49 protein-coding genes (2 of these 49 running past the window's edge) are annotated in these 57,671 nt (G+C 56.8%); 15 read left to right on the top strand and 34 right to left on the bottom strand.

The annotated features are described in order from the left end of the window. Together RIN49_RS09595 and RIN49_RS09590 are read right to left on the bottom strand one after the other, a co-directional pair. On the bottom strand, nucleotides 1–1,117 hold the 5' portion of the coding sequence (locus RIN49_RS09595) for an ABC transporter ATP-binding protein (RefSeq protein WP_309119953.1). Its footprint begins 395 nt before the window's first position; the window shows 1,117 of its 1,512 coding nt (coding positions 1–1,117); it begins with the start codon at nucleotides 1,115–1,117; the stop codon falls past the left edge of the window. Between the two features lie 98 nt (nucleotides 1,118–1,215). Continuing rightward, nucleotides 1,216–2,256 (bottom strand): BMP family lipoprotein, encoded by a 1,041-nt coding sequence (locus tag RIN49_RS09590; RefSeq protein WP_309119952.1) that lies wholly within the window; start codon nucleotides 2,254–2,256, stop codon nucleotides 1,216–1,218. Nucleotides 2,257–2,698: 442 nt separating this feature from the next. Between RIN49_RS09590 and RIN49_RS09585 the strand changes: the two genes are divergently transcribed. Beyond that, complete coding sequence (locus tag RIN49_RS09585; protein WP_309119951.1) at nucleotides 2,699–3,037, top strand: hypothetical protein; 339 nt, start codon at nucleotides 2,699–2,701, stop codon at nucleotides 3,035–3,037. 78 nt (nucleotides 3,038–3,115) lie between these two features. Here the strand turns inward: RIN49_RS09585 and RIN49_RS09580 are convergent, their stop codons facing one another. The 16 genes from RIN49_RS09580 to RIN49_RS09505 all read right to left on the bottom strand — a co-directional run bounded on the left by RIN49_RS09580 (nucleotide 3,116) and on the right by RIN49_RS09505 (nucleotide 23,179). Next, nucleotides 3,116–4,390: an alpha-L-fucosidase gene (locus RIN49_RS09580; RefSeq protein WP_309119950.1), complete on the bottom strand. Its 1,275-nt coding sequence runs from the start codon at nucleotides 4,388–4,390 to the stop codon at nucleotides 3,116–3,118. Between the two features lie 83 nt (nucleotides 4,391–4,473). Next, a complete protein-coding gene (locus tag RIN49_RS09575; RefSeq protein WP_309119949.1) occupies nucleotides 4,474–6,201 on the bottom strand; it encodes an ABC transporter substrate-binding protein in 1,728 nt (575 codons plus the stop codon). Between the two features lie 78 nt (nucleotides 6,202–6,279). Then, nucleotides 6,280–7,179 (bottom strand): carbohydrate ABC transporter permease, encoded by a 900-nt coding sequence (locus tag RIN49_RS09570; protein ID WP_309119948.1) that lies wholly within the window; start codon nucleotides 7,177–7,179, stop codon nucleotides 6,280–6,282. Between the two features lie 19 nt (nucleotides 7,180–7,198). After that, nucleotides 7,199–8,104 carry an ABC transporter permease gene (locus RIN49_RS09565; protein ID WP_309119947.1) on the bottom strand — a complete coding sequence of 302 codons (906 nt, stop codon included), beginning with the start codon at nucleotides 8,102–8,104 and terminating at the stop codon, nucleotides 7,199–7,201. A gap of 198 nt (nucleotides 8,105–8,302) precedes the next feature. After that, on the bottom strand, nucleotides 8,303–10,570 hold the full coding sequence (locus tag RIN49_RS09560) for a helix-turn-helix domain-containing protein (protein WP_309119946.1): 2,268 nt from the start codon (nucleotides 10,568–10,570) through the stop codon (nucleotides 8,303–8,305). A gap of 184 nt (nucleotides 10,571–10,754) precedes the next feature. Next, a complete protein-coding gene (locus RIN49_RS09555) occupies nucleotides 10,755–11,918 on the bottom strand; it encodes a HEAT repeat domain-containing protein (protein ID WP_309119945.1) in 1,164 nt (387 codons plus the stop codon). 73 nt (nucleotides 11,919–11,991) lie between these two features. Next, nucleotides 11,992–12,366 carry a DUF488 domain-containing protein gene (locus tag RIN49_RS09550; protein ID WP_309119944.1) on the bottom strand — a complete coding sequence of 125 codons (375 nt, stop codon included), beginning with the start codon at nucleotides 12,364–12,366 and terminating at the stop codon, nucleotides 11,992–11,994. Between the two features lie 77 nt (nucleotides 12,367–12,443). Then, nucleotides 12,444–13,097 (bottom strand): DUF1295 domain-containing protein, encoded by a 654-nt coding sequence (locus RIN49_RS09545; protein WP_309119943.1) that lies wholly within the window; start codon nucleotides 13,095–13,097, stop codon nucleotides 12,444–12,446. Between the two features lie 81 nt (nucleotides 13,098–13,178). Next, a complete protein-coding gene (locus tag RIN49_RS09540; RefSeq protein WP_309119942.1) occupies nucleotides 13,179–14,051 on the bottom strand; it encodes a sugar phosphate isomerase/epimerase family protein in 873 nt (290 codons plus the stop codon). 31 nt (nucleotides 14,052–14,082) lie between these two features. Continuing rightward, nucleotides 14,083–14,769, bottom strand: coding sequence for a copper homeostasis protein CutC (locus tag RIN49_RS09535; RefSeq protein WP_309119941.1), 687 nt, complete (start codon nucleotides 14,767–14,769; stop codon nucleotides 14,083–14,085). Beyond that, complete coding sequence (locus RIN49_RS09530; RefSeq protein ID WP_309119940.1) at nucleotides 14,760–15,785, bottom strand: asparaginase; 1,026 nt, start codon at nucleotides 15,783–15,785, stop codon at nucleotides 14,760–14,762. The genes RIN49_RS09535 and RIN49_RS09530 overlap by 10 nt, the downstream gene beginning before the upstream one ends. Then, a complete protein-coding gene (locus RIN49_RS09525) occupies nucleotides 15,782–17,059 on the bottom strand; it encodes an alpha-L-fucosidase (RefSeq protein ID WP_309119939.1) in 1,278 nt (425 codons plus the stop codon). Before RIN49_RS09525 ends, RIN49_RS09530 begins: the two co-directional genes overlap by 4 nt. A 72-nt stretch (nucleotides 17,060–17,131) precedes the next feature. Next, nucleotides 17,132–18,808: an ABC transporter substrate-binding protein gene (locus tag RIN49_RS09520; protein WP_309119938.1), complete on the bottom strand. Its 1,677-nt coding sequence runs from the start codon at nucleotides 18,806–18,808 to the stop codon at nucleotides 17,132–17,134. A 52-nt stretch (nucleotides 18,809–18,860) separates the two neighbouring features. After that, nucleotides 18,861–19,757 (bottom strand): carbohydrate ABC transporter permease, encoded by an 897-nt coding sequence (locus tag RIN49_RS09515; RefSeq protein WP_309119937.1) that lies wholly within the window; start codon nucleotides 19,755–19,757, stop codon nucleotides 18,861–18,863. A 13-nt stretch (nucleotides 19,758–19,770) separates the two neighbouring features. Then, nucleotides 19,771–20,586 carry an ABC transporter permease gene (locus RIN49_RS09510; RefSeq protein ID WP_309119936.1) on the bottom strand — a complete coding sequence of 272 codons (816 nt, stop codon included), beginning with the start codon at nucleotides 20,584–20,586 and terminating at the stop codon, nucleotides 19,771–19,773. A 271-nt stretch (nucleotides 20,587–20,857) separates the two neighbouring features. After that, a complete protein-coding gene (locus RIN49_RS09505) occupies nucleotides 20,858–23,179 on the bottom strand; it encodes a helix-turn-helix domain-containing protein (RefSeq protein ID WP_309119935.1) in 2,322 nt (773 codons plus the stop codon). A 213-nt stretch (nucleotides 23,180–23,392) separates the two neighbouring features. On the opposite strand from RIN49_RS09505, the gene RIN49_RS09500 reads away from it, so the two are divergent. The 8 genes from RIN49_RS09500 to RIN49_RS09465 all read left to right on the top strand — a co-directional run bounded on the left by RIN49_RS09500 (nucleotide 23,393) and on the right by RIN49_RS09465 (nucleotide 32,157). Then, nucleotides 23,393–24,022 (top strand): TetR/AcrR family transcriptional regulator, encoded by a 630-nt coding sequence (locus RIN49_RS09500; RefSeq protein ID WP_309119934.1) that lies wholly within the window; start codon nucleotides 23,393–23,395, stop codon nucleotides 24,020–24,022. A 24-nt stretch (nucleotides 24,023–24,046) separates the two neighbouring features. Then, entirely contained in the window at nucleotides 24,047–26,359 is a 2,313-nt protein-coding gene (locus RIN49_RS09495; RefSeq protein WP_309119933.1) for an ABC transporter permease, read from the top strand. Between the two features lie 2 nt (nucleotides 26,360–26,361). Further along, the gene (locus tag RIN49_RS09490; RefSeq protein WP_309119932.1) at nucleotides 26,362–27,120 is read left to right on the top strand and encodes an ABC transporter ATP-binding protein; all 759 of its coding nucleotides are present in this window, start codon (nucleotides 26,362–26,364) and stop codon (nucleotides 27,118–27,120) included. Between the two features lie 358 nt (nucleotides 27,121–27,478). Beyond that, nucleotides 27,479–28,594 carry an amidohydrolase/deacetylase family metallohydrolase gene (locus RIN49_RS09485; RefSeq protein WP_309119931.1) on the top strand — a complete coding sequence of 372 codons (1,116 nt, stop codon included), beginning with the start codon at nucleotides 27,479–27,481 and terminating at the stop codon, nucleotides 28,592–28,594. Then, complete coding sequence (locus RIN49_RS09480; protein ID WP_309119930.1) at nucleotides 28,560–29,663, top strand: DgaE family pyridoxal phosphate-dependent ammonia lyase; 1,104 nt, start codon at nucleotides 28,560–28,562, stop codon at nucleotides 29,661–29,663. The genes RIN49_RS09485 and RIN49_RS09480 overlap by 35 nt, the downstream gene beginning before the upstream one ends. 1 nt (nucleotide 29,664) lies before the next feature. Next, complete coding sequence (gene dagF / locus RIN49_RS09475; protein ID WP_309119929.1) at nucleotides 29,665–30,420, top strand: 2-dehydro-3-deoxy-phosphogluconate aldolase; 756 nt, start codon at nucleotides 29,665–29,667, stop codon at nucleotides 30,418–30,420. Next, nucleotides 30,413–31,429, top strand: coding sequence for a sugar kinase (locus RIN49_RS09470; protein ID WP_309119928.1), 1,017 nt, complete (start codon nucleotides 30,413–30,415; stop codon nucleotides 31,427–31,429). The genes dagF and RIN49_RS09470 overlap by 8 nt, the downstream gene beginning before the upstream one ends. An 11-nt stretch (nucleotides 31,430–31,440) precedes the next feature. Beyond that, nucleotides 31,441–32,157 carry a GntR family transcriptional regulator gene (locus tag RIN49_RS09465; protein ID WP_309119927.1) on the top strand — a complete coding sequence of 239 codons (717 nt, stop codon included), beginning with the start codon at nucleotides 31,441–31,443 and terminating at the stop codon, nucleotides 32,155–32,157. A gap of 338 nt (nucleotides 32,158–32,495) precedes the next feature. Here RIN49_RS09465 and RIN49_RS09460 read toward each other — a convergent pair whose 3' ends face one another. The 4 genes from RIN49_RS09460 to RIN49_RS09445 all read right to left on the bottom strand — a co-directional run bounded on the left by RIN49_RS09460 (nucleotide 32,496) and on the right by RIN49_RS09445 (nucleotide 36,726). Next, entirely contained in the window at nucleotides 32,496–33,185 is a 690-nt protein-coding gene (locus tag RIN49_RS09460; protein WP_309119926.1) for a hypothetical protein, read from the bottom strand. Then, nucleotides 33,182–34,018: a MarR family transcriptional regulator gene (locus tag RIN49_RS09455; RefSeq protein WP_309119925.1), complete on the bottom strand. Its 837-nt coding sequence runs from the start codon at nucleotides 34,016–34,018 to the stop codon at nucleotides 33,182–33,184. Before RIN49_RS09455 ends, RIN49_RS09460 begins: the two co-directional genes overlap by 4 nt. A 66-nt stretch (nucleotides 34,019–34,084) precedes the next feature. Further along, nucleotides 34,085–35,626 carry a nitrilase-related carbon-nitrogen hydrolase gene (locus tag RIN49_RS09450; protein ID WP_309120061.1) on the bottom strand — a complete coding sequence of 514 codons (1,542 nt, stop codon included), beginning with the start codon at nucleotides 35,624–35,626 and terminating at the stop codon, nucleotides 34,085–34,087. 131 nt (nucleotides 35,627–35,757) lie between these two features. Then, complete coding sequence (locus RIN49_RS09445) at nucleotides 35,758–36,726, bottom strand: tetratricopeptide repeat protein (RefSeq protein ID WP_309119924.1); 969 nt, start codon at nucleotides 36,724–36,726, stop codon at nucleotides 35,758–35,760. A gap of 66 nt (nucleotides 36,727–36,792) precedes the next feature. On the opposite strand from RIN49_RS09445, the gene RIN49_RS09440 reads away from it, so the two are divergent. Beyond that, nucleotides 36,793–38,097: a M28 family peptidase gene (locus RIN49_RS09440; protein ID WP_309119923.1), complete on the top strand. Its 1,305-nt coding sequence runs from the start codon at nucleotides 36,793–36,795 to the stop codon at nucleotides 38,095–38,097. A gap of 5 nt (nucleotides 38,098–38,102) precedes the next feature. Here the strand turns inward: RIN49_RS09440 and RIN49_RS09435 are convergent, their stop codons facing one another. From RIN49_RS09435 to RIN49_RS09425, 3 genes are all read right to left on the bottom strand, one after another. Further along, nucleotides 38,103–39,128 carry a hypothetical protein gene (locus RIN49_RS09435; protein ID WP_309119922.1) on the bottom strand — a complete coding sequence of 342 codons (1,026 nt, stop codon included), beginning with the start codon at nucleotides 39,126–39,128 and terminating at the stop codon, nucleotides 38,103–38,105. Between the two features lie 185 nt (nucleotides 39,129–39,313). Next, nucleotides 39,314–40,690, bottom strand: a complete 1,377-nt coding sequence (locus RIN49_RS09430) for a hypothetical protein (protein ID WP_309119921.1) — start codon at nucleotides 40,688–40,690, stop codon at nucleotides 39,314–39,316. A 12-nt stretch (nucleotides 40,691–40,702) separates the two neighbouring features. After that, the gene (locus RIN49_RS09425) at nucleotides 40,703–41,131 is read right to left on the bottom strand and encodes a hypothetical protein (RefSeq protein WP_309119920.1); all 429 of its coding nucleotides are present in this window, start codon (nucleotides 41,129–41,131) and stop codon (nucleotides 40,703–40,705) included. Between the two features lie 320 nt (nucleotides 41,132–41,451). Between RIN49_RS09425 and RIN49_RS09420 the strand changes: the two genes are divergently transcribed. The 4 genes from RIN49_RS09420 (at nucleotide 41,452) to RIN49_RS09405 (ending at nucleotide 44,288) form a co-directional block, all read left to right on the top strand. Then, nucleotides 41,452–42,465 carry an ornithine carbamoyltransferase gene (locus RIN49_RS09420; RefSeq protein WP_309119919.1) on the top strand — a complete coding sequence of 338 codons (1,014 nt, stop codon included), beginning with the start codon at nucleotides 41,452–41,454 and terminating at the stop codon, nucleotides 42,463–42,465. Between the two features lie 536 nt (nucleotides 42,466–43,001). Further along, complete coding sequence (locus RIN49_RS09415) at nucleotides 43,002–43,331, top strand: PadR family transcriptional regulator (RefSeq protein WP_309119918.1); 330 nt, start codon at nucleotides 43,002–43,004, stop codon at nucleotides 43,329–43,331. 4 nt (nucleotides 43,332–43,335) lie between these two features. Next, nucleotides 43,336–43,596, top strand: coding sequence for a permease prefix domain 1-containing protein (locus RIN49_RS09410; RefSeq protein ID WP_309119917.1), 261 nt, complete (start codon nucleotides 43,336–43,338; stop codon nucleotides 43,594–43,596). Beyond that, nucleotides 43,584–44,288: a hypothetical protein gene (locus tag RIN49_RS09405; RefSeq protein ID WP_309119916.1), complete on the top strand. Its 705-nt coding sequence runs from the start codon at nucleotides 43,584–43,586 to the stop codon at nucleotides 44,286–44,288. Before RIN49_RS09410 ends, RIN49_RS09405 begins: the two co-directional genes overlap by 13 nt. A gap of 75 nt (nucleotides 44,289–44,363) precedes the next feature. On the opposite strand, the gene RIN49_RS09400 is transcribed toward RIN49_RS09405, so the two are convergent. Together RIN49_RS09400 and RIN49_RS09395 are read right to left on the bottom strand one after the other, a co-directional pair. After that, nucleotides 44,364–44,933 carry a hypothetical protein gene (locus RIN49_RS09400; protein ID WP_309119915.1) on the bottom strand — a complete coding sequence of 190 codons (570 nt, stop codon included), beginning with the start codon at nucleotides 44,931–44,933 and terminating at the stop codon, nucleotides 44,364–44,366. 130 nt (nucleotides 44,934–45,063) lie between these two features. Next, the gene (locus RIN49_RS09395; protein ID WP_309119914.1) at nucleotides 45,064–45,939 is read right to left on the bottom strand and encodes a helix-turn-helix domain-containing protein; all 876 of its coding nucleotides are present in this window, start codon (nucleotides 45,937–45,939) and stop codon (nucleotides 45,064–45,066) included. 152 nt (nucleotides 45,940–46,091) lie between these two features. Here RIN49_RS09395 and RIN49_RS09390 point away from each other — a divergent pair, with 152 nt between their 5' ends. Continuing rightward, nucleotides 46,092–47,612, top strand: a complete 1,521-nt coding sequence (locus RIN49_RS09390; RefSeq protein WP_309119913.1) for a sulfatase family protein — start codon at nucleotides 46,092–46,094, stop codon at nucleotides 47,610–47,612. A gap of 48 nt (nucleotides 47,613–47,660) precedes the next feature. Here RIN49_RS09390 and RIN49_RS09385 read toward each other — a convergent pair whose 3' ends face one another. From RIN49_RS09385 to RIN49_RS09355, 7 genes are all read right to left on the bottom strand, one after another. Beyond that, on the bottom strand, nucleotides 47,661–49,322 hold the full coding sequence (locus RIN49_RS09385; protein WP_309119912.1) for a type 2 periplasmic-binding domain-containing protein: 1,662 nt from the start codon (nucleotides 49,320–49,322) through the stop codon (nucleotides 47,661–47,663). 39 nt (nucleotides 49,323–49,361) lie between these two features. Further along, nucleotides 49,362–50,258 carry a carbohydrate ABC transporter permease gene (locus RIN49_RS09380; RefSeq protein WP_309119911.1) on the bottom strand — a complete coding sequence of 299 codons (897 nt, stop codon included), beginning with the start codon at nucleotides 50,256–50,258 and terminating at the stop codon, nucleotides 49,362–49,364. Between the two features lie 19 nt (nucleotides 50,259–50,277). Further along, nucleotides 50,278–51,228, bottom strand: coding sequence for an ABC transporter permease (locus RIN49_RS09375; protein WP_309120060.1), 951 nt, complete (start codon nucleotides 51,226–51,228; stop codon nucleotides 50,278–50,280). A 132-nt stretch (nucleotides 51,229–51,360) separates the two neighbouring features. Continuing rightward, nucleotides 51,361–53,601 carry a helix-turn-helix domain-containing protein gene (locus RIN49_RS09370; protein WP_309119910.1) on the bottom strand — a complete coding sequence of 747 codons (2,241 nt, stop codon included), beginning with the start codon at nucleotides 53,599–53,601 and terminating at the stop codon, nucleotides 51,361–51,363. A gap of 78 nt (nucleotides 53,602–53,679) precedes the next feature. Further along, nucleotides 53,680–55,065, bottom strand: coding sequence for a sulfatase family protein (locus RIN49_RS09365; protein WP_309119909.1), 1,386 nt, complete (start codon nucleotides 55,063–55,065; stop codon nucleotides 53,680–53,682). A gap of 115 nt (nucleotides 55,066–55,180) precedes the next feature. Further along, nucleotides 55,181–55,822: a helix-turn-helix transcriptional regulator gene (locus RIN49_RS09360; RefSeq protein WP_309119908.1), complete on the bottom strand. Its 642-nt coding sequence runs from the start codon at nucleotides 55,820–55,822 to the stop codon at nucleotides 55,181–55,183. 311 nt (nucleotides 55,823–56,133) lie between these two features. Further along, on the bottom strand, nucleotides 56,134–57,671 hold the 3' portion of the coding sequence (locus RIN49_RS09355; RefSeq protein WP_309119907.1) for an ABC transporter substrate-binding protein. Its footprint extends 97 nt past the window's final position; 1,538 of the gene's 1,635 nt are visible here — the last part of the coding sequence; its start codon lies off the right edge, out of view; its stop codon occupies nucleotides 56,134–56,136.

Genomic DNA, 57,671 nt, shown 5'->3' with positions numbered 1-57,671 from the left:
TTTTCCCTTCCCGGAGAACCCCTCTGCCGCTGTGCGAACGCGCATGTCCCATAATGCCGTTGTCCGCGACGCTCTCTTCCTTGGCGGAGCCCCACATGTACCGATCCTCCGGAATGTGGGCGAATCCGGCCTTCCGGACGTCGAGCGGCGTCGCGTTCGTGACGTCGTTCCCCTGAATGGAGATGCTCCCGTCATCGACGCGGCGAAGTCCGGATATGGCTTGCAGCAGCTCGGATTGGCCGTTCCCCGAGATGCCGGCGACGCCGACGATCTCCCCGGCTCTGACGCGGAAGTCGACCCGGTCCAGCAGCGGCTTGGCGCCCTTCTCTCCGCGCACGGTGACGTTCCGAACGTCCAGGATGTCCCGGCCCGGTTCGATGTCCATCTTCGTCCTCCGCTTCAGCTCCCGGCCGACCATCAGCCGGGACAGCTGCTCGACGTCGGTCTCGCCGGCGTTCATCGCGCCCGTCACCCGGCCGTCGCGGAGCACCGTGATCCGGTCGGCCGCTTCCATGACCTCCTGCAGCTTGTGGCTGATCAAGATAAAACTGATCCCTTGCTTCGCAAGGTCCCGGATCGCTTTCAGCAGCCATTCCACCTCGAGCGGCGTCAAAGCGCCGGTCGGCTCGTCCAAAATGACGATCTTCGCCCCTTGCCCCAGCACTTTCAAAATTTCCACGCGCTGCTGAATGCCTACCGGACAATCCGAAATTTTCTGCCACGGGTCTACCGGCATGCCGTATTGTTCCGATAACCGCTTGACGCGTTCGGCGGCCGCCTTCCGATCGAAGGCGAGGCCGGCTGTCGGTTCGCGTCCGATAACGATGTTCTCGGCGACGGTGAACGCCGGAAACAACATGAAATGCTGGTGGACCATGCCGATCCCCGCGTCGATCGCGTCCGACGGGGAGGCGAATGTCTTCTCCTGTCCGTTCAGGACGATACGGCCCGAAGTCGGCTGCTCTTCCCCGTACAGCATCTTCATCAGCGTCGACTTTCCGGCCCCGTTCTCGCCGACGAGCGCATGCACTTCGCCCTCGCCCAACGAGAAGTTCACATCGTCGTTCGCGGTCAGGGCTCCGTAGCGTTTCGTAATGTTTTCCATCTGCAGCAGCATTGCTCCGCCTCCTCTCTATTTCCTCGCCCCTGCCTTACGGAAGGCGGAAACAAGAGAAACCGGCTGCGGGAAGGCAACCGGTTTTTCGTTCTTTTCGCTTATTGTGCCAACGGGTTAACCACTTCGATCGCGCCCGATACGATGTCGTCGCGAATTTTCTTCAGCTTGTCCACGTTGTCTTGACCGATGAAGTCGCTCAGCGGGGATGTCGATTCCGCCGTAACGAACGTCAGGCCGACGCCGTTCTCCTTAAGACCGTAGCTGACCGGACCGTACGTGAAATTGCCTTCCGCGAAGTCCTTCGCCGTCTCGTAGGCGACCGTGTCCGTCTCTTTCAATTGGGAGAGGACGACGTGCTCCGGATCTTCCACCGTGCGGTCCGTATCTTGGCCCGCCGTGTAGAAGCCCTTCTCCTTCGCCGCTTCGAAGACGCCGTTGTCGCCGACCGCCGCCATGCCCGCTACGAAGTCCGCGCCTTGCGACTGCTGCAGCAGCGCGAGTTCCTTCGCCTTCGCCGGGTCCGTAAAGCCGCCGACGTAGTTGACCAAGAACTTCGCGTCCGGGTTCACCGACTTGAGGCCTTGCTCGAAGCCCTTCGTATACTTCGACAGCAGCGGCACGTCCATCGCTACGACGGCGCCGACCGTGTTCGTCTTCGTCGAGAGGCCTGCGGCCGCGCCCATCAAGTACGCCGCCTCGTGCTCACGGAACTCGATGCTGCGTACGTTCGGCGCGTCGACGACGACGTCGATGATCGCGAACGCTTGGTCCGGATTCTCGGCCGCGACCTTCGTCAATGCGTCGGCGGCGCTGAACGCGGCCGTGATGATGAGGTCGTAGTCTTCCGCTACGGCTGCGCGAAGGTTTTGCTCGACCTGCGTCGGATCCGCGGACTCGATCACCTTCGTCTCCAGGTTAAACTCTTGACCCGCTTTCTCTAACCCTTCTTGCATCTGGGTAAAAAATTGGTTGACGCCGATCTTCTCCGGCGTAACCAGGACAACGCGCTGCTTCTCGCCGGAAGCCGCTTCGCCGGCTGCCGCGCCTTCGTTCCCGGCGTTGTCCTGCGCGCCGCCGCAAGCGGCGAGCAAGCCGGTCATCAGCAGAGAAACGACCGCAAGGATGGTCCATTTTTTCAATTCCGTTTCGCCCCTGTCGAATAATAGTGTGACAATACTCACAATTCTAGTTCCGGTTGCGCTTTCATGTCAATTGATTTCTACGTATTTTCGACATGTTTCGCATCGGTCCGCGAATGTGCCTTCATCCCCAAGTTTCTCCAAACCTCGGGCAAGGAAACCCTCTGTCTCGCCGCACGGAGCGGAGGCGCGAACTCAGCGGCGGATGGAACTTCCTTTCCCTTGTTTTCGTCTATCTCAGTAGAGATTGTTCGTAGGGGGAGGCGTTGTGGTGGCGGGAATGAATCTTTACTTTCGGGATAACTTTTTCAGTGCGGGCATGACGGAAATTGTGAACGAACGGGAACAGCGCGTCGGACATGTAGATTTGAAGAGCGCCTTCGGCTCTTCGATTGAAGTATATGGACAGGACGGCCGGCTGGCGTGTCATGGGAGTTTTTCGATGTTGTCGAACAAATGGCAGGTAACCGATGCCCGCGGAGGACAGTTAGGCGTACTGAAGAGCAGACTTACGTTATTTTCGAAGAAATACACCTATGACACGGACGGTCGGGGCAGCTATGAGATTGTGTCGCCGGCATTCTCGAGGGAGTACGACATTTCCGACGGATCCGGCGCGGTCGCCCGCTTCGAGCAGGTGAACGGTTGGTTTTCCTCGGGGGCGTTTCTACTGAACAACCGATGCGAGGACTTGGACTCCTACGAACTCGTGGCGGTCATTCTGGGCATGCATGCGATTCAGAAGAGGCAGCGATCAGCGGCGAACCATGCTATCACTTAACCGCGTCCGGCGACGAGTCGCCGTCCTTGCCGCCCAAGGTCGCGGTCTATGATCGAGCGGCAAAGACGGCGCATTCCTTTACTTATCCGTTAGGGTATCCCCGTCCCCGGCCGAGAACACCGACAGTTCCCGAATGTTCGGCTCGCCTTCGCTGTCTAGAATCTCCAGCGCTACGCCCCGAACCTTCACGGCCGGAAGGCGGACGATCCGCTTATGACCGATGCAACGTCCTTCGTACATGCGAACCCGCCGCCTCGTCTTCGCGGTTACGACGGTCAAGACGAAGCTTCGCACGCACTCCCCGTCCGTCAAGTCTTCCCCGATGACGATATGATCGATGAGCTGCGGTTCGGGCAGCGTGACCTCCCACTTCCCGTCGCTCCCCGCGAAGTCGGACAGCGTGGCGATCGGGGAGCCGAATCGGCGGCGAATTTCCGCGCCGAACGCAAGGAGTCGGTCGGTATCCGCGGGCGGCAGACGCCCTTCCCGGTCCGGTCCGATATTCAGCAGCAGATTCGCTCCGCGCCCGACCGATAGAGAATAGAGTCCCATCAGCTCTTCCAGGGTCTTGAGCGTATGCAGGTCGTTATCGCTGTAAAACCAATTCGACCGCAGCTGCACGTCGCATTCGGCCGGCAGCCACAGCCGCTCGGCCAACCGATCCGCTTCGTCCGTCAGGATGGAAAATTCGGTGGCGTCCACCGTGTTCCAGCACGGATCCGGCGCGATCCCGTCCTCGTTCCCGACCCAACGGAAGTCGGGATCGCCCATATTGAAGATGAGAATGTTCGGCTGCATTCGGCGGATTTCGCCGATGATGCGCGGCCAGTCGTACTCGTGATCCTCCGAACCGCAGCCGTCGAACCATAATATATCGATATCCCCGTAATTCGTTAGCAGCTCCGTGATCTGATTGACGAAGTAGTCGTCGTACGCCTTGGCGTCCTGCGTATAGAAATCCGCCGAGCCGTCGTAAGGCGAATAGTAGAGTCCGGGCTTCACGCCGTATTTCCGGCAAGCGTCCGTAAATTCACGGATGACGTCCCCCTTGCCGTCCTTCCACGGGGAATGCGCCACGGAGAAAGTCGAGTACCGGGTCGGCCAATTGGAGAAGCCGTCGTGATGCTTGGCGGTAAGCACCGCATAGTTCATGCCGGCTTCCTTCGCCGTGCGAATCCACTGCTCGCAGTCCAGAAGCGCCGGTCGGAACGCGGAGGGCGACATCGGCCGCTTGTCGAAGTCGACATAGCCTTCATAGAAAGTACGCAGTCCGAAATGCAAAAACAATCCGAACTCCCATTGCTGGTACTCCAACTGCCGGGCCGTCGGCTTTACACGAATCGGAACGGTCATAGGTAATCCCCCCTGCTAAGATAAACCCAGCTCGAAGCGAGGGCTGTCCCCCGGCTTCGCGCCGCGGGACAGCCCCGTCGAACTTATTGGTTCGCGTCGATCGCCTTCTGATGAATTTCCAAGTATCGAGCCGCGTTCAGGCCTTCGAACCCTTTGACGTACGCGTCCCATTCCTTCTCGATATCCTTGCTTCCCGTAATGAATTGGGCCATATTCGAACGCACGTAGCTGGCGATGTTCGTCTGGAGCTGCGCCGCTTCGCTCGCGTCCTTCGAATCGATGAATACGCTGCTCGGGTATACTTGAGTAGATTTGTACGGCTCGTATTTCTTCGACTCCAGATACAATCTCAGTTCGTATCCGCCTTCCGCCAGCGGATCCTGCGGCACGGCCCACGAAGCGCGGTACTCCGCGGTTCGGAGGGACGGACCGATCTGCTCCCAGCCGTCGTTGTGCGTCGGAGGCGCCGGTTGATCGCTCGTGATGCGCGCGTACTTCGCCGGCTGCCCGTCAAGACCGAGCTCTCCCGCTTCCGCTTCCCGCCACTTCTCGTCCTTGGGGCCGAATTCCTGCCGCGCTACGGCTTCTTCCGTAAACAGCAGATCGACCAATCGCATCGCGGCCGCCTGCTGCAGCTCCGACGCCTTATTCGTAATCGCGAATTGCGAGTTGCTCACCCCGCCGTAATAGCCGGCTTGCTGCACGCCGTTCGGCCCCTTCAGCGGCGGAACCGTCGCGTATTCCTTGTGGACGGGATGCTTATCGTCCGGGGAGTACGCGTAGCTGATCAACGCCGTCGTAATCGAGCCCAAGACGTTCGGATCGCGGTTCGCCAGCTGGGATACGGCGTCGGCGTTTTGCGTGAACGCCGCCTTGTCGATCAAGCCTTCCGAGAACAGCTTGTTCATATATTCGAGCCCTTGGCGCCATTCGTCCTTGTTCGCCGCCAGCTCCACCTTGCCGTCTTTCACCATCAAATATTTGGTCCCGTCGTTATAGATGAACGGCGCCATGAGATAGCCGTCGATGTTGCCCTCCCACATCGTCTCCAGCGTCGCGCCGGTCAGCGGAATTTCGTCCGCCTGTCCGTTCCCGTTCGGGTCCTTCTCCTTGAACGCCTTAAGCACGGTATACAGCTCATCCGGGGTCGTCGGCATCTGCAAGCCGACCTTCTCGATCCACTTCTCGTTAATCCAGTATTTCTGGGCATAGGTGCAATGGAAGCACTCGTTAATTTGCGGAATCGCGTAAATATTCCCGTCCGGCGCCGTGATCGATTGCTTTAGGTATGGAATGTCCTCCATCGCCTTCTTTACGTTCGGCGCGTACTTCTCGATCAAGTCGTTCAACGGAAGGAATACGCCTTGCTGGCCGTATTTCATCTGCTCTTCCTTCGTCAGATTGCCGTGCAGAATGACCTCCGGGTAGTCGCCACTGGCCATCATGAGCTGCTTCCGCTCGTTCAGCGCGTCGTTCGGCGCCAGTTCGAAGTCAAGGTCGATATTCGTCTTCTCTTCGATCCACTTCGTGTACAGGTTCGTCTCCATATCTTCGATGGACGGATATTGCGGCGCGAATACCTTCAACTTCAGCTTCTCGGCGACGATCGGGTATTGTCCCGGCGGCGAGACGGCCGGCCCCTCGGCAGCGTCCTTGCCTTGTTCGCCGTTCCCGCTCTCCCCGGAATCGCTTACGACGCTCGGCTCGTCCTTCGAGCCGCCGTCCCCGCCCGTCGAGCAAGCGCTCAGCGCCAGCATCGCCGCAAGAATCGGCAACGCCATCGTACGAATCGACCATTTTTTCAGAATCACATAAACCCCTCCCGTTTGATTCGCATCCTTTTCCGTGTTCCGACAATAAGTATTCGTATATCCCGTCCTAGAGGCCGGTCAGCCCTTCAACGAACCGATCATCACCCCTTTGACGAAGTGCTTCTGCACGAACGGATAAATCATTAAAATCGGTAGACTCGCGACGACGATCAACGAATATTTCAGCAAATCCTTGAGCCCCGTCTGCGCGAGCATCTGATCGGCGTTCGACAGCATCGTCGGATCGACCGTATTCAATATCAGGATGTTCCGCAGGACGATCTGAAGCGGGAAGAGCTCCTGGGACTTCAGAAAAATCAATGCGTCGAAGTAGGCGTTCCAGTGCCCGACCGCGTACATCAGCGTCATGACGGCCAGAATCGGCTTGGATAACGGCAGCACGACGCTCGTCATGAATCGGATATCCGAGCATCCGTCGAGGGACGCCGCCTCCCAGATTTCCTCCGGGAGGGAGCTTTGGAAGAACGTCTTCGCGATGATGACCTGAAAGACGGCCAAGGCGCCCGGAACGATTAACGCCCAACGCGAATCGATCATGCCCAAATCTTTGACGAGCAAGTAGAACGGGATGATTCCGCCGTCGAACAGCATCGTGAACACGAGCAGCATCATGATCAAATTCCGCCCGTAGAACGTGCGGCGCGACAGCGGGTACGCGATCAGCACGGTGAGCAGCACGTTCACGAACGTCCCGACGACCGTGTAGTAGACGGAATTCGCGAAGCCGCTCCAGATGCTCTTGCTGTCGAACACCGCTTTATACCCCTCAAGCGAAAACTCGACGGGGAAGATCCACACCATCCCGGATACGACCGCTTGCGGCGAGCTGAAGGACGAGCTGACGATATGCAGCAGCGGAAGCAGCACGGCGAGCAGCACGAAGACAAGAAATGTGTAGACTCCTAGTAAAAACAACCGGTCGCCGGCCGATTCCCGGATTCCTCTTACGGACAGCATGTTTTTCGCTCCTTCCCCGCTACCATAGACTGCTTCCCGACAATCGCTTGGCTAATGCGTTTACAAGAAGCAGCAAGACGAGATTGATGACCGAGTTGAACAATCCGACGGCGGCGGAGAAGCTGAAGTCCGCGCCGATGAGCCCGACCTTGTACACGTAAGTGGAGATGACCTCCGAGGTGCTTAAGTTTAACGGATTTTGCATCAAATAAATTTTCTCGAAGCCGAGCTTCATGACGTTGCCGACGTTCAGGACGAGCAGCACGACCGTGACCGGAACGATCGACGGAAGGTCGACGTTCACGATTTTCTGAATGCGCGACGCTCCGTCCACCCTAGCCGCCTCATACAACTCCGGGTTCACCCCGCTGAGGGCGGCCAAGTAGATGATCGCTCCGTACCCCGTATGCTGCCAGACGTCCGACCACACGTAGATCGACTTGAAGAAAGCGGGAATGCCCATGAAGTTGACGGTTTCCCAGCCGAACGCAGCATACAGCTTACTGACCACCCCGACATTCGGCGACAAGTTTACGATCAGGATCGAAACCATAATGACCGTCGAGATAAAGTACGGGGCGTACGTGACCATTTGCACAGACTTCTTAAACAATCCGTTGCGAATTTCGTTGAGGGCCAGCGCGAGCAGGATCGGCGCCGGGAAGCCGACGGCGATGCCGTACAGGCTGATGCCGAGCGTATTTTTGATCAGCAGCCAGAAGTTCGGATTCTGCACGAAGCTTCGGAAATGCTCCAGCCCGACCCACTCGCTTCCCCAGATCCCTTGGATCACATTAAATTCCTTGAACGCGATTTGGACGCCGATCATCGGGTAGTACTTGAATAGCAAGATGTAGATCATCGACGGCAAGACGACCAAGTACAGCTGCCAATGCTTCTTTATTTTTTTCGCCGCAACAGACAATCTCGTTCCTCCTCTTCTTCGGGCTCGTCGCGAGGTTTCGATGCCCCTTCAGCGTAATCGTCTCCGCCGGCGCGCGCCACACGCAAAAATCATCGGATGTACGATTTTCTCTTCCTTTCGGCGCGGAAAAAGAAAGCGCGGCGCTCCCGGATCGGGAATGCGCCGCACGGATTTCCGTTTCGGGCAATATTCAATTTTCTAGCGCGTCGCATTTTTCCCCACTTCATACCTCTGCCGGTTCCGAAATTCGCCGGGGGGCACGCCGACGGATTGACGGAACGCCCGATTGAACGAATTCATATTCGCGTATCCGACCCGCTCCCCGATCTCCTTCACGCTCATCCCCGGCTCCTCCAACAGAAGCGTCTTGGCGCGCCGCATGCGCAGCTCGACGAGGAAATCGATGAAATTCATGCCGAGCGCTTCTTTGAACAGCTTGCTTACGTATTTGGAATTCAAGCCGAATTCCTCGCTTAACCGCTGCAGCGACATATCCGGCTCGGTCGCATGCCGTTCGATGTACTCTCTCACGTTCAGCATCAGCTCATGACTCGCCTTCTTGCTGCGCTGCTCCTTCATCCTCTCCAGCAGGATAGCGATCGTCAACGACACGTACTGCTCCAGCTCGTCGATCGTATCGAAGCTCTCCAGCGCCGCGCTCCAGCCGGCGGCGCCTTCCTGCCGCCACCCCTGGTACAGCTCGGGCGAAATTTCCATCATGACGCGATCGATTTGATACGCCAAGTAATTCGCTAAATTGACAATATCCTCGCGGCGCATCATCGTCGTGCGCATCTGTTCGAACAGCGTTCGCAGCCGTTCCGTCGCCTCGTCGTCGCCCATCCGCAACTTGTCGACGAGGGAATGGATGTGCTCGATGTGGGGCTGCCTTTCGTACTCCGCTCCCTCGGTTTCCTCGACGCTGATGAAACGGTTGCTCCCGATGACGGCTTTATAATGAAGCGCCTCGATCGATTGCCGATACGAACGGGCCAATCCGCCGACCTCGCTCGCGATCCCTCCGGCGCCGATCGTGACGGTAAACTTGAGATGCTTCGCCACCCATTCCCGGTACGATTCGAACAGCGCGAAGACGGCTTGGTGCGTGAGATCGGCCTCCGACGGGAAGTGCACGATGCCGGTCAACCGATTTCTTTCCGTCCATTCCGGCCACGCCCACGCCTCCGACTTGCCTGCGACTTCCTGCGCCACGCTGCTTAAAATAAACTTCAATAGGAATTGATCCCGATCGTCGTACTTCGATTGGAAGTCGGCGTAATGATCGATCTCCAGCATGAATACGATGCCTTGCCGAAATTCCTCGGGCTGCCCGAGCTTGGACATCATCTCCCGCCACTGCTCGGCGCCGACGGCCCGCTCCCCTGCGAGCACCTCGCGAAACCAATACTTCTTGCGCAGCCCGATGTCCTCTTCGAATTGCGTCTGATTTCGGTTCGATTGTTCGATCAGATGGTCGAGCGCGGCTCCGATGAAGTCGAATTCGTTGCGGTGCTGACTGCCGAACATGTGGCTCGTGCGCTCCGCCGCATACCGCTTAATGTTCGAGACGATATGGTCGATAGGCTCGTAATGCTTCCATGTAATGAAGACGAGGGAGATCAACCCGAGCAACACGATGACGACGCCGATATAGGTCCACGCTTGATTGAACTCCAGCAGCAAGCCGATCACCGGCTGCAGCATCATGCCGCTTTCTACCGTCCAGCCGGCGTAACCGGATACGTAGGTCGCCATTCGCTCCTTCTGCAGCGCGGGCCGCTCCCGCAACGCGCTACCGTCCGCCGAATGCATCAGGTTCGCGCCATTGCGATCGTATAAGTTGACGAAGCTGACCTCTTCGTGGTACAGCTCTTTAATTTGCAGCCGCAGCCGTTCGACGTTCACGTTAATGACCACCAGGCCATGGGTGCCTCTCGAGAAGGGGAAGCCTCGAACGAGACTTACGACCTCCCGGCCCGGCTTGGCCGGAAACTCTTGGAACGTCCGAACGTCGGACCATTGGCGGTCCTTGATCGGGAGTTCATCCCCCAGGAACGCGCGATCCGGGTACGTTCCGAGCGGGCTGGAGGTTCTGTTGCTAAGGACATGCCCGTCCCGGTAGCGTACGAAATAGATGGAATCGATCAACGGGTAACTGACGGTTAAGTCTTGCATCAGCTTGACCGAACGAATGTCGGTATACACGTGATTCGGGTCGTTCTCCTCGAAGAAGAGCCGATACTCTTCGTTCGTTAACAGCTCGCGGGTCAGCCGTTCGTCGATCGACTTCAGAGAGAATTCGACCGCCCGGATCGCTTGCCTGGCTAACGTCTCGCTCATCGTCACCGCCTGTCGCTGGCTGTGGAAGCTTAGCACTTGGAAGAAGGCGAAGCACAGGAAGGAGAGTACGACGATAAACACCGGAAGGTACGTCAGCAGCATCCGGTAAAACCCTTTTTTCTTCATGGCTACCCTCCCGAAACATTCGTTTCCCTTAACTTAAAGCGCTTACATAAGAGTTGGCGTTACCTTGTTTTAGGGAGTTGTCGCGCGCACCGACGCTATCGAAATTCCTTGCTAAACAGCAAATGCTCCGGACAGAAAATTGTCGCAGAGCATTTGCTCTTATCGGGTACACGCGATTACAGCCTTATCCGTTCTTGCGGGCGGCGGAGATCTGTTCGTGGAAATCCGGCGTCGCGCTCAGCAGCCAATTCCGGTGCAGCACGGCGGTATCGTCCTGCTCCAACGGACCGTAGCTCCAGCTTCCCCCCGAACCTTCCACATATTCCTTCATAATGATCAGGAAGGCGTTGCTCCAAGAGCGGTATTCCTTGACCGCGGGAACGAGGGGGTAATACTCGTCGTAGGCGCTTCGGATGACGGTATGCACGACCTCCTGCAAAATGCCGGGCAGATCGGCAGCCTTCACCTTCGCGGCGAGCGCCTCCGGCATTTCCTTCTCCTCGGAAGCGGCGAAGCGTTCGTACTCCTCCGCCGTCACCGCGCCTAGCTCCTTGGCCATCCAAAGAAGCATGCGATCCAAGGCGGGCTTGTACGACGCAGGAACCGAAATCGTCAGCTCCGGCTTCGGCGCGTTCAGATCGACGACGAACGATTCGCCCATCTTCTGAAGGCGCACGTTGCCGCGCACGCCCAACCATCGCAAGGCGAGCAGCGCATGCGTTCTCATTTTCCCAGGGATTCCTTCGTCTCGACATACTCGGCGCAGCAGCCGTTCGCTCCGCGGATCGGGCAGCAGGCAGAGCATGCGCACGGCCGACAGCACCGTACTCTCGTCCTTGAGCCATTCCTCCGCTTGGGCGAAGAGCGCGTCCGCCGCTCCCTTCAGCGCAAGGTCCAACTCGATGACCCTTGCGGCGAACTCCTCGAGCGTCAGCATCCCTTGGCTCTTCAGGACGTCTTCCCCGCGCTCCTCCGCCATCTTGCGGTACGATTCCTCGATATCCGACGCCATCGCTTCGAACGACTGCCGTTCCTGCGGGCTGACGCCGGGGCGGTTCGCGATCGCGCGCGTCCATCCGACCATCGCCGGCGGACTGTTGCGGAACATCATGAACGCGATCGGCACCATCTGCTTGTCATAGGGGAGCTGCGGCTGCAGCGCATACCTCGCCAAGATCGTCTGCGTGTCGTGTTCCCTGCGCATCAGGCTCAACGCGAGCACCAACCCGTTCCAAGCGCCTGGGTTCGCCGGTTGTTCCTGGATCGCCCGGTACATACAAAATGCTGCAACTCCGTAAGAATCGTTCTGCAGGTGACGGCGGCCTACCCCGCTCATATCTTGGCTCATGTATGCTCATCCTCTTGGCAGTTTATTCATTACGCCTAGTATACAACATTATCGGGCGCGAGCGGCATTTCCGCTACAACTTGTCCAGAAATTCCTTCAGCACCCGCGCATGATTCCACTCGCCGGTATTGGCGGCATAGAGCAGCGTGACCTTCCCTTCCTCGGCCCATGTCCGAAGCCGCTCCAGCGAGCCGCGCAGCGAATCGTCCGCTAATTCCGCCTCATACCGCGCCTTGAACGTCTCGAACCGTTCCGCCATGTCCTGCGGCTGCCGGTGGTACCATTCGCGCAGCCCCGCGCTCGGAGCGACCTCCTTCATCCAGAGCGTCAGCTGCGCCCGGTCCTTCGACACGCCTCTCGGCCAGAGACGATCGACGAGAATGCGCCGCCCGTCGGCGGCTTCCGCAGGGTCGTAGATTCGCTTGACCGCGATCGCGACGTTCTCCATCCTTCCCGCTCCTTCAGCGAAAAAGACCGCCACCCAAGCGAATTGGTCACGGTCTTCTCCTGCACAAAAATACATTCCTAATACAAGAACGGAATCAACTTCTTCGTCCGAGCCGCGTACGCCCGAAACTCCGCGCCGTACTTCGCTTCCAAGTACCGATCCATCGAGGGAATGTGAACCCCTATAAACATAATCGCCATCGCCAAGGGAACCCAACCGGTCAGCCACTGCCCCGCGATCAGGCACATGCCCGCGAAGAGCACGAGATCGCCGAAATAATTGATGTGCATGGAATAGCGGAACAGCCCCCCGGTATACAGCCGCCCCTTGTTTTCCTCCCGGCGCTTCCACCGATGCCTCATCCACTCCGAGCCGGTATTCAGATCCGAGCCGATCAGGTAGAGCGACACCCCGGCCCATACCCATCCGTCCGCTTCCGCCGGATTCGCGGCGCCGAGAACGGCGAACGTGGCGTGAATGAGGAACACCCAGGCCGACACCCCGAATACTTCCTTCCAAGGCATCGCGCGCCGCAGCAAATACAACGTCGTAAAGCAAATCCGGAAGAAGTACAGCCATAAGCAGGCCGTCAACAGCCCGGCTCTGGTCGGCGCCGCGCCTTGCGCGGGCGCGTCCTGCAGCAGCCACATCGTCGCCAGTCCGACGGAGACGACATGAAGCAGCAGGAAGACGATCCGCTGCCGGTACGAACGCTCGGTCAACGCAGACATAGGCATCCCCCGATCCCTTGGTTCCCATCGATTACCATTATTGTACCGAAGGGGAATCCCCGAGTCGAGTCATTGTTCCGCTTACGCTTCCTCCCACAACCGGCGCAAGTTATCCATGGCGATCTTGGCAGCGGCCTTGCATTCCTCCATGCCTTCGAACTCCACGGTGATGTTCCCGTCGTAGCCCGACGCCTTCACAAGCTTCACGATTTTGCGGATCGGGAGGTCGCCGTGCCCGACGATCGCGCCCCGCAGGAAGTTGTCGTTCGCCGTCCGGAACCAGACGCCGTCGCCCGGAGGCTCGTCGTACGGACGAATGTAGAAATCCTTGAAGTGGACCAAGGAGGCATAAGGCAGGTTTTTCTTCACGCCGATAATCGGGTCCTCGTCCACGCACAGGAAGTTGCCGATATCGAGCGTCGTCTTGAAGTTCGGACGGTCGACCGCCTCCAACACCCGCTGCACGCGGTCGCTCGCCTGGACGCTGAAGCCGTGGTTTTCGATCGTCGTCGTAATGCCGTATTGCGCCGCGTAATCGGCGATGATCCGGCTTCCCTTGACGATCAGCGGCAAGCTCTCCTCGAACCAACGAATCGTCATCTGTTCCTTCGGCAAGGTGAACGCCGTCACGTCGTGGCGCATATGCTTCACGCCCATCCGACGTACGACGTCGACGTGCCGCTTCACCCGCGCCATCTCCGCCTCGAACGCTTCCTCGGCGTCCTGCACGAAGTTCGCGGGCATAGAGTAGTTCGACAGCTCGATGCCGACCGCCTTCGCCTTCTCGCGAATCGCGTCCGCCAACTCGGGGTTGTCTTCCACCGTGTACCCGTAAGGGACCATCTCCATATGTTCGCCGCCGTTGTTTGCGATCCACTCGATCGCATCCAGCACCGTCATCTCGCCGGATTTCAACGCGTTCAATAAGCTATACGTGCTTAATCCTACTTTCATCGCCTGCAACCGCCCCTTCCTCGAAAATGAATTACCGCAGCGCGCCGCGCACGACGGCCATCTTCCTTGCATCGATCCGGGTCCGGAACGTGCCGTCCTCGCGCACGCCCGACCCGAAATGAACCTCGGCCGCCCCGGTCTCCCGCACGAACGCCTCCAGCCCTTCCGGCGTTAACCCGTGCCCCGCTAGAATTCGTAGATGGGTCCGAGCGGCCGCTCCGACCAGCTCGCGGATGCGAGGGATCGATCGCGGGGCGGGGCTTAAGCCTCCGGACGTCAAAACCCGAGAAATCGAAGGGAACGCGGATAACGCCTCCAACGCTTCGAACGGATCTCGCGCCTCGTCGAACGCCCGATGGAACGTCGCGTCCAATCCGGCGCCGGCAGCGATAAGCCGCTTCACCGCATAAGCGTCGACCTCGCCCCCCGGCGTCAGCGCTCCGAACACGATCCCCGCGGCCCCGGCGCGGCGCGCGAGCTCGATGTCCCGTTCCATGACGGCGAGGTCGAATTCGTCATAGACGAACGATCGGGCATGCGGCCGGATCATGACGTTCACGGGAACCGCGCCGGCGACCTTCACCGCCCCCTCGACGAGGCCGGCGCTCGGCGTCAGCCCGCCTTCGGAAATCCCCGTCACGAGCTCGATCCGCTCCGCGCCGAACCTCACGGCATCCCGTACGTCCGATACGCTGATCGCGATGACCTCTAAGAGCACGAAGCTTCCTCCTCCGCCGTCCGCAGCCGGAAGACGCTGCGGTTTTCCCCGATGACGACCCCGTTATCGTTGTAGATGTCCTTCGGCCCGATCCGCCGCAGCCTCCGGATCGTCTCCTCGTTGTTGTAACCGATCTGCTCGAGAATCGATACGACGATCGAAGGCCACTCCTCCTCGGAGCCGTCCGTCACCTTCAGCGCGAACGCGAGCCGTTCCTTGCGCAGCCCGAAGCAGTAGATCCCCTTGGCGCCGCCCTTCGCGACGATGTTCGGGTCCTTCAGTAAGTTCGGGCAAATGAGATAGTCGGCCGAGATCAGGTCCGGGTTCGCATTCATGAGCGCGCCGACCCGCTCCGCCGCGCGCCGCAGATCCGCATCCGCGATCAAGTCCGGACAAGCGAGCCTCACGAACGCGTTCGCCATCGCGGAGAGCGGCATCCCGAAGACGGGGAAGCCGCAGCCGTCCGTGCCGATGACGATGTCCTCGACGCGGCACCCCGACAGCTCGGCGGCCAGCCGCAGGATCCGCTGCTGCGCCGGATGCTCCGGACGCTCGTAGCCGTCCGTCGGCAGCCCCGTCGCGATGCAGTACGCCAGCACGCCGAGATGCTTGCCCGAGCAGTTATGGTAGACGCGCCGCGGCCCTGTGCCGCCCGCGACGAGCGCATCCCGAGCGGACGCGTCGAGCGGGTACGTCGGCTTGCACACAAGCGTCTCCTCGTCGAGGCCGAGCTTCTGCAGCATCCCGTCCAGCGCCGTCACATGGTACGGCAGCGCCCGGTGCGACGCCATCATGACCGCGAGCTCCTCGTCCGCGAAGCCGAGCTTCTCGTCCAGCCGTTCCAGGAAGAAGGGCAGCGCCTGGATCGGCTTCGCGGCGGAGCGCAGGAACGTCGCGTACGCCGGGTCGCCGACCGCATAGCGCACCCTCCCGGTTTCGTCTACGCCGCAGATGTGGCCGTAGTGGACATTTTCCAACATCCCGCCCCGAAACTCTTGGACTAACGCCTCCGTCACGGCAGCAGCTCCAGCTCGATGACCGTATCCCAATCGTCCGGCAGCTCCGCTCCCTTCAGCGTAATGAACGCGCCGCTCTCGATATCGGAATAGTGATCGGCCATCCACGGCACCGACACGATCAGCTCGCTGCCGTCACGCAGCAGCCGGGCTTTCTTGATCTTCCCCTTCAGCCCTTGGAAGTAGATCGGACCGACGCCCCGGTCGAACACATGCGCGTACAGCTTGTTCCCGTTCTGCGTGTACCGCCCCCACTCCGGCTTCGGCAGCGCCGACGCGCCGCAGCCGTAGATGCTGTCGCCGTTCAGGCGCAGCCATTCGCCGACGCCCTCGAGAATGTCGAGCGAAGGCTTCGGAATTTCCCCCTTGGCGTCCGGACCGACGTTGAGCAGCAGGTTTCCGTTCTTGCTCACGCACTCCACGAGCGTTCGGACGACCTGCTTCGGCGACTTGTACGCGCGATCCTCCGAATGATACCCCCAGTTGTCGTTCAATGTAATGCAAGCTTCCCACGGGATCGACTTGCCGTTCTCGTCCACGATGCCGCCCGGCGGAATAATCTGCTCCGGCGAGTAGAAATCCCCCGCGTACACTTCCGGCTCCGCCGCCTTGATGTTGCCGCCGAGCCGATTGTCGATGATGATGTTCGGCTGAATCGACCGGATCATCCGCACGAGCTCCGTCGCCTTCCACTTCTCCCCGGTCATATCGTCGTAAGAGAAATCGAACCACATAATGTCGATCGGGCCGTAGTTCGTCAGCAGCTCGCGCACTTGGCCGTGCATGTAGTTCAAATACCGGTCGAAGTCGATCGGCTTATCCTTGAACGCCGGGTTGTCCCGCTCCGGGTGGATGCGGTCGCCGTACGCCGGATAATCGTCGTGATGCCAGTCGATGATCGAATAATAAAACCCGACGCCGAGCCCCTCCGCCCGGAACGCGTCCACGTATTCTCGCACCAGATCGCGCCCCGCCGGCGTATTCGTCGCCTTGTAGTCCGTCAGCGCGCTGTCGAACAGACAGAAGCCGTCGTGATGCTTCGTCGTCAGCACCGCATATTTCTGCCCCGCTTGCTTCGCCGCGCGCGCCCACGCCTTCGGGTCGTACCGGCTCGCGTCGAACTCCTCGAAGTAAGGCTGATACGCTTCGTTGCTGATCTTCTCCACGCTTCGAACCCATTCTCCCCGCGCGGGAATCGCATACAGCCCCCAATGGATGAACATGCCGAACCGGTCTTTCAGGAACTGCTCCACGCGCTCTTCCCTCGTACTCATTTTCGAAACGCCTCCCTATTCATAATGGAAGGACCCGTTCGAAGGAACGGGTCCGCCCTGCGAGCCCACGAATTACTGCATCGCCGTATAAGCTTCTTGGTAAATCTCCAGCAAGCGGTTCAAATTCATCGTCTCTAGCGTCTTCACGTACGTGTCCCACTCCGCTTCGATCTCGGCGTCGCCGATAATGAAGCGCGCGAGCATCTCGTCGACGTAGTCGTTCACCGTCTTCGCGATATCGGCCGATTCCGTCGCTTGCTCGTTCGTCATGAACAGCGGCGGCACGGTCGCGACGTCCTTCGGCAGGTACGGCTCGTAGTTGTTCTTCGTTTCATTGTACAGGATAACTTCGAGATCGTCTTCGCCCTTGCTGACCGCGCTGAGGCGGAAGTCGTTGGAGCGGAGCGCCGGGCCGGTCTGCGCCCAATGCACGTTCTGCACCTCGCCGAACGACTTCAGCTCCGACCACTTCGCCGGCTGGCCGTTAATGCCGAGCTCGCCGTCCTTCGCGTCGCGCCATTCCGAGTCCGGTCGGCCGTAGTTGCTGCGCAGCGTGTGCTCGTATTCGTACAAGCCGTCCGCCCAGCGGAGCGCGACTTCCGGGTTTTGCGCTTTGTTCGTAATGATGAAGGTGCCCGTCGTCATGCCCGTCGGATCGTTAGGCGCGTACTGCACGCCGTTCGGCCCCTTCAGCGCCGGCACCGTCGCGTATTCGGCCCAGCGACCGCTCTCGCCGAGCAGCTGCGTGAACACCCCTTGGTGACCGCCCGTCGACGCGCCGAGGAGAACCGTGTCCGGATTTTCCCCGACTTGGATCAGCTGATTGTCGTCCTGCGTGAACGACTCCGGCGTCAGCAGCCCTTCGGCGTACAGCTTGTTCAGATATTTCAGCCCTTCCTTCCACTCCGGCTTGTTGAACGCGGCGTCGAGCTTGCCGTCCTTCACGAACAGGCGCTTCGTATTGCCGTAAGCCGGGTTGTAAATGAAGGCGTTCATCAAGAAAGCGTCGATCGAAGACCGCCACGACTTCGGCGAGATCGAGAGCGGAATTTCGTCCGCCTGGCCGTTGCCGTTCGGGTCCTGCGTCTTGAACGCTTTCAACACTTCGTAGAATTCGTCCGTCGTCGTCGGCATCGACAGGCCGAGCTTCGTCAGCCACGGCTCGTAGATCCACATCTTCTGGCTCTGCGAGCAGTGATAGCACTCGTTGATTTCCGGCAGCGAATAGATGTTGCCGTCCGGCGCCGTGATCGCCTCTTGGATGTCGGGGCGGTCTGCGAACAGCTTTTTCGTCTGGGACCCTTGCTTCTCGATCAGTTCGTTCAGCGGGAGGAAGACGCCCTCCGAGCCGTAAATCATCTCCTGCGCGGGCGATACGTTCAGCCCCATAATGACGTCCGGGTAATCGCCGCTCGCGAGCACGAGGTTCAGCTTCTCCTGCATGCTCTGCTCCGGCACGACCTCCCATTCGATATGCACGTTCGTCTTCTCTTCGTACCACTTGGTGAATTCGTTCGTGGCGAAGTCTTCGACGAGCGGGTTGCCGCGCACCATGACCTTCAGCGTCGTCTTCTCGTTCACGATCGGGTACGTGCCCGGCTCGGTCAGCAGCTCCGTCGACGCTCCCGCCGTTTCGCCCGCCGCCGGCTCGGCGCCGCCCTCTTCGCTCGCCGTGCCGGCGCAGCCCGCCAGCACCGCGGTCGCGAGCCATGTTAACGCGAGTATGCCGATCCCGTATTTTCTCTTCATGGATGGATATCCCCCTTATCGAATCATACGCATGTCATGTACTTTCCTGTACCTACCCTTTAATCGAACCGATCATAACGCCTTTCACGAAGAACTTCTGCACGAACGGGTAGACGATCAGCAGCGGGACCGACGTCACCACGATGAGCGAATACTTGAGCAGCTCCCTGAGACCTTGCCGCGCGGCCGCCGTCTTCGCGTCGCCCAGCATCTCGATGTTGACCTCGTTCTGAATGAGAATGTCCCGCAATACAAGTTGAAGCGGATACAAATCCGGGTTTTTCAAATAAATCATCGCGTTGAAATATTGATTCCAATGCCCGACCCCGTAGAACAGGGCGATGACCGCCACGATCGGCCCGGATAACGGAAGCACGATTCGGAGCAGGAAGCGGAAGTCGTTGCAGCCGTCCAGCTGCGACGCCTCCAACAGCTCGTGGGGAATCGTGGTCTGGAAATACGTTCGCATGATGATCACGTTCCACACCGACAGCGCCGTCGGCACGATCAAGGACCAGATCGTGTCGAGCATGGACAGCTCCTTGACGAGCAAGTACGTCGGAATGAGGCCTCCGTTGAACATCATCGTGAACACGAGCAGCAGCATGAAGCCGGCCCTCCCGCGGAAGTCGCGGCGAGACAGCGGGTATGCCGCCAGAATCGTCATGACGACGTTCAGCAGGGTGCCCGCGGCCGTGTACAGGAACGTGTTGGCGAACCCGGTCAATACGTTGTTGTTTTTGAAAATCGCCTTATATCCTTCCAGCGACGGCTCGACCGGCCACAACCACACCTTGCCGGACATGACCGCATACGTGGAGCTGAAGGAGGCGCTGACGACGTAAATGAGCGGGTACGCCACGACGATCAGAACGAGCGTTAACAGCAGCGTGTTGGCGACGTTGAACACCCGATCGCCGCCGGATTCTTTCATAACGGTACGACTCATCGTTGCGCCCCCCTCACCATAAGCTCTCCTGACCCATCTTCTTCGCGGCGCCGTTGACGACGACGATCAAGATGAAGCCGATGACGGCTTTGAACAACCCGATGGCGGTCGCGTAAGAGAAGTTGAGCGCCTGCGAGATGAGGCCGACCTTGTACACGTACGTGTCGATCACTTCGGACGTCCGCAGGTTGAGCGAATTTTGCATGAGCAAGATTTTCTCGAACCCGGTTTCCATGACCGTCCCCGTGTTCAGAATGAGCAGGATGACCGCGATGGGCATAATGCTCGGAATGTCGATATGCCAGATCCGCTGCAGCTTGCTCGCGCCATCCATAACGCCCGCCTCGTGCAGGGAAGGATCGATGCCCGCGAGCGCCGCCAAATAGATGATGCAGGCGAACCCGACGTTCTGCCACACATGCGACCATACATAGATCGACTGGAACATCGACGCTTCGGCCATGAAGTTGATCGGCTCGACCCCGAACCACCCGAGCATCGCGTTCAGCACGCCGGTTCGCGGATCCAAAAATTGCAGGAGCAAGCCGACCAAGACGACGAGCGAGATGAAATAAGGCGCGTACGTGACCATCTGCACCGTCTTCTTGAATCGTTCGTTCGTGGCGTAATGCAGTCCGATGGCTAACAGGATGGGGAAAGGGAAGCTCGCGATCAACGTATAGAAGCTGATCGACAACGTATTGCCCAGCAGCCGCCAGAATTCGTACGAGCCGAAGAACCGCTCGAATTGGTCGAACCCGACCCACGGACTGCCGAACAACCCTTTCGTCACCGAAAACTGTTTGAAAGCGATCACATTTCCTAACATAGGAACATACTTGAATAGAAGGACGTAGATCAGCGGCAATGCGAACAATGCGTATAACTGCCAGCCCTTCCTTAGATCTTGCAGCGTTCTCAGGCGACGCCCCCCTCTCGTGTCTCTCCTCACCCGGCCGGTGTGATTCGAAGTATAGGATCGATGAGGGGCGTCCGTAAATATGATAAATTCTAACGTTATGCCGAAGTTTAGATCGGGGACAATCGGCGCATTATGCACGATTTACGCATTGTGCAATGCTTTAGAAGCCGCATGAATCCTAGGGTTTCCGGGCTTTGCGGTATTCGGTGGCGCTGAGGCCGTTCGCCCGCTTGAAAGCGCGGCTGAACGTGTTCAGCGAATAATAGCCGACCGCGACGGCGATCTCGTTGACCGGCGCGTCGCTCCCTTCGAGGAGCGTTCGGGCGTGCGTCATGCGCAGCCGCTCGAGATAATCGGAGAAGTTCACCCCGGTTTGTTCTTTGAAAAAGTAAGAGATATACGCCTCCGACGTTTGCGTATGCTCCGCCAGCTTGCCGAGGCTTAGATCCGTACGGTGGTAATTCTCTTCGATATACCGGATCAGGTCGTCCTTGAGCTGCAGATTGTGGCTTTTCTTCCGGTCGTTCTGCACCCGGCAGATGGTGAGGAAGGCGCCTGCGATCTCGTCGAACGCGGCCTTCGGATGTTTGCCGGTTTCCACCGCCAGCAGCGCGCGATCGATCTCCTCGCGCCGCGAGTCGAGGCCGAAGCCGGTCTCCCCGATGCACTTCAGCAGCGTCCCGGACAGCTCGCCGAGCAGGATGCGGCCGACCGCCGCCGGCAGGCTCTGCCGTTCCAGATTGTTGTCCCGGATATGAGCCAGCAGCGCTTCCGTCTCCGCCACGTTGCCGGAGGCGACCAGATTGACGAGCCGAAGCTCCACGTCGGGCGGGTAGAAATACGTCGGCATCGCCGGGCTCGCATCGTCCTGGAAGACGATCGCGCGCTCGTTCGACCAGCTCTCCCGCTGCATCAGTAGCCGCGCCTCCTCGAACGAACGGCTGATGTCCGTCAGTTGCCGGTAGCAGCCGCCGACCGCGACGTGCGCGGCGACGTGAAGCTCGTCCGCGAACCGCTCATGGAGCTCGCCGAGAATGCGGCGCAGCTTGTCCATGAACGCCGCCGCGGAATCGGCGTCGCCGTTCATGAGCAGCGCGATCTGGTTTTCGCTCAGGTCGTGAGCCGCGATCGTCCGGCCGTAGCTCTTCGCCAGCACGTCCCGCACGCCGAGCTTGCGAATATCGAGCTCTCGGAGCATCTCTTCGTTGTAGCCGCCGTCGTAACCGGAAATTTCCAGCAGCCCGACGGCGTGAAATTCCCCTTCCCAGGAGACGCGCGCATGCTCCATCGCGACGGCGATATCTTGATTCGAGGCGTAGTAGCCTCGCAGCAATCTGTCGTAAAATCCGCTGCGGAGCAGCGGCATCTGCAGCTCGAGCTTCTCCTCGAGGTCGCCGTTGCGGTGCACGAGATTCGTCACGGAGGAGCGAATCTCGTCCCAGGCGTTCCGCGCCGGCGCCGCGGATTCCGAGCCCGCCGTCCGGCCGGCCGTCGGCAGCGTCCGCAGCAGCATCCAGAGCGGCCGGCTGTTGCGGTACGCGAACAAGAGGGCGGCCGCCATCCCCGCGAGCAGCCCCAACGCCAGAATCGTCGAGAGGAGGCGTCTTAGGTACTGCACCTTCTCCAGTACGGCCGCCTCCGGCTGCGCGGACACGTACGTCCAGCCGTTGTAGTTCGACGTCGACCGGGTGACCAGCATGCGCCGCCCGTCGATGTCCGCCACGGAGAAGCCGTCGCGTATGTCTTCGGACCACGACGTATCGCCGACGACGCCGGATCGGCTGATCGTCTGCCCGTGCTCGTCCTGAATGAACGCGAAGCCGCCTTCGCTCGAGCTCAATCGGCGCAGCATGTTCTGGATTTGCGCGTTATCGATGAGAAACAGGACAAGCGCCGGATGATCCTTCGCGCCGAAGGAGCGCAGATACGTCACGACGGAATGCCGCTTCCCCTCGTACGTGACGATCTGTCCTTGCAGGAACGCCTTCGACCGATACCGATCGGCGAGCGCCCCGACCCACGACTCGTACGTTTGTCCCTCGTATCGGAATTTCAAATCATAAAATTGCCGCAGCTTGTACATCGCGTTCGGCGATACGATCATCTCGCTGTCCGGGTAAACGACGAAATAATCCAAGATGAAGTGATTGAACAGCGGGTAGTCGAACAGATCTTTATGAAGCTCAAGAATCCGCACCGGGTTCGTCCCCGCGAACGGCTCCTCGACATATTGGAACGACCGCGCCTTCGTGCCGCCGGCCACCTGCTCCGCGATCGTCTCGATCTCCTCGAATCGCCGATCCAAAATGTCCTTCGTCTGTTCCATGACGGTGAAGGCCGTCTCTTTCGTTTGGCTTTCGATAAGCTGCAAGGTCCGTTCATAGGCGTAATAGCCCACGCTCAAGAACCCGATCAGCAACAGGGCGTACGGGATAAAGAAATGAAGCAGCACCTTCAAATCCTTGCGGCCGCTCTGGAATGTCCCTTTTCGAGTAAGCATGCGTTCATCTCCATAGGTGTTCGAAATGCCGAAGAAGTGAAACCGTTTACTTAACAGTGTAAAGGAGATAAGGAAAGGTGGCAATGGTTAGGGCTCAGGAAATAATACGAATGTTAAGTTTTGACGAAGTTTAGCACATCACCATCTTGACCGCCAAAAATTGAGCTATACTATTATCGACAGTCAGTCGGTCGATAAAAAGGAAGTGTAAAAATGAGAGTCGTAAAAGAAGCCGAGAAACGCAGGAACGAAATCCTTGACGCGGCGGATGAACTTTTCGGACGAAAAGGGTATGACGGCACAAGTACCAACGATATTCTCGAAAAGGTCGGCATTGCGCGGGGAACGCTGTATTATCACTTCAAGTCGAAAGAGGATCTTATGGACGCGCTGATCGATCGGTATAATGTCCGTCTTTTGAGGGCGGCGCAGGAAGCTGCCGAAGACAAGAGCATCCCCGTCGTCGAGCGCATGATCCGAGTCGTTATGGCTCTGAACTTAAGCGGGGGAAGCAGCAAGGAAATTATGGAGCACATCCACAAGCCGCAAAACGCGCTCATGCATCGGAAAATACAAGGGGCCATCGTCAACGGCGTTACGCCGATCCTGACAGGGGTCATCCGCGAAGGAATTGAGCAGGGACTGTTCGACACGCCGTTCCCGTATGCATGCATGGAAATGGTTGTGATCTATGCGAGTACCGTATTGGATGACGATATGGTGGAAATGACGAACGAGGAGCGCGAAATACGCATGCAGGCGCTTATTTTCAACGCGGAGAGGCTGCTCGGTGCCGAAAGCGGAAGCTTTATACAGATGTTCGGCAGCGGTAATAAAGACTAAGAAGCTTGAACACGGAGGTGACCTATGTATTTCAGAATCATCCGCAATGACATGAAAAAGAGCAAAGTAATTACGTTGACAACCATGATATTTGTCGCTGCCGCGGCTATGCTTGTATCGCTTGCGGCGATCCTTATCATCAATCTTTCAGGCGCTCTAGATACGCTTATGACACAAGCGAAAACCCCGCATTTTATGCAAATGCATTCGGGCGAAATCGATAAGGCGCGGCTTGCCTCCTTCGCGGAGCAAAATAGCAACGTCGATGAATTTCAGGTCGTCGAGTTTCTGGGCATGGACGGCGCGCAAATTATTTTAGGAGATAATTCTCTTGCGGATAGTGTGATAGATAACGGTTTTAGCACGCAGAGCGAAACATTCGATTATCTTCTCGATCTTGAAGGAAACATCATCGACGTATCCGACGGCGAGCTTTATGTTCCGATAAGCTATATGAGGGACAACACCGCAAAGGTCGGCGACAAGGCAGTAATAAGCGGGAAGGAATTTACCGTCACAGGGTTTCTGCGCGATTCGACGATGAACTCCTCGCTCTCCGCCTCTAAGAGATTTCTTGTCAGTGAACATGACTATGCGGAATTAAAAAGTCTTGGAAGTACAGAGTATTTGATCGAGTTCCGGTTAAAGGATCTGTCGGCGATAGGCGCCTTCGAGACGGCTTATGCCTCCGCAGGGCTTGAAGCGAACGGACCATCGGTTACCTATTCGCTCTTCCGGATGATGAACGCCATTTCCGATGGGATGATGATTGCGGTTATCCTTCTTGTCAGCGCACTTGTCGTGATCATCGCATTCATGTGCATTCGTTTTATGCTTATTGCGAAAATCGAAGACGACTACCGCGAAATCGGCGTAATGAAAGCGATAGGGCTGCGCATTTCCGACATAAAGAAGATATATCTTGCGAAATATGCGGCGATCGCGGCGGCAGGCAGTATTTTGGGCTTTGCCCTTTCGGTTATGTTCCAAGACATGCTTCTTGAAAATATTCGGGTTTATATGGGTGAGAGCGAACATTCCTCTTATGCTCCGCTTTTCGGAATGATCGGCATATCGCTTGTATTCCTTGCGATTATTGCCTATGTAAGCGGAGTGCTGAATCGCTTTCGGAACATTTCCGCGGCGGAGGCTATACGCTTCGGCGCTTCACAAGAAAAAAACGCGGGCGCGAAGCGATTTACCCTAAAAGGAAACAGGCTGTTTCACACGAATCTGTTCCTCGGGATCAAAGATGTTCTCGCAAGGAAAAGACTTTATGCCACCATGCTTGCGGTGCTGGTCATTTCCGCATTTATCATGACCGTTCCGCAAAACCTGTATAACTCGATTTCGTCTGAAAGTTTCATTAATAATATGGGGATCGGAAACTACGATTTTCGCATACAAATCAATGGGAATTTTTCTGAGAAAGTCGATGAAATCGTACAGACCGTGAGCGGCGATCATACCGTTTCAAAATACGCCTCCCTTACAACAACAACATTTAAAGCAAAAACGGATAACGGATCGGAGGAAAATATCAAAGTCGAACTCGGCGATCATTCGATATTCCCTATACATTATTCTCAGGGCAGAGCCCCCGCCGCAGACGACGAAATCGCGCTTTCGGTTATGAACGCCGATGCGATGAGCAAGAAGGTAGGCGATGTCATCACGCTGATGATCGAGGGAAACGAGAAAGCTCTGACAGTAAGCGGCATCTATTCCGATATTACGAACGGAGGGAAGACCGCTAAAGCGATATTCGCCGACCATTCGGCAAACATCATGTGGAGTATCGTCAGCGTGGAGCTGACGGACAAAACTTTGGTCGACAGCAAGGTTTCGGAATTCTCGGACAAGTTCGATTTTGCAAAGACCTCGGATATTGATGAATTCGTTACGCAGACCCTCGGGTCGACAATACGTTCCGTCGAAATCGCCTCCTACGCCGCTGTGGCCGTTGCGCTGGTTATTACGGTACTGGTTACGTTGTTATTTATGAAGATGCTTGTCGCAAAAGATAGATATTCCATTGCCGTTTTGAAAGCGTTCGGTTTTACAAACTCAGATATAAGAGCGCAGTTTATATCTCGTTCGATTTTCGTTCTGATCGTCGGAATCGTTCTCGGCACGCTTTTGGCGAACACGCTCGGAGAGAGTCTAGCGGGCGTAATGATTTCCTCGTTCGGAGCGTCGACGTTCCAATTCGAGGTCAATCCGATTTCAGCGTATTTGCTCAGTCCGCTGACGATGATCTTCGCGGTACTGATCGCAACAATGCTCGGTACATCGGGCGCGGGACGAATCAAAATTTCGGAACATATAAAGGGGTAGGGATGATGAAGATGATGATCGGCGATCAGATCGTTAAGTCTTTCGGTGTAGGGGGGGAACGACGCAATGTGCTCGATGGAGTGTCCGTCGAAATCAACGAGGGCGAGTTCGTTGCGGTTATGGGACCTTCAGGCTCGGGAAAATCAACGCTGATGTTTGCGCTGAGCGGAACGGATCACATCGATGGCGGGAAGGTCTTTTTTAACAGTAGAGACCTATCGACGACCCCGGAGAATGAGCTTTCGGATATACGTAGAACTCAAATGGGATTTGTTTTTCAACAACCGACGATGCTGAAACAGTTGAACATCTTCGATAACATTATTTTGCCGTCCATGCGCGATCGCAAAAAAAACGCCGCGGAAATTTCGGAGAAGGCAAAAGCGCTTATGAACAGAGTAGGCATCGCGGAGCTTGAAAATCGCGACATTACACAGGTATCGGGAGGTCAACTTCAGCGTGCGGGAATATGCCGCGCGCTTATGAACAGCCCGAAAATCATCTTCGGCGACGAGCCCACGGGCGCGCTCAACTCAAAATCCGCGCAGGAGATCATGGACCTATTTTCCGAAATCAATGCGGACGGTACTGCGATTCTGCTTGTCACTCACGATGCGAAGGTTGCGGCTCGGACGGAGCGTATTCTGTTTATGCGCGACGGAAAAATCGTAAGCGAGTTGAAGCTTCCGAAGTTTAACGGGACGGATCTGGATGGCAGAGTCGAGAAAGTAACGGTGAACATGTTGGAAGCAGGAATCTGATTTGTTTCATCGTAGTCGCGATTTGACGTAAACCGAAGATCTGCCCTTAACCAATGGCAGGTCTTCGTTTTTACCTCGTTGTCCTCGTTGCCCCCCACCGCCGCGGCGTAAGCGACCTCCTGACGCTATTCCTTTCCTTCCTGCGTTTAGCGAACAAGCGTGCCGACCAACCGGTCGATCTCGCCGGGAAGCCGCCTCTTGCAGTCTGTCGCAACGGCCAACGGTTGTTCGGTACTTCAATTTATAGTAAGTTCGCCTCTTCGTTCCGTAAACATAACTAAAACATTATAACGTTATATTGATTGATTCGAATTGTGTGGTAATGTAGAAGTAGAATCGACGGGAAGCGGGGGATCGCGTGGGGGAGAAACTTCTATTACATCACTTGAAAACGATGGACGAACGCGTCGTCGATATCGCGATCGAAGACGGTCGGATCGCCGCCGTGACGGCCCCGGGGACCGTCCGCGGCGGAGCCCCGGCGTTCGACGGAACGGGGCTGTACGTCTCCAGCGGCTGGATCGACCTGCATGCGCACGCCTTTCCCGAGTTCGATCCGTACGGGGACGAACTGGACGAAATCGGCGTTCGCCAAGGCGTGACCACGGTCGTGGACGCCGGCAGCTGCGGGGCGGACCGGATCGCGGAGCTCGCCGCAAGCGGCAGGCGCGCGCGAACGAAGCTTCTCGCGTTTCTCAACGTCTCCCGGATCGGGCTCGCGCGAATCGACGAGCTGTCCGACCTCGCCTGGATCGACGAGGCGGCCGCGATCGAGGCCGTTCGCCGGCACCCGGACTTCGTCGTCGGGCTGAAGGCGCGCATTAGCCGGAGCGTCGTGGGCGATAACGGTATCGCGCCGCTCCGCCTCGCGCGAACGCTGTCGGACGCGACGCGTCTGCCGCTCATGGTCCACATCGGCTCGGGACCGCCGGCCATCGGAGACATTCTGCCGCTGCTTCGCCAAGGCGACATCTTGACCCATTATTTGCACGGCAAGCCGAACAATCTCTTCGACGCTCTGGCCGGGCCTCTGCCCGCGCTGCGGGCGGCGATCGAACGCGGCGTGCGGCTGGACGTCGGCCACGGTACCGCGAGCTTCTCCTTCGCGGTCGCCGAAGCCGCCCTTCGCCACGGCATCGCGCCCGATACGATCAGCTCGGATATTTATCGAGGCAACCGGATCCACGGCCCGGTGTACAGTCTGGCGAACGTCATGACGAAGTTTCTCGCGCTCGGGTACCCGCTTGCGGACGTCGTCGCGGCCGTCACCTCCCGCGCCGCCGCAAGCCTCGGACGACCCGAGCTCGGCCGGATCCGCAAGGGAGACGCCGCGATGCTCACCCTGTTCGAGGTGAAGCGGGAACCGATCGCCCTATACGATTCCGAAGGCGCCGTTCGCATGTCGGAGCGCCGAATCGAACCCAAAGGAGTTGTCATTCATGGATCATTCATTCCTTGCGAAGTACGGGCTTAAGCGGGTCGTGAACGCCAGCGGCCGCATGAGCGTCATCGGCGTGTCGGCGCCCTCCGACACGGTGATGGACGCCATGAAGCTCGGCGGGCGGCAGTACGTCGAGATGGCCGAGCTGGTCGAGGCGTCCGGGGCGCATATCGCCCGAACGCTCGGGGCGGAATCGGCCGTCGTCGTCAACTCGGCGTCGAGCGGCATCGCGCTGTGCGTCGCGGCCGTCGTGACGCGGGGAGATCGGCGCAAGAGCTTGCGCCTGCATCAAGAGCCGCTCTCCCGGAACGAAATCCTCTTATTTAAGGGGCATAACGTGCAATACGGCGCCCCGGTCGAGACGATGGTGTTCTTGGGGGGCGGGCGCGTGAGAGAAATCGGGTACGCCAACGAAGGCCGAGCGGAGCATCTGGAAGAGGCGATCTCGGAGGAGACGGCCGCCGTCCTGTACGTGAAGTCGCATCATTGCGTCCAGAAGAACATGCTCTCCGTCGAGGAGGCTTGGGAAGTCGCGAGCCGGCGCGGCGTGCCGCTCATCGTCGACGCCGCGGCGGAGGAGGATCTTCGCAAGTACCCTGCGTGCTCGGATCTCGTCATCTACAGCGGCTCGAAGGCGATCGAAGGCCCGACGTCCGGCATCGTCTGCGGGAAGCGAACCTACGTCGACTGGGTCAAGACCCAGCTGCACGGCATCGGCCGCGGCATGAAGGTCGGGAAGGAAGCGATCTTCGGGCTGCTCCAGGCGCTCGAGGAGTACGTCGCGAAAGAGGACACGAGCGAACGGGAGAAGGAAGCGCTGCAAGCGTTCCTCCCGCTGAACGAGCTGCCGGGCGTCGGCGTGACGATCGTGCAGGACGATTCGGGCCGCTCCATCTTCCGGGCGCGGGTGCGGATCGATCCGGAGCATGCGGGCATGACGGCCGAGCGTATGGCCATCGAGCTGCGGACCGGGCCGATCGCCGTCTACACGCGCGACTACGGCGTCAAGCAAGGCTACTTCGATCTGGATCCCCGGTCCTTGCAAGGGGACGACATTCCAGTGATCGCGGCGCGAATCCGCGAGCTGGCAGGAGGACGTTAAGATGGCGAATATCGGAAAACGATTGTATCGAAACCGGGCGGCGCTCAACGTGCTCGCGAACGGCCCCGACAACGCCGAGGACGTCTTCCGCGCCGGGGACGGCTTCGTGCTGGTCGGCATGTTGTCCAAACAGTACGCAACCGTCGAGGACGCCGTCGCCGCCATGCGCGAAACCGGACGCCGCATCGACGATGCAGTGTCCATCGGGCTCGGCGCAGGCGACAACCGGCAAGCCGGCGTCGTCGCGGAGATCGTCAAGCAGTACGCGGGCACCCATATAAACCAGGTATTCCCCTCCGTCGGAGCGACGCGCGCCAACCTCGGCGGAAGGGCAGGTTGGATCAACGCGTTGGTGTCGCCGTCGGGCCAAGCCGGTTATGTCAACTTGTCGACCGGACCGGCGAGCGCCGCGCATCCCGAGCCCGCCGTCGTCCCCGTCAAGGCGGCCATCGCGCTCGTCCGCGACATGGGCGGCAATGCGTTGAAGTATTTCCCGATGGGAGGCCTCGCGATCGAAGACGAGCTGCGCGCCGTGGCGAAAGCGTGCGGCGAAGAAGGGTTCGCACTCGAGCCGACCGGCGGCATCGACCCGGACAACTTCGAAGCGATCCTCCGCATCGCGCTGGAAGCCGGCGTGCCTCAAGTCATCCCGCACGTCTATTCCTCGATCGTCGACGGCGCGACCGGCCGAACGAAGCCGGAAGACGTTCGGAAGCTCGTCGACGCGATGAAGGCGTTGGTGGACCGCTATGCCTAAGACGATCGCGTGCTTCGGTGAAGTGATGATGCGATTGCAGGTGCCCGGGCACGATCTGCTGACGCAGGCCGACACGCTGCGGTATTCGTTCTCGGGCACGAACGTCAACGTCGCCTCGGCGCTGTCCCGCTTCGGCCATACGGCGCACATCGTCACCACGCTGCCCGCAAGCCCGCTCGGCGACGCCGCGCTCGCTCATATTCGCAAGCTCGGCGTCGCCACATCGCTCGTGAGGCGCGGCGGCCGCTGGCTCGGCATGTATTTCCTCGAGACGGGCTTCGGTCCGCGGCCGAGCCGCGTCACGTACGCGAATCGCGCGGAGAGCAGCTTTAACACGGCGCCGCCGGACGCCTACGACGTCGACGGCATCGTACGAGCGGCCGACGTTGCCCATTTCTGCGGCATCTCCCTCGCGATGAACGACGTCGTCCGGGCGCAGACGAAGGCGCTCGCGGCCGCGGCTAAAGCGGCGGGCCGCCTCGTGTCGTTCGACTGCAACTACCGCCCCTCGCTCTGGGGAGAGGACGGCTATGCCTTGGCCAAGCCTCATTATATCGACATGCTGCGTCTCGCCGACCTCGTCTTCATGAACGAGAAGGACGCCATGCACATTCTGGGCATGACCACGGCGCGGCAAGACCGGCGGGAGCGGCTGCTCGAGCTCATCCCCGCCGTCGCTCAAGCGTACGACATTTCCGTCGTCGCCGGAACGCACCGAACCGTCCATCCGGACGCCGCGCATTCGCTGCAAGGGTATCTGTACAAGGAGGAGACCTTCGCCTTTTCCAAGAAGTTCTCCTTCCCCGTCTATGATAGAATCGGAGCAGGCGACGCGTTCGCCTCAGGCATCCTGCACGGCGTGTTAGAGGACCGTTCGTCCGAGCGCATCGTCGATTTCGCCGCCGCGGCCGCGATGCTCGCGCATACCGTCTCGGGCGATTCGCCGATGTCGACGGAGCCCGAAGTCGAGCGCGCCCTCGCCGAAGCGACAGACGATATAGAAAGGTAGCTGCTGCCGAGATGACCCTTTCCCGGAACAAGCGCCCGTTGTATTTGCAAATCAAGAACATTTTGAAGGATCGCATCCTGCACGGCGTCTACCCGCTCGATACGAACATCCCTTCCGAGCCGCGGCTCGAAGAGGAGTTCGGCGTAAGCAAGATTACCGTCCGCAACGCCGTCAAGGAGCTCGTCCAAGAGGGCTACCTCGAGCCGAGCAGCGGCCGGGGAACGCGAGTCGTCCGCAATACGGCGACGACGAAGCGTTCGACCTGGCAGCGGTTCACGGAAGTGCTTGTGGAGGAAGGCCACCGGATGCGCAAGCGGCTGCTCGGCGCCAAGACGATCCATTGTGTGGAAGGAACCGAGCCGTACCGGCGCTTCGGACCGGAATGTCTCTGCGTGGAACGGTTGTACTTCCTGGACGACGTTCCGTATATCCATTACTTTCACTACCTTCCCTCCCGGCTCGCGAACGCGGAGCCTTCCATCCTCGACGCGCAGTCGCTGTACGAATGGCTGGAGGAGCAGGACGTCGCGCTCGTTACGTTCCGGGACGAATTCGCCGCGGCGTTCGCCCCCGCCGACGTCGCCGCGACGCTCGCGCTCGAGGACGTCCGCGCGCCGGTGCTAAAGCGGCTTCGCTACGCCGTCGACGCGTCCGGGCAGACGGTGGAATACAGCGAAGGATACTACAACACGGCGCTGCAGCATTATATCGTCAAGTCCGATGCATAAGCGCTGACGGTTCAGCCAAGCGCGCTTCTCGAATAGGGAACAGCAATGTTCCCTATTTGCGCTCCCTCCCCCATATTCGCCCGAATAAGGAACATGTAATTTCCCTATTTCGCTCGAAAGTCTCGTTTCGGACCGTTTCTGCCGAGAATAAGGAACTTTCGTGTTCCCTATTCGCCCCTTTTTTCCTCGTATTACGAAAATAAGGAACTTTCCTGTTCCCTAACCGGCAAGGAGGGCGGCAGCGCACGCGGATTCCGCGTCCGCTTCGCGGAGGGAGACCGGCGGCGAACGAAAAAAGGAGCACCCTATCATTGGGTGCTCCTCGGTGGAGGTCGTCATTATTCGATCCGATCATTGCTGTCTTGCACGAGCTGTTCAAGCCGTCTAAGCTTCTTGAAGAGCATCGTGCGGTCCAGCGCCTCGCGGTAACGCACGACCAGTTCGGTGAACAGGCCCGCCTTCGGTCCGTCCCACTCGAGCTCCTCCTGCATGAAGCCTTCCAGCTGCTCCAGCGTTTCGAAGATACTGTAATGATACTCGATTATATTCATCACGGATAAATAACATTGCTTCGTCTTCTGCTCGTCGTTCAAGCCTAAATACGCATCGCATTTATCCCAGGAATCGTATCGTCGTTCAAGGTAATTATCGACGAAGATCCGCTCAACGACCTTGGCGAACGTCTCCGGATCCATCTTCCTTAACTCCGCGGAAAGCCGGTAGTCTTTCAACGTCGATTCCACGGCTTTGACTACGGCCTCTACCACGTTCTTCGGCAGGTTGGGGCACGAATCGATTATCTCCGTCTGAACGATGATACGGTTTCTCTCTCTTAAACGTTGTCGGATCTCGGTCTGCCACTCCCGCAGCAGGTCGACTTGATCTTCGAACTTGGCCATCAAGTTAATAAGAAACTCCTGGCCCCCGTCTTCGGCCCACCTCCGAACTTGCTCCCGATGCGCTTCGTCGAGCTGACCATACCAGAGATTTACTTGGTGACTTACGACTCCCAGATTCGTCTTTATCATTGAAGAACGACCTCATCTATGAGCGGCATAATATACGTTTGGCTTCCGGGCTTTCTCCTCGAAACTTCCGCGGTCTTCGCCGAAGCTCCGAGACGACCGACTTCTACGCTTCCATGCATGCCTTGCATGAACGCAACAACGTTATGGAAAATATCCCGTTCAAATGGCGCCTTATTGCTCGATTTCGCTTGTTCTTTCGAATGTGCGACGTAGGGGAATATTACCGTCATCGCCGCCTCTTGCATTGCCGACTTCGCCTCGGCCCTCTTCGCGCTCCTCCGCGCTTGATCAAGCGCAGGCGCAATCGACGCGGACGGCTCTTCCGCCGCCTTGAGACGCTCATATTGCTGTTGACCGGAACGGGTCAGTCGATAGAGATGATACTTTCCCGCCTCTATATAACGTACGAACTGCTTCATCCGTAAGGAACGCAGCAAGTTGCTAACCTGTTGACGATTCTCGATCCGCAATCGGTCGGCGATCTGCTTCGGCGTAATATCGGGCGTCGCGCCGATCGCCATAAGCACGTCCCTTTCGAGTTGGGGAAGCGCCATAACGGATATTTCCTTTTGCTTCTCGAAGATGTGATGTTGCAGGAAATTTACGATGGTTCGCGCCATTCCTAAATTATAACTTTTCAAGTCCGCGGGTTTCTCGTCTTCCATCCCATACTCAAGGAGGAGTCGAACTTGATCCAATTCGATCGGGTCGGTGTCGGCGGCATGCTCTAACGCATTCTGCAATACAATGAGAAGATGACCGGTCGCTTCCTTCGCCTCGGCATCCTTCGTCTCTTCCCATCGTTCGATTGCTTTCCAAAGACGTTCGTTCATTGCCTCACCCCTCAATACACTTATTGTACACTTTGAATTATAAAGGACTCGATGTCGAATCTCAACTTATTGTTTCTCCGCATGTTTCTGTTCTACATAACTCAACATATCCCCGATGCTGATGACGCCGTAATCGCTCTCGTCGACGAACACGTGCCGGTAGCCCGGCAGAGAGACGACGATTCGAACCGCCTTCTTTCCCTTCGGAGCCGTTGCGCTCCCGTATTGGTTGCACACGACGACGATCGTCCCGTTCCGTTCCGCTAGATCCTGCATTTTCCGAATAAACTTCCCGCCCGCCGGATTCGGCGTCATCGCCATGACGAAGACGATATCCACGCGCCGATCCACCAGGATCCGCTCGATGTGATGCGTAATAAAATCGACGCAAATGAAGAACGCCATCCGCCCCCAACGCGTTTCGAACAAAGTCAGCTCGCGTCGATACTGATTCCGTTCCACGCCGTCGATGTATAGGAAAGGGGCTAGTTCCTCTTGGAAACGCTTGTTGCGATGAAGAATGAAACGGTTCATCTTATAGACGGTCGTAAGGAGGTTCCCGGTCCGGGTGAGCACCTGGGCTGCATTTCGAACATGCCCTCCCTCCTGCTCGTGATAGGAGCCTGTTAAGAAAAGCGCGGCACGACTCGGCTGACGTTCGCGCTTGCGGCGCTGCCGCTCGGCGATATACATCGCTTTCAATTCCTCGCGGAGCGTCGGAGGCGTGAACAGCTCGGGAAGCATGATGATGTCCGGGTTCCGCTTTAAAATATACGTAAATGCCTCCGTTACGTAGGCGTTGTACGCCTCCTCGTCCGTCGGATTCCCGAAGAAGAAGGGGAGCAAATCCTCTCCCTCGATCGGCTCCTCTGTCACGATCCGATAATCCCGGCTCAAATCCCATTTCCCCGGAAGAAATCCGATCGTTAACTCCGCAACCCGCTCCACCGCGTACATCGGAAGATCGACGTACTGATGCTTCACCTCGTAATGGGCGTAAGAGCTCCGGGCGACATGGAAGTTGTTCACCTTCTTGGACAGCAGAAGGTAATTCGGATCGACCGCGGCCTCATAAGCGCTATTCCGTTGCAATGCGCGGAGGATCGCGGAGTCCCACTGCGGAACGACGTCCCCGAACGCGGTGCGAATCGGGAACTCGGAAGGCGTAAAGCTCATCATCTCATCCTTCAGCTCCGACAGCCATTCGTCGAGCGCGAGCAAGAAGCTCATGAGATGGAGCAACAACGTTGTCGGTGAATCCGCTTTGTCGATGACATCGCCGAATAACCCTTTCGTTTCCTCCGACAATCGAATGTCCATATGGTCCCGGTACGGGCGGGAGGAAGCCTCCATATGGACCTCCCACGAATGCCTCATCACCTCGAGCGCATGTCTCACCCCGTCGGAATCGGACCAACGCATCGATTCGTAATCCGCGTAGTTCGTATTATCCAACAACGTATAGAGTCTTGCGTATAATTCGAAAATGGTATGCAATTCTATCTCTTGCCGGCAGTCGCACGCCGGAACCGCGCAGACGACCTCACCCTTTAACACTTGTACGCTAACGAGCGAACGGCACCGAATCGCGCGTCTTAGGCGATCCATCTCCAAGACTATGCCAACTCCTGTTTTCCATGATTCGAGTTTTATTCGACCCAAATCAAGAAATTCCTTCCTATTTCTACATCATTCGAAAAATCTCGACATAACCTATTCCCGCCACCGGGCAATCCCACCTACGGCAGCACGATACTCGCATGGTACAGTAGCGTAAACCGCAACCCGCCGCGCAGCTTCCGCTCGGTTCGGTTGCCCGTCGCCATCGTGTCGACGATCTCGTCCCAGTAGGGGATCTCCCGATGAAGCCGAGAGAAAATCTGGCGTACGTAGACCGAGGTGACCGGACTCCCCCGGGAGGTGGCCGGGAGCCCTTCGGCGAGCTCGCCGCCCTGTAGGAACTTGTCCGACGCGAATAACTTCCGCAGCACAAGGAAGGACAGCTTATCAAGCGGCACGGGGCGATGGGATCCGAACTGCAGCTCGAACGCCTCCTCCTCCGCGCATAAGAGCACTTCCTCCCGCGCGGCCTTCACCCGGTACTCGTCATATTGATCCTTAGAAAAATATTCCGTCCTGTCTTCCGTCGTCTTGAGAAACATATGACTTTGGAGCATTTTCTCACTCTCGATCAGCATTCGCTCCTCATACCGTTCGACAACGTCCAGATCGTATTCCGCATGTTCGTCCCCGCTTAAATATCCAATTTCGCGCATCGCTTCTCTAGCGATCAGGACCCCACAGTTTACTAGGAAAATATTCGCGATATACGCCTGCTGATCGTTCAACTGCAGCGTCAGCGTAGGCGCGAGCGACTTGTGGAAATGCATCGCCGCCTCCGCATAAGCCTCCTCTTTATAGAGGAGATGGGCATAGCGGTAATTCGCGATCGGATGCTCGGGCTGCATGCGCAGCGCTTCCTTAAGGCATGTCATCGCCAGTGCGGGGTCCGGACGGTCGCCGAACTTGTACGTCTCCCCGTGGTGGACATACAGGGACACCAACTGCTCCCGACAACGCTCGGCTTCTGCGTAGTCGCGCTTCGAGAGCGCCTCCTTCCGCCGCTGCTTGAACACCCTCGCCTCATTCGAGGGAATGAACGATTCCTCTTCTTCTTCTCGCACGCCGATCCCGCTCCTCTTCGTCACCGTGACAGCCTTTCACGCTTCGGTTTGTATGCTAGTTGCATATCAACCGAAAGGGGTAAATCTTCTATGAACACAGTTACAGTTGCAGTTCCAGTAAACACGCTCTTATCCCGTTACGGCTTCCGCGCCTCCGACCTGGAGACGCCGGACTCTTCTTACGGTGCGCTGCTCGACCGTGCGCTGAACGCAGCCGGTATCGGCTTGGATGAACTTCCTTTAATTTCGGAAAAGGACTGGCGGCTCGCCCTCCGCGAGGCTCGCGACCGATTCGACGGCCCCGGCGGCGAGACGCTCGTCGACCCGCGCCGCAACCCGCTGCCGTTGTCGAGCATCGACCTCTACATGGCGGGCGTCGTCCGATGGATGAACGAGCTCGGCATCCATACCTACTCCTGCTGCGACGGGCACGGCGAGCGTCTGCCTCACGCGAATTTGATCTTGTATCCCTCCCCTCGGCAGAAACACCTCCTGCAGGCGTGCGCTCCGGAAGGGATGTCGATGCGCACGCAGGGGCGGCGGGTCCAGTGGGAGATGAATCCCGCCGAGCCCGAGCGGCTGCTCGAATACGCAGAACGATTATACTGCATCGTCTCCGAACCCGCCACGCTTGTTCGCTACGAAGCGGACCGGTTTGCGGCAGGCTTGGTGGAGCTGCTGGAGATCCCGGGAGAGAGCGGCGCCGAGGAGCGGATCCGGCGCGCGGCAATCTCCAAGCTTCGCCGCTGCGTCGACGATCTATTCGTCGATCGCGCGGGGAACGTATGCGCGACGATTCTGTGCGGCGAGGGTCCGACCGTCTTGCTGTCGGCGCATATGGACGTCTACAGCGAGATCGAGCCGGAGCGGCGCATCGTTCGTAACGGGACGGTGTTGTCCAGCTCCGAGGGCATTCTCGGCGCCGACGATCGGGCCGGGATGGCCGTCGTCCTCGAGCTGTGCCGCCGCGTGCATCGGACGAACTTCAACGGGACGCTGAAGGTGGCGTTCACCGTTCGGGAGGAGATCGGACTGGTAGGCTCCCAAGCGTTGGACGCGGATTGGCTGGGGGACGTGAGAGGCGCGATCGTCGTCGACCGCCGCGGCACTCGGGATATCGTCACCTCGTGCGGGGGAGTGATTCTGTTCTGTAGTGAGGCATACGGAAGGATCTTCGAAGCGGCCGGCGCCCTCGCCGGCATGCCCGACTGGCGAGTTACGCCGGGCGGCTCCAGCGATGCCAAGGTGCTGGCTACCGAGTTCGGTATCCCGTCCGTCAACCTCTCGGCGGGGTACCGCCACGAGCACACGTCTAGCGAAACCGTCGACTATCTCGCGACGTACCAGACCGTCAAGCTGATCGAGAGCGCGCTGCATCGGAATATGATTCGGTGATCAGTCTACTCCTCAACCGATTGGAACAAATTCTTCTCTCCGTCGGCGTAGATGAAATCCACATCGTTGCTTAATCCGAAGCCCCGGAGGAAATATTCCACATCCCCTTCGTCGCTTTCATTGCCTACGTAGATGACTTGCAGATTCGGAGCATTCGTAAGCTCCGGCAGATCTCCAACGACCGTAATATCTGCAATCCGCAGGGTGGCGACGTTCGGCAGCGAGCTAAAGCCCTCAAGCCTGAATTCTACCGGGTTATCGATGGTGATTTCCGTGATCCGTTCGGCATCGGGAGCGTCCAGAACGGAGGACAAATCATTTTCCGGGAACGTTATGGTTACCAATAGAGGCTCGTCGCCCGCTTCGACCGAATCCTCCTCAGCAACGGCAATATTCTCGGTATGTTCCAGGGCGAGGTCGGCCGTGAACGTATACGTCGCGATATCCGTCACGATTTGGTTATCAAGTATATGTTGGACTCGCCCCTCCAACTGCGCATCATTCGTAAGAAAGTCCTGGCCGGTAAAGGTAACGAGATTGATGTAGTCTCCAGCTCGATAACCGTCGTTGAAGATGATTTCGATTCGCCCGTCGGCGTTGATATCGTATATGTCGATCGTCGGCCAATTGTCGTAATAAAATTCGTCCTCCAACGTATACGTCCCGCCGCTCGTCTCGATTTCAACGTTGATGGGATCAAGGAAATCCGACGGTTCATGGATCCGTATGACTTCCGCCGTCCCGTCGCGATCCACATCTAGATCGAACTGGTTGACTTCGTCCTCGATGGTCCATCGAATCGCTTCAACTAGGGGGGGCGTCTCCGCCTCCATCGCCGGTGTCGGATTCTCCGCAATATTCGTAGCAGCCGCTTCCGTTGCTTCCGTTGCTTCGGCGATCACTGCCGGCTCATCGGCACGCAACTCTGCGCTAGGAGCTGCGCCCCCCTCATTTTGGCTTGTCGCCGCGCAACCGGCAACGGAACCGGCAAGTAGCAGACAAATCGAAAGGAATCGAATTTTTTTACCCATATTGTTCTCCTTGTTGTTATCTGAAATTTTCATAGATTTGTGTAGTATAACATGGTTGCTCCGTCACCACTACGATCAGCGTATCCTTGACGATAGACCTGACGAATCATGGGGATTATCCGGATCTTTAATCGGTCGGATCGGGTAGCCGATCTTCATGAACTCCGTTCCGAGATGATCCTCCCCTACATCAATCCCAGCTTGAGAGCCGTATGACGGACTCGAACGAGCAGGGATTTTATGTTATCGCGATCCATGCATTGCACTCGATCTTCATGCCTGTTAACAATATCCAGCACGAAGTGCGGGACATGCCGCGTACAAACGATAATGATTTGGGACGCTCCCCACTTCTGCTTCAAGACATGCGGATCTTCCTCATACCCGTCGAACCAATCCACTTCTACATTGCTTCTCTCCAATGCGCGAATATACGGAGTTCGATTTCGGGAGCCGAGGAGTAAGACCTTCAACTGATTTGGGAAAATGAAGTCAACCGATCGGCTGCCGCTTTCCTCTCTCGCCGGACGACTCGCCTGACCCGAATGAACTCGATTCCTTGTTCCCGGCGGCGAGTAATGGTAGCTGTACTGCTTGAGGATCCTCACTCGATCCTCGTCGATCCGAACGGCTCTCGCCGGCAAGTCCGACTCCCATTCCCCTCCATCCGACTCAATGCTGTACATGTTTTGCTCAAGGTCATAGAAGTAATGGTCGTTTTGAGACTTCATGATATAACCATGGATGTACATGCGTTGCTCCATCCCCATCGGGTGTTCACGGAGGCTTCGCAGTGTATGTAACATTCTTTTCAGCTTCCATTGCAATTTCTCGGCAACGGCCTCATGACTCGACCTTGTAAGATCGAGCTTTCCAAGCAGTTGTTCGACTAACAGTTCTACAGGCTGAAGTTTCCCCTGTTCGGAGGCGAGTTCTTGCTCTAGTTGCCGGATTCGATCCGCATGGAATTGCGCTTGCTCCATAAGGGAACGAGACGATTCCAGCCTCTTCTCCAACTCCTTCAACTGGAGCTTGCGTTGCCTAGCTTTGATTGCCGCTTGAGCGATGGTTCTTCTCATCTGCTGACTTGCTTCCTGGTGACGGCGATTCATCTTATATAACTCATCGACCTTACGCTCCATAAGCCATCGCTCATTGGACAACTCACGACCGGCTTGTTCCAACTGAGCTAGCCGATCCTTCAGCGCGTTGACTTGGCACTGGTTCTCTCTCCATGCTTCATTCGCTTGGTAACGCTCCATTTTCGCAGCCTTAAGCTCTCTAGACAGCGCTCGGTTCGACGCCTGAAGCGCCGCGAGCTTCGTAGACTTAGCGGCCTCCGATTTCTCGAGGGATTTCACACTCTGTTTCAACCGCCGATTTTGACGCAGAAGCGCTGCTACGCGGTTTTCCGGCTCCGCGGGTTCCGGTCCGGCAGGTTGTTTCGTGTCGGAGGCGCTTTGAAGCTGTCTCATTTTATTCAGAAGAAGTTGCTTTTTCAACTCGCGGCTGCTTTTATGATGCTCGGCCCTTTTCTTGATTTGAGAGTAATAGGGATGCATAGAAGTCGCTCCTCATCGTCGCATGATGTGAGTTCGGAAGAAAATGACGACGGCCGCAGGCAGCCAAAACAGCATCGAAAGCAAAAATAGGGTGCAAATCAATCCTCTCGAGCCGACCAATCGTTGCATCCGATCGAGTTCATTCGATAATTGCTCTTTGGCCGCGAGTACTTCTTCACTGTCATCATCATCCTCAGCTTCCAACAGCCCGGGCAGTTCTTTCGTTACGTATCTATATCCTGCTATGAGTCCGATCAACAGGTAGACCGCTATAGCCAACAGGGCGTAAGGAGAAAAGTGCAAGGTCATCACCTCATTCGTAGTGCGAGCGCTTGACCTCATCATAACCGACGGATCGGACACCTTGTTGTCAGGGAACGTTTGTTTCGCTTCGTGAAGCATGCAAAAAAAGCGGCTCTCGGTGCGAATGGATTCATGCATTTTCCAAAGCCCTCCTGTACTAAATTCTGGTATGATTCGAATATAAGAGAGTCCGGACGGATGCGGGTTGCAAGCCACGCAACATGGAGGAGCGAAGCGGAAGCGGGCGAGGTTCCCGAGCTGCTCACCGGCAACGAAATCGCCTTACCCGCGCAGGCGCCAATGCCGGAGCTCCAGCAGGCGTCCGGGACGCTCGGGACGTACATTCGGCAGCTCGCTCTCTCGCGCGACATGCTGACCTATCGGGCGGCGCGGTTCGAGTCGGGCCAAATCTGCGAGTGGCGGTGCTGCTGCAGCGGAGCTATGAGGAAGCCGAGGATATGTTGGAAAAGGCGGGGTACTCGCTCAGCCCTACGATTTTGCGGGATGTTATCGTCGGGTACTGCTTGCAGCGCGGTGTCTACGACTTCGTGGAGATCGAGGAGACGCTTGCCGACCGTGACGTGCAGTCGTTGATTAATGACCGGAGGGGGCTTGATAACATGCATTTTATCGATCTGCTGCATTTCACAAGCGGGCACATTCAGGAGATATATACGATTGCAGATACATTGAAGGCGAATCCAGGCGGCAAGCCTCTAGAAGGGAAGACGTTCGTCCTCTTCTTTCCGCAGACTAGCCTTCGAACGAGAACGACGTTCCAGAGCGGCATTCGGCAGCTGGGAGGGGACTGCATTCTCTTCCCGCCGGAGACGCTGGATCGGAGGGAGGAGCTGATCGACACCGTCAAGTACTTGGAAAATTGGGCCGACGGCATCGTCGTACGACACCCGGACGCCGCCAAAGTGAGACTTCTTGCGGAGCACGCCTCGATCCCAGTTATCAATGCGATGACCAACGAGAACCATCCGTGCGAGGTCGTCGCCGACTTATACGCGTTGCGACAGCGGAGAGAGGACTATCTTGACCTTGTTTACACTTACGTCGGTCCCATCGGCAACATCTTCAAGGCGTGGGCCGATCTAGCGGAAGTCATGAACCTCCGCTTCCATCATGTGTGCACACCGGAAAACGAATATAGGGAGCCTAGTACCAACTATCGCTTTCATTCCGCTCTGGTCGACATCTTGCCGAAGAGCGATGTCATCTTAACGGATTCGCTGCCGGCCTCCTACCAGAACTCCAAATATATCGATGCTTACCAGATTACGTTCGAGAAGCTGCACACCGCGAAGCCTGGCGCGATGCTTAATCCTTGTCCTCCCTTCTTCCGTTCGGAGGAAGTGAGCCATGACGCGATCGAGTCGGAATACTTCGTCGGACACGGCTTCAAGAAGGACCTCTTGCTTGTGCAACAAGCGATTCTTGTGTATTGCTCGTTTGGCGGGTTATAAAACAGAACGAACGTTCCCATATTTTAGTGGATTTTGATATACTGTAAGAGGTACTAGCTTGGCTTGTAAGGGCGGTCGGCTTATCTCCCGGATTCGCTACATTGGTCGTGTTGATCCTGAACTCGTCGCAACGGGAATAGACCGCCCCCCCTCTGAACTGCACCTCCAATGTTAGAACGTGTCTAATAATTGGGGTGCAGTTCACTCACAAGGTCGCGGTCTATTCCTGCGTCAATCTAGGGAACAAGCCAACCGCCTTTACAGCGGCTTGCTGTACCACTGGGAGCCGTAGCAGCGGCTCCCTTTCAATTAGTTGTTTAATCAAACCTCAGCATGGAGATACCTGCAACGGGATATCATGCTTTCCGTTTGTTTGCAATGCCGCCCCGATTCAACGCCTCGCATGCTCCAAAATCTCCCCCTGCCGTAAACCTTCGAGAGTATCTCAGGATTTTTCAGCAAAGCACTACTTTACCTGTCGTAGTATTGATGCTACAATGGGGACTACTACGACAGATGAAGTAGGGGGCGACGAGTTGATCAGCAGCGATGTGATTCGCGGGTACAACGACACGATCATCTTATGCCTGTTGTTGGACAACGCATCTTACGGCTATGAGATTTCCAAGAAGATTAAGCAGCTGTCGGAAGGCAAGTACGTCATGAAGGAGACAACGTTGTACTCGGCCTTTACGCGATTGGAGAAGAACGGCTATATCGTTTCCTTCTACAAGGAGGAGGAGACGCACGGCAGGCGGCGCACGTACTATCGCATTACGCCTGCGGGAATAGAGTATTACCGTGAGAAATGCATCGAGTGGAACGTAACCCAGCACGTAATCGATAAATTTATAAGGGAGCTGTGACCGGATGGAGACCATTACCAGTTACCTCGACAACATGTTTGCGGCATTCCCCCGAACGAGCCAGATCCTCAAGCTGAAAGAGGAATTGCTGACAACGATGGAAGAGAAGTATTTCGAATTGAAGCGCGAGGGCAAGTCGGAAAACGAAGCGGTCGGCATCGTCATCTCCGAATTCGGAAACATCGACGAGCTGATGCGCGAAGTGGGAGTCGCGCCGGAACCGGAGCAGTCCTTCAGTCCGGTACTAAGAGCATGCAGGAAATAGAGCAGTATCTAGCTCATAAGAAGAGAGTCGGCTTGCTCGTCGGGCTCGGCGTCATGTTATGTATAACGGGAGCCTCGTTGCTCATCGCTTTAAGCAATCTGCTCAGCGACGTAGGAATGATGGTCGGGATGATTACCACGTTCCTCTTCGTAGCAGCGGCTGTCAGCTTATTCATCTATAGCGGGATGCAATCGGAAACGTTCAAATATTTGCAGTCCGATTTCGTCCTGCCCGGGGACCTGCGAGCTTCGCTCCAGCGGCAGGGGCAAGCGTTCATGCCTACCTACACGTTCGCGCTGATCGTCGGCGTAGGATTGTGCGTCCTGTCGCCGGTGCTGCTGTTCGCTACCATGCTGGCGAACGACGACATCGCGACCTATGGCGTTGTCGGCATGCTGCTCATGATCGCCGCCGCAGCCTTCTTGTTCGTTTACGTTGGAAACATGAAACAGAGCTTCAGCGTACTGCTGAAGCTCGGGGAGTACTCAAAGGTAAGCCAGGAGCAGAACAAAGTGATCGGGGCGATCGCAGCGTTCATCTGGCCGTTGGCTACGGTGGTGTTCCTGATCGGCGGATTTCTGTTCAAGGCATGGCACATCAGTTGGCTCGTGTTCCCGGTGACGGCGTTGTTGTTCGGCGCCTTCAGCGCGGTGTATAGCATCACGAAGGGAACCGCCGGAAAGAGCGGCTAATCCGCTTGGGCACAATGCGAACGACTCGAAAGGGCTCAACCTTTTCGAGTCGTTTCGTTCGGAACTTCTTCGTCGTTAGTCCGCCAACTTCATAAACAACGTTCCTTCGATCGAAGTAACCGAAGCTCTTCTCTCGTCTACCACTTTGGATTTCCTGAGCCGGTAGGCGAGAACCTCATCGAAGTAAGGTTGCTTCTTCCCACTCGAGTAGGTTCGAAACACCAACAACGCCTCGTCCAGCCTGCACATCGACTTTGCCCTCTTCAAGAGCTCGTCGGCCCTAGCGCCGTTCCGAACGTTCAAGATCCCGATCGCATGCCGCGGTGTAGGTTCCTCATCGGCGAACAGCTTGTCCAAAGTCTCTTCGTCTTTCTTGAAGTAATTCTCCCTCTCCAAATGCAAGACGAAGTCGTGCCAATAATCCTCTTCGTAGCTGTAGCTTCCCCACCACGTCAGATCCATGGCTCGCCGTTTTCCGTTGCACGTGTCCTCCGTGAACGGATAATAGCCCAACATCGAACCGAGTCGCGAGAAATATTCGATCTCCGTCATCGTGAACGAATGCTTCCCATGATGGACGGACAAATTGAACGTATGGTAGTTCCGAACATACCCTTCGAACACTCGCATTAAATCAAGTTGCATACATACCCTCCCTACAGTCCGGAACGGAATTACCGATCCACGACCCGCTCCAGCGCCTCGCTCTCGCCTTTCCCTGGAGCCAGCTCGATCGCCCCCATGCGATACCGATCATGATAACGCACCTTCATCTTCAGACGGAACCCTTGCCGCCTCGGAAGGAGTCGCGCGCCCGGGACGGCGGGCAGCCGTAGTACTGCGCGAAAGCGCGGGTAAACGAAGCTGCGTCGGAATAGCCTAAGCTTAGCCCGATATCGAGGACGGAACGGGAGGTTTCCTGCAGCAATCGAAGCGCCTGATCCATACGCAGCTTACGCAAAAACTCGGAAGGGGGTACCCCGACGCGTTCGGTAAACAGCTTGGAGAAATGCGTTCGGTGGATCCCCGCATGATCGGCCGCATGCCGTACCCCGATCGGTTCGCCGTAATGGGTTCTCATATATTCAAGACTAACGGTTATCCAATCCTTGGAACTGTCGTCGGCTGAAGCGGCTTCCCCCGGTCGTTCCGCGAGTTGATCGAACAGCCGGTATAATAAGCTGCAACGCATTAATTTGGCGCGGCGGCTTCTTTCATTGCCGGATTGCAAGAGCTGCTGCAGGGTGAGCAGTACCTCGAGGGTCAGTTTTTTCCTTACATAAGGAGCGCTCGGGCGAATGGGGATCATCTCCAGAAGCGGCGAAGCCATCGCGCCTTCGAAGGCGACCCACGTCATTTCCAAAGGGGACCCGCAGTCTATCCTTCGATAGGTATACGTTTGCTGCGGGAATAAACAGAAGATATCGCCATCCGACAAATTCGCTTTGGCGCTGCCGTAATCGAGTTCAACCGTCCCCCTCCTCACAAAATGCAAACTATAATACCGAACGGTTCTAGGACCGGAATGGTACCCCGGCTTCGCTCGATTTCGCCCAAGCCGAATGGCTTCGATTCCGGACTTCGCATCAAATTCATCTGGGACAAAGTAATAATTTTCTGCGAATTCCTGCGGATGTTCCTCCAGCGCCATAACGTCTCCCCCTAGATTCACGTAAAACAAGCCTATCAAACATCCTACAAAATGCAAAGAACGAACGACCGACGATCATTGTAAGGGGAACGGTTTCGCCCCTATAATCCATAGTGAGAGCAGTAAGTTATGGATTCGGAGGGATCGGCCCGGTGCAAAGGAAGAAGCCGAACATCTTATTGATTACGAGCGACCAGCAGCATTGGAATACCATTGGAGCGTTCCACCCGGAAATTTCCACGCCCCATTTGGACAGGCTCGTTCGGGAAGGGACGACGTTCGGAAGGGCGTACTGTCCGAACCCGACTTGCACGCCGACGCGAGCCTCGATCGTCACAGGAATGTATCCGAGTCAGCATGGAGCTTGGACGTTAGGCACGAAGCTGGACGAAGCGCGGACGACCGTCGGCGATCTGCTGCACAGCGGCGGCAACTACCGGACGGCCCTCATCGGGAAAGCCCATTTCCACCCGATCGGTTCTACAGAGGAATATGCTTCGCTGGAAGGAAGAGACAAGCTTCACGATTTTGAATTTTGGAAAACGTTCAGCGGCCCCTATTACGGCTTCGAGCGCGCGGAGATGGCGCGCAACCATGCCAACGAGTGGTTGGTCGGGCAGCACTACGCGCTGTGGATGGAGGCCAAAGGCTGCGCGAACTGGAAAGATTACTTTACCGCGCCGACAGGAACGATGGATCCCAAAGCGAAGTTCCACTGGCCGATTCCGGAGGAATACCATTACAACACCTGGATCGCGGAACGAACCTCCGAGCTGCTCGAAGAGTACCAAAAAGAGGACGACCCTTTCTTTCTGTGGGCGAGCTTTCCGGATCCGCACCCGCCTTATCTCGTTCCGGAGCCTTGGGCCGACATGTACGACCCCGATGCGATACCCATCCCGAAAGGAACGCCCGGCGAACACGATGCCAACCCTCCCCATTTCGGCTTGACGCAGCGGCGCGACCCGGATTTCTCGGCATACAAGGAAACAGGGTTCGGAATTCACGGGTATCATTCCCACCTCCTGTACTCCGAGGAAGAACATAAGAAAGCAGTGGCGGTGTATTACGGAATGGTCAGCTTCATGGACAAAGCCATCGGCATGATCCTCGATAAGCTGTCGGAACTAGGATTAGATAACGATACCCTGGTCGTCTTTACGACCGATCACGGCCACTTGTTCGGTCAGCACGGACTGCAGGCCAAGGGCGGTTTTCATTACGAGGACTTGCTCCGCGTTCCGTTCATCGTCAAATACCCCGGCGTCGTCCCGGCCGGACGCGTGTCCGATGCCATGCAGTCGCTTGTCGATCTAGCGCCGACGTTCCTATCGTTCGCAGGCTTGCCGATCCCCGGCGCCATGACGGGGGTGGACCAATCGAAGGTATGGATGCAGTCGGAGGAACAAGCGCGCGATCACGTCATCTGCGAATTCCGCCATGAGCCGACGACGATTCATCAGAAGACCTACGTCAATCGCCGGTATAAGCTTACCGTGTATTACAACCGGATGTACGGAGAGCTGTTCGACTTGGAGGAGGATCCGGGGGAAGTTCGAAATCTATGGCACGATAAGGACTATAAGGAACTGAAGATGGAGCTCCTCATGAAATATGTGTGGGCGGAGCTTGGGAAAGAACCGATGCCGATGCCCCGCGTCTCTCACGCTTAACAGAAAGGAACAAGCCTCCTAGCTTTAAACTAGGAGGCTTGTTTCTAATTATTGAGACTGGAAGCGGTCGTACGTTTGTTGATAAATTTGCAGAAACTCCTCGAGCCCGCTCTTTTGCAATTGGGCCAGATAGCTGTCCCACTCCGCATCGATGTTGCCGTCGATCATCCATTGCGCTTGTTTCTTCTTCACGAATTCGGTAATGTCGGTATCCAGAATGCTCAAGCGATCCGAATCCTCGATCGTAAAGAACATCCCCGCCGGCAAGGTGTATTTTTTCATGTAAGACTGGTAGATGTCGAGATATTCCAGCCGCGTTTTGATTTTATCGGCAAGCTCGATTTTCTTATAGGTGTCCTCCGGAATCGAGCCTGCGCCGCCGAAGCAAGGGGACTCCGTGCAGCGGAAATCGTCGTAGCTCATGCCTTCCGGCGTCGGCAGGAATTCGTAGAAGTCGCCGTCCGTTTCCTTGAAATTATGTCCTACAGGTCCGAACAACCATTCGATCGAGTGACGCTCCTCGTAGATGGCGTCGATCCAGCGCATGGACTCTACCGGATGCTCATTGTTGGACGTAATCGAGAACCCGGCCTTCGAGACGGCCAGCTTCTCATACATGTTAACGATCTGATGTCCCTCCGGACCTTTGAGCGGAGCGATCGGCACGTAATGTTTCGCGTGATCCGGTCCTACTACATTTTCTGCGTTGTAACCTGTGAACGCGCCGTACACCGGACCGTCGGTACCGCGGCCTTTGGAGAAATAGACGTTCCTGTCATGCGTGAACGCTTCGGGATCGATGAGTCCCTGGGAATAGAGCGTATGGAAGTACTTCGTAGCTTCCTTGAACTCCGGCGTGGCGGCAATGTAGGAAACTTTGTCGTCTTGCACCATAAGGTGAGAGGCGTTATCGGGCAGGCCGAACGAGCCGTACAGTCCGAAGATGCCGTTCAAACCGTTGCCGTAAAGAAAGCTGAACGGAAGCTCATCGATCTTGCCGTTGCCGTTCAGGTCCTGTCCCTTGAACGCTTGCAGCATTCGTTCGAATTCCGCCGTCGTCGTCGGGACGGAGAGCTGAAGCTGATCAAGCCACGTTTTGTTGACGAACAGCACCTCGCCGAGCTCGTTGGCGCCTTCCGTAATGACGGTCGGAATCGAGTAGATGTGACCGTCCGGCGCAGTCACCATTTTTTTGACGTCAGGATATATTTCGAACATCTTCTTCACGTTCGGCGCGTGCTGCTCGATCAGATCTTCCAGCGGAACGAGCATGCCTTGCGAACCGTATTTCAAAATATCGGAGTCGCTCAAGCTGGATCTTCCGAAGAAAGCATCCGGCAAATCCCCGCTGGCGAACATCAGATTCTTTTTCTCCTGGTACCCTTGGTCCACGGCTTCCCATTCGATATGGATGTTCGTGAGCGCCTCCATCGCTTGCACGACTTTTAATTCCTCCGTAGCCTTCTTCTGCTGCGGGGTTTTGGCCATAACAAGCTTCAAAATCAAAGGAGTATCGACGATCGGATAGCCGCCCGCGTCGGACGGCGCCTCGGAAGTCGCCGAACCCTCGGCAGGCTTGCTTTCGGACGAATTCTCCTCCGAAACCTCCTCCGAAGCGCCTTGGGTGCCGCATCCGCTTACCACCAGCATAATGGCCAAAGAGACCAACATGAGAAGTCGAACCCAATTTCGCATAGGTGTTGCGACCATTCGGATTTCCCCTTTCTTCTTTTCCCGATGAATAATGGATTATCCCTTTAAAGAGCCGATCATGACCCCTTTGACGAAAAACCGCTGTAAGAAGGGATAAAGCGCAAGTACGGGCAAGCTCGAAACGATAATGACCCCATACTTCATGATATCTACGACTCTTAGCATGCCGCCGTCTTCGCCCGCGCCCGCCAGGCTGGTATCCTCCGGCGCTTCGTTGACGATCAGAATTTCGCGCAGCACCAGCTGCAGCGTATAGAGCTCCCGGTCCCGCAAATAGATCAGGGCGGGGAAATAGCTGTTCCAGAGCGAGACGGCGCTGAACAACGCCAGTACCGCAACGATCGGCATCGACAGCGGAAGCACGATCTTGAAGAAAAACCGCGTGATCGAGCAACCGTCCATCTCCGCCGCTTCTTGCAGCTCCTTCGGAATCGTCATCTGGAAGAAGGTGCGGGCGATGATGACGTTATATGCGGACACCGCGCTCGGAATAATTTGAGACCACATCGTGTTGGTCATGTCTAAATTTTTCACGAGCAAATAAGTAGGAATGAGTCCGCCCCCGAAAAACATCGTAAAGACGATCAAAAACATAAACCCATTCCGCCCGACGAGGTCGGAGCGCGACAGCGCATACGCGCCCGTCAGCGTGAGCGCGACGTTCAACGATGCGCCGAGCGACGTGTAGAGCAGCGTATTTTTATAACCGATCCAAATTTGTTCTTCCATGAAGATGCGCCGATACCCTTCGAGCGTGACCCCTTGGGGCAGCAGCCACACCCCTCCGGTATTCACGGCGTCCGGATCGCTGATGGAGGAAATCACGACGATGTATAACGGATACAGAACGGCCAACATGATGATGGTCATGAGCGTGTAATTTAACGTATCGAACATGCGGTCGAAACGGCTTCGACGGTTCGTGGCATTCATCCTGAACTTCCTTTCCGGATTACCAGAGACTGGTCTGCTTCGACCGCTTGGCCAACTCGTTGAAGCTGACGAGCAGAATGAAATTGATGACCGCGTTGAATAAGCCTACTGCGGCGCTGTAGCTGTATTGAGCGTTGAGCAGTCCCGATTTGTACACATACGTTTGGATCACTTCCGAAGCATCCAAATTTAGCGCGTTCTGCATCAAGTACACCTTCTCGAAGCCGACGGACATAAAGCTGCCGATATTCAAAATGAAGAGAATCATTACCGTCGGCAGGATGGACGGCAGATCGATGTGCCAGATGCGCTGATATTTGTTGGCCCCGTCCATAATGGCCGCTTCATGCAGCTCGGGGCTGACGCCCGTAAGCGCGGCCAAATAGATGACCATGGACCAGCCGGCATTCTGCCAAAGCCCCGAGAAGACGAAGATCGTCTTGAACCACTCCGGACGGGCCATGAAGTATACGGGCTCTCCTCCGAATAATCGAATCAACTCGTTGAGAAGTCCGCTCCTCGGCGAAAGAAACGCGAACAGCATGCCTACGATGACGACGGCCGAAATGAAATGGGGCGCGTACGTGATCGTTTGAATCCACTTTTTGAACCGAACGTTTTGGATCTGATTGAGCAAGAGCGCCATGATGATCGGGATGGGGAACGTTACCGCCAATTCATACAGATTAAGCAAGATCGTATTTTTCAACACAAGGGTAAATTGCGGCGAGTGAAAGAAACGTTCAAAGTGCTCCAGACCGACCCATGGACTTCCCCAGATCCCTTTCACGGCGATGAAATTTTTGAATGCGATCTGCAAGCCGTACAGCGGTCCATAGTGGAAAATAAGAAAGTATACCAGCGTAGGCAGCAAAAACAGGTACAGCTCATACGTCTTCAGTAACCGCTTCCATATCGATGCGGATCGAACCGGTTTCGTCATCGTCGGTTCGCGTCGGTTTCGGATCATCTCCATTTCCGTTGACACCTCCCCTCTTTTTTGGTTTCGCGGATATCCGCCTCAAGCAACTTAACTGTAGCTAGAACGGCGGGCGAGGGTAAATATGCGGATCGTACAACCGATAAGCGAATCGTATAACGCCTATGGAGAGGCCGTGTCGTCCCTCCCAAGGCTAAGCTTGCGGAATTCTCCGGGCGTGATATCCGCCTGCTGCTTGAACTTGCGGATAAAGCTTGAAACATCGTAATAGCCGATCTGCTCCACGATCTCTTTCAGGCGGAGATCGCTGTTCGACAGCAGGCGTTTCGCCCGCTCCAACCGGTAATAATCCAAATAATCCATGATGGTTTGTCCCGTAAGCTTCTTGAACGAAGCGAACAGGGAGGATCGGGAGAGCGAGAAGTGCTCCGCCATCCGCTCCACGGAAAACGCGTGATCATGGTAATGTTCTTGGATGTAGGCAATCCACGCTTCCGCGGATCCCCCGCCCGGAGCCGCTTCCGTCGATTCCTTGATCTGCAGGCAAATATCGCGGACCAATGACGCTAAATCGTGTATCGTATCGAATTTGGCCAGCGCGAACGCATCCGGGTAGCGAATGTGCGCGGATTGGGACAATCTGAGCCGGTCTTGCGTTTTGATCATGCAGCCGAAGATGTCGTAACAGATGCAGCGAGCGATATGAAGCGGAAGGGGACGCTCCTCCATGTAAAGCTGGAGCTTAAGTAAGATGGATTCCACCTTGGCGGAATCCCCTTGCCGCATCGATTGGGCCAGCAGCTCCATCTCCTCTTTGGGATACCAGGAAGCCGATTGGTTCTCGGCCTGGATCCCCCCGTAGGTAATCAGGGTGTTATGACCTTTGATCAGCTTGTAATCCAGGGCGGTTGCAGCCTCGATATACGATTTGCCGATTTGATGGATCTCCTCGTACAGACCCCCGACGCCGATCGTCACTTTCCCGGAGCAACGTTCCATCAGCTCCTGATGAAGGCGAAGCAGCCGCTCCTGGAGCGCAGGTGTCTCCTCCGGCGCTATCGCGCAGATGACGATGCCCTTGCCTTCGTCCATCGTATCGATTTGATAACATTCGAAGTGCTCCCGATACATCTTTTCCAGACCTCTCGAATCGGATGACGCCGGCAACCCATCGACCAAAGCGACGAAGAAGAGCGATTTGGAAAACGCAATGCCGATCTCGCCGCCCTCGGCGTTGCAAGCGCGAACATCGGCGACTTGTCCTCTCAACAGCTTGAGAAGCAAATAGTTGCGCGCCGCCTCCTTGTTGCTGTCCAATTTTTGCTTAAGCAGCTGGCGGTCCTCGGCCATATGTCCGATCTTTTCCTTGGCTTCCTGCACATTGCGAACGGCCTCTCCCCACTGCTTGCTAATGAAAGACAGCAGTTGATGGACCGGATTATAATTCAGGCGCATGAGCAAATAAATAAGAGCGCATCCGATACAAAGCACGATCAAGACGGAAACGACAAATAACGTTTGGATGTGTTTCGTTTTATGCAAGAAGACCTCTTCGGGAAGCAGGGTCGCGTACGTCCAGTTCGTGTGCTGCAACTTGACGGTGGAGATCACGTACGAATCGTCGTTGTCGAGCGTCGCGACCGTCATTCCGCCCGATGCGATCTTTCGGATGTTCGCTTGAAACTTCGGGCTTTCCAGATATGCTTCGTGCCGCAGCGCCGTAATAATCTGTCCGTCCTGATTGACGATGACGGAATTTCCATTCTGTTCTTTCAGCGCGCCTTCCAATAACTTGTTTACGGAAGCTTCCTCTACGAGGAACAGGAGCACGCCATACGGAGAAGGGCTGTTGTAGGGAATGGGCACAAGGTAGGTTAACACGCGGCCGGAAGCGAGTTCGTTGGATTCAAGCGGTTCGGCGCTTACGAACGTAGGCTTGTTCAGGCTGCGCAGGTGTACCATGAAATCTTCGGATGACCAATTGCCGTATTGGCGGAAAGGTTCGGCGAACAATTCGACGGGGTACGTCGTATCGGCGGAGTAAAAATAATCGCTGCCCTTGGCGTAATACACGAATTGCCGAACGAACGGGCTGGCGTTCATATCCCGTAACGTCTCCATCGCATCCAAAGCGCGGAACATCGATTGGTTCAATCGCTGAGGGGAGAGCTCGGATCGGGCCGAAAGCTTGATGGCGATGTCGTTCATCTCGTTGAATTCGGCGGTCATCGCCGCGCTTGCCTGTTCAAGGACGTGCCGATGGCTGATCGTCACCTCTTCTTGCAAGATGCCGACGAATTGTCGATAGACGAGGAGGCCGATGACCAAGATCGGAATGAGCAGAAGAACGACATAAGAAAGCAAATACCGATAGAACAATGACGAAATAGGTTTCCTAGGCAAAGGCTTCCTTCCTTCCCATTAGCGTGCCGTTCGCGCGAAGCGGCCGATCCCCCCTGAGAAGGGGGGATCGGCTTTCATCTATGGTTTCGGGGCGTATTCCTTCGCATGGTAAGGCCCGCCCTCGTTCATGACCGTCCATAACGGGTCCGTGTCGCAAGACATCGAAGACATCATGTCGTCATGCCATTGCTGATAGTAGTAGACCGCTTGCCGACATATTTCCGGATGCGTCTCGGCCAAGTTGCATTGCTCATGCGGATCTTGCTTCAGGTTGAAGAGCATTTCCTTGGGAAAGCCGTGGTGACCGTCATGATAGGTTCGGATATACAACCAGTCGTCGAAGCGAACGCTGCGCTGCGCCACATGCGCGCACTGCGAGAGCACCAGATAAGGTCTCCCCGCCCCGGCTCCGCTCTCGACCGATTCCGCGTAGCTTTGGCCGTCCCAGCCGCTCGGCGCCTCCGCGCCTAGCATCCCGGCGATCGTCGGGGCGAGGTCAAGCTGGTAGTGCAGCCCTTCGTCGACGATTCCCTCTTGCTTGCCGGGCCAGCGTATAATCATCGGAATGCGGCAGGTCGCTTGATCCGCCGTCCCATGCTCCGAATAGATCCCTAACTCCCCCATGCTTTCCCCGTGGTCGCTGCTGATCAGGATGACTGTATCGTCAAGGACTCCCTGCTCTTCCAGGCAGCGCAGCAAGCGGCCGATATGCTCGTCCACGTAACGGATCGCCGTGTCGTAGTTGTCCACGATGACTCGCAGATCGTCGTGCTCCCTCATCGTCTTGCCATGCCGAGGGTACCGGTGATAATGGGTTTTCGCCAAGCTGTTCATATCGCCCAAGCTATGTTGGCCATCTTTACGCATATGCTCCTCGAATACCTCTTCCGAAAGCCAGGCGGGCAGCGGGTCGTTCTCGAACCGATTGCCGTACTCCGAAGGAACCCGGTAAGGCGTATGCGGATCCCAGTAATTTACGTGCAAGTACCAATGGTCCGAAGCGGCGTTGGATTGCATCCATCGGAGGACGGAAGGCGTCACCTCTTCGGCGCTCTCCATGCCCCGCTTGCCGATATTATGCACTTCGTTGAAGCCGGCATAGAACGTCCAAGCGGCATGCCGTTCGGCGAACGTGCTGATCAGCGCCGTATGAAGTCCTTGCTTGCGCAGGAAGGCCGGCAAGCTCTGGTGAGACAAGCGATCGCTGAACGTTCGCCCCGGGCCTTCATGGCGGTAATCGCCCGCGGTTCCGCCGTGCCCGACGAGCCCGCTATGAATGCCGAAGCGTCCGGAAAGCAGCGCCGTTCGGGAAGGAGCGCAAGGTGCGTCCGAGGTGTAATAATTTTCAAATCGAACGCCCTTCTGCGCGAGTCGGTCGATATTGGGGGACGTATCGCGGTGGTAGCCGTAACAGCCAAGATGGTCGGGTCTTAAGGAATCGATGTCGAGATATAAGAGTCTCATCGTCGTCTTGTCTCCTTCTTTGGGATATACATCCAAAGATAAGATGGCGACTCGATTCCTTCAATGTACGCGGAAAACCTCTTCCTTGTATTTTCGATACTTTTTCGCGGGACGCTCAATGTTTCGCTTGCTCTACTTTTTTGCGGAACACGCCCGGCGTAATTTTATAGGCTTGCTGAAAGACGCGGTTGAAATAGGAGGCATCATAAAAACCGCATTCCTCAGCGATATATTCGATCGTATACGACGGATTCTCCAGCATTTGCACCGCGCGTTTCATCCGCAGCCGATGCAACATGCTCATCGGCGTAATGCCGTATGTCTTTTGGAAGATTCGGCTGAAGTAGACCGGATTGAGGAGAGCGATGCTTGCCAGCTTTTCGCGGGTAATTTTCGTCTTCAAATTTTTCTCGATATACGGAATGACCTGCGAGAGGCGGTCCGTCGCCGAAGGATCCGCAGGGTCCGGCGTTGCCTTCAATATGCGTACGCTTTCAACAATCTCGTTCAGCAGTTGGAAGGCCAGCATCGTGGATTGCATGTCCCGCAGTCCGTCCGCCGGGCGGTTCCACACCGTCTTGAGCTGCAGGAACGTCTGCTGGAATCGGATCGGGTCGAGCAGCGTTACGACTTTCGGCATCGGATGCAATTGGAAAAAGTCGACCTGGTCCATGACGCTTAGCGCCAGGTTGATATACATATGCGTCCCCGGTTGATCGGCATATACCGCGAACGGGATCCCGGGACGATGGACCATGACGTCTCCCGATTGGGCATAATGCGTGATGCCTCCCGAGGTGATCCGCACCGATCCCTTGGATTTGGAAATGAAAGAAAACGAAAGGAAAGGCTGGGCCTCTTGTTCCAAACGGTGACTCTCGTAAGAGAAATCATTGACTTGAAAAAGAGAGAATCGTATCTGTTCATGAACGCCGATCGACATGAAAGCGCGCCGCCTTTCGAAAAAGCTTTCCCCTATCATATCACGATCGATCGTTCCGGCACGATAGATGCGGGAAGGGGCTGCCTCCCGCAGCGATGAATCGCTGAGGAGGCAGCCCCTTCCGCTTATTTCGGTAACGCGTCGTAAGCTTTCTGATAGATGGCAAGGTATTGCTCCAGGCCTAAGCCGTCGAGCCCCTTCACGTAGGCGTCCCAATCGGTGTCGAGATTTCGGTTGCCGGTGACGAACAACGCCAGATGCTCCTGGATGTAGTCGTTAATCGTCGTGCGCAGGCGGTTGGACTCTTGCGCGTCCGCCGGATCCATGAAGATGTTCAGCGGGTACACCTCGGCCGGCTTATGCGGCTCATATAACTGCGTCGCGAGGAACAAGCGCTTCTCGTATCCATCGATCGAGAATTGGTCCTCCGGCGTCGCGAACGATTCGCGGAACTCGCTCGTGCGGACGGACGGGCCGAGCTGATCCCAAGACACGTTCCAGGTCGTGACCGTGGAGAACTCCTTCACGTTCGTATATTTTGCCGGGCGGCCGTGGAAATCCAGCTCGCCCGCCTCCGAAGGTCTCCAATAATCGCCTTCCGGACCGAAGACGGAGAAAATCGTCGCCTCCTCGGTCGCCATCAGATCGGCCAGCTTGATCGCCGCGATGCGCTGCTCTTCACTCGCCTTATTCGTGATCGCGAATTGGCCTCTTCCGATCGACGGATAATAGGCGGCCAGCTGCGTGCCGTCCGGCCCTTTGAGCGGCGGAACGACGTGGTAATCGGCGTGGTTGTTGTCTTCGAGCAGCTGAACGCCCATCGCGACGTGCCCGGCGGCGTAGGCGCCAAGGATCGGGGCATTCGCGTTGTTGGCGATCTGCTTCAACGCGTCCTCGTCCTGCGTGAAGGCGGCCGGATCGATCAACCCATCCGCGTACAGCTTGTTCAGGTAGCGGAGCCCTTCGCGCCATTGCTCCTTGTTCGCCGCGATGTCGACCTTCCCGTTCTCGAGCGTGAAGTAATCCTCCGAATTGTTGTAGATGAAGGCGTTCATGAGGAAGCCGTCGATATTGCCATGCCACGAATTTTGAAACCCGCTGAGCGGAATTTCGTCGGCCACCCCGTTGCCGTTCGGGTCTTTCTCCTTGAACGCCTTCAATACTTGGTAAAACTCGTCCGTCGTCGTCGGCATCGACATGCCGACCGCCTCCAGCCAAGCGGCGTTGATCCACATTTTCTGAGAAAACATGCAGTGGTAGCATTCGTTCACTTGAGGCAAAGCGTAAATGTTACCGTCCGGCGCCGTAATTTCGCTCGTGTATTCTTCGATCATATTCATGGTGTTCTTAATATTCGGACCGTACTGCTCGATCAAGTCGTTCAGCGGGATCAATACGCCTTGCTGGCCGTACTTCAGCTGTTCTTCCTTCGTCAGGTCGCCGTGAATGAACACCTCGGGATAATCGCCGCTGGCCAGCAACAGCTGCTTCCGTTCGTTCGCGCCTTCAGATGGAGCCAGCACCCACTTAATGTCGATCCCGACCTTCTCCTCCACGTACTTGGTGAATAAGTTCGTGTCCATGTTTTCGATCCGGACCAGCTGCGGAGCGAAGGCGGAGAAGGAGACGACGCCTTGCGTCCCTTCGCCTTGTCCGGCGCCTT

It is taken from the genome of Paenibacillus sp. (assembly GCF_031177825.1).
In the GTDB taxonomy this organism is placed as follows: domain Bacteria; phylum Bacillota; class Bacilli; order Paenibacillales; family YIM-B00363; genus Paenibacillus_AE.
This window is presented reverse-complemented; position numbering and strand designations above follow the sequence as displayed.

Bases quoted from the DNA above. Each gene is read 5' to 3' on its own strand.
- RIN49_RS09585 (WP_309119951.1), top strand. From the start codon at position 2,699: ATGTTGTCGAACAAATGGCAGGTAACCGATGCCCGCGGAGGACAGTTA.
- RIN49_RS09580 (WP_309119950.1), bottom strand. From the start codon at position 4,390: ATGACCGTTCCGATTCGTGTAAAGCCGACGGCCCGGCAGTTGGAGTAC.
- RIN49_RS09570 (WP_309119948.1), bottom strand. From the start codon at position 7,179: ATGCTGTCCGTAAGAGGAATCCGGGAATCGGCCGGCGACCGGTTGTTT.
- RIN49_RS09560 (WP_309119946.1), bottom strand. From the start codon at position 10,570: ATGAAGAAAAAAGGGTTTTACCGGATGCTGCTGACGTACCTTCCGGTG.
- RIN49_RS09555 (WP_309119945.1), bottom strand. From the start codon at position 11,918: ATGAGCCAAGATATGAGCGGGGTAGGCCGCCGTCACCTGCAGAACGAT.
- RIN49_RS09550 (WP_309119944.1), bottom strand. From the start codon at position 12,366: ATGGAGAACGTCGCGATCGCGGTCAAGCGAATCTACGACCCTGCGGAA.
- RIN49_RS09545 (WP_309119943.1), bottom strand. From the start codon at position 13,097: ATGTCTGCGTTGACCGAGCGTTCGTACCGGCAGCGGATCGTCTTCCTG.
- RIN49_RS09540 (WP_309119942.1), bottom strand. From the start codon at position 14,051: ATGAAAGTAGGATTAAGCACGTATAGCTTATTGAACGCGTTGAAATCC.
- RIN49_RS09525 (WP_309119939.1), bottom strand. From the start codon at position 17,059: ATGAGTACGAGGGAAGAGCGCGTGGAGCAGTTCCTGAAAGACCGGTTC.
- RIN49_RS09520 (WP_309119938.1), bottom strand. From the start codon at position 18,808: ATGAAGAGAAAATACGGGATCGGCATACTCGCGTTAACATGGCTCGCG.
- RIN49_RS09515 (WP_309119937.1), bottom strand. From the start codon at position 19,757: ATGAGTCGTACCGTTATGAAAGAATCCGGCGGCGATCGGGTGTTCAAC.
- RIN49_RS09510 (WP_309119936.1), bottom strand. From the start codon at position 20,586: ATGTTAGGAAATGTGATCGCTTTCAAACAGTTTTCGGTGACGAAAGGG.
- RIN49_RS09505 (WP_309119935.1), bottom strand. From the start codon at position 23,179: ATGCTTACTCGAAAAGGGACATTCCAGAGCGGCCGCAAGGATTTGAAG.
- RIN49_RS09500 (WP_309119934.1), top strand. From the start codon at position 23,393: ATGAGAGTCGTAAAAGAAGCCGAGAAACGCAGGAACGAAATCCTTGAC.
- RIN49_RS09495 (WP_309119933.1), top strand. From the start codon at position 24,047: ATGTATTTCAGAATCATCCGCAATGACATGAAAAAGAGCAAAGTAATT.
- RIN49_RS09490 (WP_309119932.1), top strand. From the start codon at position 26,362: ATGATGAAGATGATGATCGGCGATCAGATCGTTAAGTCTTTCGGTGTA.
- RIN49_RS09480 (WP_309119930.1), top strand. From the start codon at position 28,560: ATGGATCATTCATTCCTTGCGAAGTACGGGCTTAAGCGGGTCGTGAAC.
- dagF (WP_309119929.1), top strand. From the start codon at position 29,665: ATGGCGAATATCGGAAAACGATTGTATCGAAACCGGGCGGCGCTCAAC.
- RIN49_RS09470 (WP_309119928.1), top strand. From the start codon at position 30,413: ATGCCTAAGACGATCGCGTGCTTCGGTGAAGTGATGATGCGATTGCAG.
- RIN49_RS09465 (WP_309119927.1), top strand. From the start codon at position 31,441: ATGACCCTTTCCCGGAACAAGCGCCCGTTGTATTTGCAAATCAAGAAC.
- RIN49_RS09460 (WP_309119926.1), bottom strand. From the start codon at position 33,185: ATGATAAAGACGAATCTGGGAGTCGTAAGTCACCAAGTAAATCTCTGG.
- RIN49_RS09455 (WP_309119925.1), bottom strand. From the start codon at position 34,018: ATGAACGAACGTCTTTGGAAAGCAATCGAACGATGGGAAGAGACGAAG.
- RIN49_RS09450 (WP_309120061.1), bottom strand. From the start codon at position 35,626: ATGGATCGCCTAAGACGCGCGATTCGGTGCCGTTCGCTCGTTAGCGTA.
- RIN49_RS09440 (WP_309119923.1), top strand. From the start codon at position 36,793: ATGAACACAGTTACAGTTGCAGTTCCAGTAAACACGCTCTTATCCCGT.
- RIN49_RS09435 (WP_309119922.1), bottom strand. From the start codon at position 39,128: ATGGGTAAAAAAATTCGATTCCTTTCGATTTGTCTGCTACTTGCCGGT.
- RIN49_RS09430 (WP_309119921.1), bottom strand. From the start codon at position 40,690: ATGCATCCCTATTACTCTCAAATCAAGAAAAGGGCCGAGCATCATAAA.
- RIN49_RS09425 (WP_309119920.1), bottom strand. From the start codon at position 41,131: ATGCATGAATCCATTCGCACCGAGAGCCGCTTTTTTTGCATGCTTCAC.
- RIN49_RS09420 (WP_309119919.1), top strand. From the start codon at position 41,452: ATGTTGGAAAAGGCGGGGTACTCGCTCAGCCCTACGATTTTGCGGGAT.
- RIN49_RS09410 (WP_309119917.1), top strand. From the start codon at position 43,336: ATGGAGACCATTACCAGTTACCTCGACAACATGTTTGCGGCATTCCCC.
- RIN49_RS09405 (WP_309119916.1), top strand. From the start codon at position 43,584: ATGCAGGAAATAGAGCAGTATCTAGCTCATAAGAAGAGAGTCGGCTTG.
- RIN49_RS09400 (WP_309119915.1), bottom strand. From the start codon at position 44,933: ATGCAACTTGATTTAATGCGAGTGTTCGAAGGGTATGTTCGGAACTAC.
- RIN49_RS09395 (WP_309119914.1), bottom strand. From the start codon at position 45,939: ATGGCGCTGGAGGAACATCCGCAGGAATTCGCAGAAAATTATTACTTT.
- RIN49_RS09385 (WP_309119912.1), bottom strand. From the start codon at position 49,322: ATGGTCGCAACACCTATGCGAAATTGGGTTCGACTTCTCATGTTGGTC.
- RIN49_RS09380 (WP_309119911.1), bottom strand. From the start codon at position 50,258: ATGAATGCCACGAACCGTCGAAGCCGTTTCGACCGCATGTTCGATACG.
- RIN49_RS09375 (WP_309120060.1), bottom strand. From the start codon at position 51,228: ATGATCCGAAACCGACGCGAACCGACGATGACGAAACCGGTTCGATCC.
- RIN49_RS09365 (WP_309119909.1), bottom strand. From the start codon at position 55,065: ATGAGACTCTTATATCTCGACATCGATTCCTTAAGACCCGACCATCTT.
- RIN49_RS09360 (WP_309119908.1), bottom strand. From the start codon at position 55,822: ATGGTCCATCGTCCCGGGATCCCGTTCGCGGTATATGCCGATCAACCG.